Below are 57,491 nucleotides of genomic sequence, written 5' to 3'. Positions count from 1 at the left end.
GTTTCCGCATCGAACAGCGCGAGGGGACTTTCGAAGATCGGGCTGATCTCCTCTCCCGCCTTCAGCACATAGATGGGATGAACCTCCATCAAGGCCTTCAGCCGCTCCGCCAGCGACGACTTGCCACCGCCCACCGGGCCAAGCAGGTAGAGTATCTGCTTGCGCTCTTCCAATCCCTGGCTGGCATGGCGCAGGAAGCTGACGATATGTTCGATCGTCCCCTCCATACCGTAGAAGTTCCTGAAGCTCGCATAGCGCCGGATCGTCCGGTTCATGAAGATACGGCCCAGCCGCTGATCACGTGACGTGTCGATGATCTCCGGCTCACCGATCGCCGCGAGCAATCGTTCGGGCGCCGATGCATGCATCAGTGGATCATTGCGACATCCCAGCAGATAATCTTCGATGGACATTTCGGCCTGACGCCGATCATCGAACTTCCGCGTGAAGCTGGAAAACAGCTCATTCTTTGTCACTGGCGACTCCCGCTAAAGTAGCCATGGAATGTATATAGACCCTTATGGCCTGTAAAAACAGTGCAATACCATCCACGCAGAGTAAAAAATTCGAATCTGTCCAATCTTTAATCAGCGCCTGTTGCAAGGAATTGCGCAATGCTTGCCCGGCCGTGCAAAAACATTGCCGGCAACGATCTGGGCATTCATTCACGACCGGCAAATATTGCCGCGCCGCTGTCATGCAGCATCTTCAAATCAGCGCGACGTCCCCCGCCGCGATCCAATGCATAGTGTCACTTGAGGCCCGGAGAGGGAAGAGGGCAAAGAAGATAATCTCGCCAGAGCCGATTTGGTTCCGTTGCGTAACATGCTGCCCCGCCGGCGGAGGATTCACCCTCCGCCCCGATAACTGATGAACTCAGGCTCTCATATCGATCGTCGCGATCAGCCCGCCGTCCGATGCATTGGCCAGACGGACCGATGCTTCAAAACTGAGCGCCAGCGATCGAGCGATGGTCAGGCCGATGCCCGTTCCGTGCCGCCCGCCCGGCTGTCCCGCCACGCCGCGCGTGAAGGGTTCGAACATCTGGTCCAGTTGATCGGGCGGGATGCCCGGACCGTGATCGCGCACCTCGATGAGCACGCGCCCGCCCTGTCTTGAGCAGCTGACGTCCGCGCTGCCGCCATATTTCACCGCATTGTTGACCAGATTGCTGATGCAGCGCGTGAGGGCATTGGGCTTGACCCGGACAGTGCCGCCGCATCCCGACAGGAACCGCACGGGTGATCCCAGATCCTGCGCGTCCTCCGCCATGCTGGTGAGCAGCGAATCGATGTCGATCACCGACCAGTCTTCATGGGCTTCAGTGCTGGCCGCCAGATCCAGCCCTTCGCGGACCAGCGTCATCATCGCCTGGTGGTCCTGCAACAGCCGCCCACGCAGTTCCTCATTTTCGACCAATTCCAGCCGTAAGCGCAGGCGGGTGAGAGGGGTCTGGAGATCATGGCTGATCGCCGCCAGCAACTGCGTCCGCTCCGCAAAACCCGCCCTTACCCGGCGCTGCATCAGATTGAAGGTGGACAGCGCAGCCCGCACCTCTTCCGGGCCCCGCTCCGGGATTTCCTCCGGATCGACGGATACCGAAAAGGCTTCCGCCGCCTGCTCCAGCCTACGCAGCGGCTTGGCGACGAAACGAGCCACGATGATGGCCAGTCCGGCCGAGGACATCAGGATCAGCAGCAGATAGATCGGCCTGGCAAGATTGCTCGACGGCTTCACGAGGCGGGGCAGGTAGAGCGCGAGAGAACGCCGCTCGCCCGTCCTGTCGGTAAAGCGGACGACCCAGCAATCGGGGCGCGGCGCGTCGATCAGCCCGGCCGCCCGATTGTTCGGATCGACCTTGCTCGCTGGAAAACAGAGACCGATGGGAACCTGGCCTGCTTCGGGGTTGGACTGCGACCCGAAGCGCGCCTCCAGAGCGTCTGCCAGCGTCGGGTCGGGGTCCGTCAGAGCCACGCCCTCCGGCGCGGTCCGTGCGCCCATGATCTGCTGGTCTTTCAACATCGCCTCTATCTTCACCGGGTCGTGGCTCAGCCGCTGCGCGATGTCCGCCGCGCTTGCCACCACGCGCTGGAGGCGCCAGCGCTCGAAGTCGAGATGCCGTGCCTGCTCCGCGACCAGCAGCGCCAGCACGGCGGCCACCGTCATGCCGACGGTCAGCAGCAGGAATATCTGGCCGACCAGCGACCGGAAGAAATTGCGCGCCCGCGCCACGACAGAGACCATCATGTGCCGATCAGCCAGCCATCATTCATAGGTCACCGTGCTGGCCAGCACATAGCCCTCCCCCCGCACCGTCAGGATCAGCCCGTCGCCGCCCGGACTGTCCGCCAGCTTCTGCCGCAGCCGGCTGACCTGCAGGTCGATGGACCGATCGAACGCTGCCGTTGCCCGCCGTTCGGGAACGAGCGCCTCGCGAGAGAGCACCACATTGGGGTCGTCGATGAAGCGGGACAACAGGCGAAATTCCGCAGAGGACAACATGATCAACCGATCGTCGCTGGCGATCAGCCGTCGCTGGAAGAGGTCCAGTCGCCACGATCCGAAGCGCGCAATCCGCGCGGTCTTCAGCCGCGCCGACTCCTCGTTCCGTGACCGGCGCAGCAGGTTGCGCACCCGCACCAGCAATTCCCGCGGCTCGAACGGCTTCGTCAGATAATCGTCCGCGCCCAGTTCCAGCCCCAGCACCCGGTCGATGGCGCTGCCCCGCGCCGTCACCATGATGATCTGGACACCGCTGCCCTGGGCCCGCAGGTCGCGGCACAGCGACAATCCGTCGCCGTCTGGAAGGTTGAGGTCGAGCACGATGAGGTCGGCTTCATGTTCCGCCATCGTCGCCCGCAATTCGCCAAGGCTGCCGGCCGCCAGAACCTCATAATGCTCCTGGGCGAGCTGGCCGACGATCAGACCCCTGATATCTTCGTCATCGTCGACGACGATCACGCGGAACGGGCGGGATGGCGGCATGTCGGGCATTGTCTCCTTCTAGTGGCGTTGACGCTGCGAGTCTGCGCTCGCCGCTGCGTCGTTACATATCGATACAATCCGCTACAAAATGATCCAGCCGGATGAAAAGTCGCTCTACAATGCGACGCGCCTTGGATGGATTAGGGGGAGGTCGGCGCCGTTGACCGGAGCCGACCTTCGCCCGGCGCGCCCTTCCCTCCCCCTGCGCCGGGCGAAGTCCCTCCTTCCGCTGTGGAACCGCCTGTCGACCATGCTCAGCCGCCTCTCCGTCCTTCGGATCGCCCCTGTGGCGTTCTGCATCCTGATCGCCGGATGCGGACATAAGGAAGCATCGAAAAAGCCGCCTCAGGAGGTGGGAGTGGTGACGCTGGCGACTCAGGAGGTCACGGTATCGACCGAATTGCCGGGACGCACTGCATCCACCATGATGTCGGAGGTTCGGCCGCAGGTCGCCGGCGTCATCCAGAAGCGCCTGTTCACTGAAGGGTCGATCGTGAAGGCGGGGCAGCCGCTCTACCAGATCGATCCCTCGCTCTACCGCGCTTCGCGCGACGAGGCGCAGGCCACATTGGCCAGTGCGCAGGCGACCGCCGCCGCCGCGCAGGCGAAGGCCAGCCGCTACCGTACGCTGGGTCAGAGCGAGGCAGTGAGCGCGCAGGACCGCGATGACGTCATCGCCACGGCCCGCCAGGCCGCCGCCGCCGTGCAGCAGGCGCGCGCCACGCTCCAGACCGCCGGCATCAACCTCAATTTCACGCAGGTCAGGGCACCCATCGACGGACGGATCGGCCGGTCCGCCGTCACGCCCGGTGCGTTGGTGACGGCCAGCCAGGCAACACCCCTGGCCGTCATCCAGCAACTCGACCCGATCTTCGTCGACGTGACGCAGTCCAGCGCCAAACTGCTCCAGCTGCGCCGCGCGCTCGCGGCGGGCAAGGCGTTGCCCGCCAGCGCGACCATCCGGCTGAAGCTGGACGACGGCACCGATTATCCGCTGGAAGGCCGCATCGAATTCGCCGAGCCGATCGTCGATCCGGACAGCGGCACCGTCACCCTCCGCGCCCGTTTCCCCAACCCCGACGGCCTGCTGCTGCCCGGCATGTTCGTGCGCGTGGTCGCACCGCAATCGGTGGTACCGAACGCGATCCTCGTGCCCCAGCAGGGAATCAGCCGCGATCCGAAGGGCAATGCGACCGCGCTGGTCGTGGGCAGGGGAAACAAGGTCGAACGGCGCATCGTCACCGCTGCGCAAGCCGTCGGCGACAAATGGCTGATCACCGATGGTTTGCGTAAAGGCGACAGGCTGATCGTCGAAGGCACGGACAAGGTGAATCCCGGCGACACGGTGAAGGCCGTCCCGATCGACCGGGCCGCGAAATAAGGGAGCGGAACCTTGCTCAGCCGCTTCTTCATCGAACGTCCGATATTCGCCTGGGTCATCGCCATCGGCATCATGATGGCCGGCCTGGGCGCCATGCTGACATTGCCGATCGCGCAATATCCGGACATCGCGCCGCCGTCCGTCAACATCAGCGCCAACTATCCCGGCGCCTCGGCCCAGACCGTGGAGACCAGCGTCACGCAGGTCATCGAGCAGCAGCTCACCGGCATCGACGGCCTCATGTATTTCTCATCTTCGTCGACGGCCAACGGTCAGGCGCGGATCACCGTCACCTTCAACAAGGGCACCGATCCCGACACCGCGCAGGTACAGGTGCAGAACAAGGTGCAGCAGGCGCTGAGCCGGCTGCCCAACGCCGTGCAGCAGCAGGGCCTGACCGTTACCAAGTCGCAGAACGACTTCCTGATGGTGGTCGGCCTGTACGACCGCACCGATACGGCATCGCAGGCCGATATTGCCGATTACCTGGTCAATAATTTCCAGGATCCGATCGCCCGTATCGATGGCGTGGGTTCGTCGCAGATCTTCGGATCGCAATATGCGATGCGCATCTGGCTGGACCCCTATAAGCTCGCCACCGTCAAGCTGATGCCGTCCGACGTGCAAAGCGCCATCGCCAGCCAGAATGTCGAAGTGTCGGCCGGACAGATCGGTGCCGACCCGGCGCCGGAGGGGCAGCAGCTCAACGCCACCGTCACGGCCCGTGCCCGCCTGCAGACGCCCGAGCAGTTCCGCAACATCATCGTCAAGACGCAGAGCGACGGTTCCGTCGTCCGCCTGTCCGATGTGGCGCGGGTCGAACTGGGCAATGAAAGCTACACCTCCCTGGCCCGCCTCAACGGGCATCCGGCCTCCGGCATGGCATTGCAGCTTGCCCCCGGCGCCGACGCGCTCAAGACCGCCGAGCTGGTCAAGGCCAAGGTGGACGAACTGTCGAACAATCTGCCGCACGGCTACGCCGTCGTATACCCGCGCGACACCACCCCCTTCATCAAGCTGTCGGTCGAGGAGGTGGTCCAGACCCTGATCGAGGCAGTCGGGCTGGTCGTCGTCGTGATGTTCCTGTTCCTGCAAAGCTGGCGCGCCACGCTGGTGCCCGCCGTCGCCGTTCCGGTGGTGCTGCTGGGTACGTTCGGCGTGCTGGCACTGTTCGGCTATTCCATCAACACGCTGACGCTCTTCGGCATGGTGCTGGCCATCGGCCTGCTGGTCGACGACGCCATTGTCGTGGTGGAAAATGTCGAACGCATCATGGAGGAGGAAGGGCTTTCCCCACGGGACGCCACCATCAAGTCGATGGGCGAAATCGGCAACGCCCTGGTGGGCATCGCGCTGGTCCTCTCCGCCGTGCTGCTGCCCATGGCCTTTTTCGGCGGGTCGACCGGCGTCATCTATCGCCAGTTCTCCATCACCATCGTCTCTTCGATGCTGCTTTCGGTGCTGGTCGCGCTGATCCTGTCTCCCGCTCTCTGCGCCACCATCCTGAAGCCGATTTCGCACGAGCATCGCGATCATGGCTGGACCGGCAAGTTCAACCGCTGGTTCAGCCGCGTCACCAACGGCTACATGACGCGCCTCCACGCCTTCATCGGCCGCCGGAAATGGTTCTGGATCGGCTATGCGGTCATTCTCGTTCTGCTCTGGCTGCTGTTCGTCCGCCTGCCGACCAGCTTCCTGCCCGTGGAGGATCAAGGCCAGGTGATGGTCCAGATCACCTTGCCTGCCGGCGCAAAATCCTCCCGCACGGCCGCAGCGGTGGAGCGCGTCCAGAATTATTTCCTGACCGATGAAAAGGACAATGTCGCCTTCGCCTTCATCGCCCAGGGCTTCAGTTTCGCCGGCCAGGGCGAGAACACCGCCCAGGGCTTCATCAATCTCGCCCCATGGGACGAGCGCAAGGGGTCGGCGAACAGCGCGACGATGATCGCCAACCGCGCCACTAGGCAATTGGCCGCGATCCGCGATGCGAACGCGCTGGCCATGACCCCCCCGCCCATTCGCGGCCTGGGCCAGTCCAACGGCTTCACCTTCGAGTTGCTGAACACCGGCGGCCTCAGCCGCGACCGCTTCCTCGCGCTGCGCAACCAGCTTATGAAGGCGGCGGCGAGCGATCCCAAGCTGGCGGGCGTACGTGCCGCCACGCTGGAGGATACGCCGCAGCTCAAGGTCGACATCGACTCCGAAAAGCTCGCTGTGCTGGGCCTGACGCAAAGCAGCGTCGACAATGTCCTGAGCGCCGCCTGGGGCAGCACCTACATCAACGATTTCGTCGACCGCGGCAGGGTGAAGCGCGTCTACATGCAGGCTGATGCACCCTATCGCGCGCTGCCGACGGACCTCGACAACTGGCAGGTGCGGTCCAGCACGACCGGCGAAATGGTGCCTTTCTCGGCCTTTGCCACCACCCACTGGACAATGGGCCCGACGACCATGTCGCGCTATAACGGCCAGTCATCCTATGAAATCCAGGGGCAGGCTGCGCCCGGCGCCAGTTCGGGCGAGGCGATGGACGAGATGGTGAAGCTGCAAAAACAGCTCCCGCCGGGCACCAGCTATGCCTGGAGCGGCCTCTCCTATCAGGAACAGCTTTCAGGTGGACAGGCGCCGCTGCTCTATGGCCTGTCGGTGCTGGTCGTTTTCCTCTGCCTTGCCGCGCTCTATGAGAGCTGGTCGATCCCCCTGGCGGTGCTTCTGGTCATCCCGCTCGGGCTGATCGGTGCAGCGCTGGCGGTGACGCTGCGGGGCTTGGAGAACAATATCTACTTCCAGGTCGGCCTGCTCACGACCATGGGACTGGCCGCAAAGAACGCGATCCTGATCGTCGAATTTGCAGAGCTCGCCTATCTGCAGGGCAAGGACGCCATGTCCGCCGCGCTGGAGGCGGCACGCCTGCGCTTCCGCCCTATCCTGATGACATCGCTTGCCTTCATCGCGGGGGTCATCCCGCTGGCCATCGCCACCGGCGCCGGCGCGCAGAGCCGCGTCGCCATAGGCACGGCGGTGGTGGGCGGCATGCTGACCGCGACCGTCCTCGCCATCTTCTACGTTCCCCTCTTCTTCCTGACGATCATGCGCATCTTCAGCCGCAAGGATCCGCCGCAACCTGCCGTTCCCGCTGCGGAGGTTCCGGCATGAAACGCGCTCTCCTCACCCTGACTTCGGCTGTTGCGCTGTCGGCCTGCAACATGGCGCCGACCTATGTCCGGCCCGCGCCCCCCGTTCCCGCCACCTTCCCGGCTGACACCGCCTATCCGTCGGCGACCATCACGGAAAGGCCGGGCCTGCCGTGGACAGCATTGATCAGCGATCAACGCCTCAGGGCGGTGATAGCGCGCGCCCTTGCCAATAACCGGGACCTGCGCGCCGCGCTCGCCAATGTGGAGGCCGCCCGCGCCCAATATCGGGTCCAGCGCGCAGCCCGGCTCCCCACCGTCACCGGCGATGCCGCTGCCAGCTTCGCCCGCCGCAACGACGACCGCCAGAACAGCTACAGCGCCGATATTGGCTTCAGCGCGTTCGAGATAGACCTGTTCGGCCGGGTGAAGAACCTGAGCCGTGCAGCACTCGAATCATACCTCGCGACGGAGGAAGGCGCGCGCGCGACCCGCATCACGCTGATCGCGGAAACCGCCACGGCCTACGCCACCTTGGCCGCTGACCAGGAACTGCTGTCGCTGTCCCGCCAAACCCTGGCCAGCGCCGAACGTACACTGGCCCTCACCCGTTCGCTGAATGGTGCGGGGCTGACCGGCAAGCTGGACGTGCATCAGGCCGAAACCACGGTGGAACAGGCACGCAGCGATATCGCCGCCAATGTGACGCAGGTGGCGCAGGACCGGAACGCGCTCGACCTGCTGGCGGGCGCGCCGGTCGAGGATGCCCTGCTCCCCCAGTCGCTGGAAACGCTCACCGACGGCATCGCGAAGACGCCGGCAGGCCTATCCTCCGACGTGCTGCTCCAGCGTCCCGACGTGCTGCAGGCCGAACATCAGCTGAAGGCCGCCAATGCCAACATCGGCGCGGCGCGTGCCGCCATGTTCCCGAAAATCAGCCTCACGGCCGCCATTGGCGTCGCCAGTTCGGCCCTCTCCTCCCTCTTCACGGGCGGCGGTTTCGCCTGGTCCGCCGCGCCTTCGGCCAGCATGCCGATCTTCGGCGGCGGCGCGCGCGGCAATCTCGACTACAGCAAGGCGCAACGCGACCTGTATCTGGCCCAATATGAAAAGGCGATCCAGGCGGCATTCCAGGAAGTGTCCGATGCGCTCGCGCGGGAGGGTACTATCGACGAGCAGCAGGCTGCACAGCAGCGTCTGGTCCTCGCCAGCCAGCGCAGCTACGCACTGGCCGAGGAACGCTATCGCGCTGGCATAGATACCTTCCTCAACAGCCTGACCAGCCAGCGGAGCCTCTACAATGCGCAACAAAGCGCTATCGCGACCAATCTGACGCTGATCGCGAACCGTATCCTGCTCTATAGGGTCATCGGGGCTGATTTCAGGGAAGAATGACGCTGTTGCCTGCTCCCTTCGCTCGCGAAAGGCGCCGGCATGTCCTACCCTTTCAGCCTCAGCGGCAGTCCGGCCGCCATCAATATGACCTCATCGCACAGGGTCGCCATCTGCTGGTTCAGCCATCCTGACTCATCGCGAAACCGACGGGCCAGAACATTGTCCGGCACGATCCCCAAACCCACCTCATTGCTCACCAGAACGACAGGGAGGGGACAGGCCGCTATCGCCTCGGCCAGCGTTGTCCGCGCCTTCGCCACATCCGCGTCCGCAAGCATCAGATTCGTAAGCCAAAGCGTCAGGCAGTCCACCATCACGGCGTCGGCCCGCAGCGCCGCTTCCGACAGCGCGGAGGGCAGATCCATCGGCGCATCGATCGTCAGCCAGCGGCTTCCGCGTTCACTTCGATGGCGGGCGATGCGCTCCTCCATCTCCGGATCGAAGGCCTGCGCCGTCGCGACATAGGCGAGATCGCCACTAGCGGCAGCCTCGCATCGCTCCTGCGCAAAGCGGCTCTTGCCGGATCGACATCCGCCCAGCACCAGCATCCGCTTCATCCAACACTCCCCCATATCGCGGCCAGGACCCACAGCAGCAGGCAAGCGCGCAAGTAGATGCCGAGTGCCGTCCTCATGCTGTGGACGTCCGCCTCTCCGCCCGTCCCTATCCACGGCTTGTCGTGCAGAACGCCCTCATACCGGACCGGCCCCGCCAGCCGGATGCCGAGCGCACCGGCCATCGCCGCCTCCGGCCATCCGGCATTGGGCGAGGCATGCCTCCGCCGATCCCGCCGCAGCACGGCCCATCCGCCACCGCCAGCGATGCACAGCATGACGCCCGAAAGCCGCGCCGGCGCCCAGTTCAACAGATCATCGAAACGGGCCGCAGCCCAGCCGAAATCGGTGAAGGGCGCTTCCTTGTGCCCGATCATGCTGTCGGCCGTATTGACCGCCTTATAAGCCCATATTCCCGGCATCCCGAGCAGCAACAACCAGAAAAGCGGCGCCACGACGCCGTCGCAGAAGCTCTCCGCCAGGCTCTCTATGCCGGCCCGCGCCACACCGGCTTCATCCAGCGCAGCGGTGTCACGCCCCACGATTCGGGCCACCGCCCGCCGCGCGGCATCCAGTTCGCCTCTTTCCAAAGCGCGGACAACTGGCAGCACATGGACATAAAGACTGTTCTGCGCCAGCGCTGGCCAGGCCGCGAGCGCCAGCCCCAGCCAGGCCCAGGGACCGCCCCAGCGGCGGATCGTCCATTCCAGCGCCAGACCCATGCCTCCCCCCGCGCCGAGCAACAGCAAGAGGAGGGCGAGTCCCGTCCAGCGCCGTAGGCGGCCGTTCAACCGACCCTGGTTCCATCGCCGTTCCACAGTGCCGATGATCCGGGCAAAGCCGCCCACCGGATGGCCGAGCCGCGCATGAAGCCAGCCTGGCCAGCCCAGTCCCGCATCCATCATCAGCGCCGCCAAGGCCACCGGCTCAAACATCGGCCAAAGCCCGGTCCAGTCGGGCGAGGGCAGCTGCATCGGCGGGGAGGCCGAGCCGCAGCCAGCGCCTGTCCTCATCGAAGGGACGTGTCAGGATAGACCGTCGCGCCAGCCTGTCGAACAGGGTCAGGCCGTCATCCACTTCCACCAATCGGAACAACGAGCATCCGCCGCGCCCCTGCAATCCATGCCGCGCCAGCACGCCGTCCAGCTTCGCCGCCTGCTCCTCCAGGGTCACGACGGTCTCGTTGATCCAGTTCCGGTCCCGATAGGCCGCGGTGCCAAAGGCGATCGCCGCCGCGGAAACGGGCCATTCTCCCATCATCCGGCGCACCTGCGCGACAACCGCCCGCGGTCCGAGCAGAAAGCCCAGCCTCACCCCGGCCAGCCCGAAGAACTTGCCGAAGGACCGCAACAGGATCAGCCGCCGTTCGTCCCCCACCATGCCCGCCAGGCTGCATGCCGGCACGGCGTCCGCATAGGCCTCGTCAACGATCAGCCATCCGCCGGCATCTTCCAGCCGATCAAGCCATTGCAGCAGGCGGGCTGGCGGCAGGATGCGGCCATCGGGGTTGTTGGGATTGGCCAGCAGCAGCGCCATCGCTTCGCGGGGCGGCTCCTCCCCTGCGCGCATGGGGGCGCCCTGGGTGAAAATCTCCCCATGGGTGCGATAGCTGGGCACCAGCCAGCGGCCGGGCATGTCCAGCATCCGTCCGACCAGCCGCAATCCCGCCTCGCTGCCCGGCAGGGTGCAAAGATTGTCGGGATGAACCCCGAAGCAGGCCGCCGCCATTGCCTCCATCGCCGCCAGATCATGCGGATCGGGCAAATGCCGCCAGTCGACGGCCAGATGATCGCCCCCCGGCCATGTGAACGGGCTGATCCCGGTTGAAAGGTCGATCCAGTCATCGCCGCCATAAAGGGCGCGCGCGTCGGCCAGGCGGCCGCCGTGGGATGTGAAGGCGCTCATCGCGCCGACACCATCGCCAGCAACAGCGCGCTTTCCAGTAATTCGATGCCCGCGCCATGCCCGTCACCTGAAATGCCGCCGATCCGGGACCGCAACCATAGTCCCCAGAGCGGAATCAATGGGATCGCCGCCAAAAGGGCGGGTTCCCGAAGACACGCCACCAGCGCCAGCATCGACCAGAGGACACATGGTTCCGGCCGCCAGCCTGCGCGAAAGCGGCTCGCCAGCCCTTCGTGAAGCGGCGGCAACCAGCGCGTCCAGAATAGCGGTCCGATACGCGCCACCATCGCCACGACAGCGAGCATCCAAAGTGGAAAGCTCTCCAACCACGATCGCAACAGCACCAGCTTGACCAGCAGTTGCAGACCGATGGCGACCGCGCCGAAGCTGCCGATATGCGGATCGGCCAGCACGGCGGACAGGCGCGTTCGGTCGCCATGCGCTGCCCCTGCCGCATCTGCTATATCGCCCAGTCCGTCGAGATGTAGCGCGCCGGTCACCGCGACCCATGCCACCAGTCCGGAAAGAGCGCCCACCCATGGATCGATCCGCATCCCCAGCCCGGCGCCGCCCGCCACGATCAGGCCCACCGCGATGCCGGTTGCGGGTAACCAGCGGATCGCGGCCGCGAAGTCCCGCTCATCCACATTCAGGGCGGGCAATGGCAGGCGCGTCATTAATTGCATGGCCAGGACCAGCCGCTTCATGTGATCAGGCCCATAATCTGTGCCGACCGGCTCTCCGGCCAAACCCGCAGGCTCAAAATCGCGCCATAGGGCAGATCCACCGCCCATCCCTGCCTCACGTCAAAGCCGCACAGCACGGCCAACGCCGCCCGCATCGCCCCGGCATGGCAAACCACCAGCGCCGGCTCCCCAGATGCGCTCAGCGCCTCGCCGATCCGGGTGCAGAGGCCAGTCCAGCTTTCCCCACCCGGCGGCGGGAAGCGATCCGGATCATCCCAAAAGCGCGCCAGGTCGTCCGCCGGAAGGCTCGTCGGGTCTGTCCCCTCCCAATCCCCGAAATTCAACTCCCGCCAGCGCGCATCCACCCGGTGTTCGATTCCGCGCTCCGCCGCGATGACGGCGCCCGGCACTCGCGCTCTGGCGAGGTCCGATGTCACCAGTCGGGCGAAATCCAGCCCCCGCGCCCGCTCGACGCAGAGGGCGATGCCCTCCGTTTCCGGCGGTGCGTCCAGATGACCGAGCAGACGCCCGGCAAGCTGCGGCGCGCCATGCCGCATCAGATGGAGGGAAAAGGCGCTCACAGGGCGCTGGCCACCGCGGCTTCGGCAAAGCTCGCCATGTCCTGATGCGCGGCAAGGGCGGAGCGGACGATCTGCGCCGCTACCGCCGCACCGCTTCCCTCGCCCAGCCGCATGTCGAGCCGCAGCAAAGGTTCCAAGGCCAGCGCAGCCAGCAGTCGCTGATGCCCCGCCTCCGCCGACAGATGGGCCGCCAGGCAGTGGTCGGTGATCGCCGGATTGTCCCTCACTAGCGGCGCGACGGCCGCGCAACAGATAAACCCGTCCAGCATCACGGGAACGCGCCGCATCCGCGCCGCCAACACCGCTCCGGCCAGCGCCGCGATCTCTCGCCCGCCCAATCGCCGCAGGGTTTCGAACGCATTGATGCACTGCCCCCCATGCACGGCGAGTGCCCGTTCCACCGCACCGGCCTTGCGTATCAATCCCTCGCCGTCCACGCCCGTGCCGCGCCCGATCCAATGCTCCGCCGGACCGCCGAATGCCTGGGCGCAGAGCGCCGCGGCCGGCGTGCTGTTGGCAATGCCCATTTCGCCCAGCAGCAGCAGGTCCAGCCCCGCTTCCACCACCGCCGCCCCCGCATTGATCGCGGCCAGGCAGTCGGCCTCGCTCATGGCGGCCTCGACACAGATGTCGCCTGTCGGCCTGTCCAACTCGATCGCGACCACGGTCAGTTCCGCGCCGCAGGCCTGGGCCAGCGCATTGATCGCTGCTCCGCCATGATGGAAATTCGCCACCATTTGCGCCGTCACCTCGGCGGGATAGGCGCTGACCCCCCGCGCGGCCACGCCATGATTGCCCGCGAAGATCGCGGCGCGGAGGCGCTCCGCCACAGGCCGCTCCCGGCCCTGCCAGCCCGCCATGAACAGGGCGATTTCCTCCAGTCGCCCCAGGGAACCGGCGGGCTTCGTCAATATGGCCTGCCGCGCCGCTGCGGCATCGATGAACTCTGCTTCCGGAGCCGGCAAATCCTTCAGCGCCGCGGCAAAGGCCGTGCTGTCGCTGAACCGGATCATGAGCAGACAAAGCCTTCGGGCGGCGTCCGGACGATGAAATGCCCCTTCACGCCCTGCGGCCAGTCGGCATAGCGCACCACGCCCTCTTCGCTTTCGGCATGGCGCACGGCATAATCGAGGATCGCGCGCGCGGCGTCCTCATCCGGGGCGAAATCGCCCAGCACATAGCCGACCTTGCCGGTCCCGCGCACATGCACCGTGCAGTGGCGCTGGCAGGCGAAGAGGCAGGGCATGTCCTGCACGGCAATGCCCGCATAGGCGGGATCGCCGTCGCGTATCTTCTGCATCGCCTGCACCAGCAGGGCGCCGCCCCGCCGCCCCGCTCCATCCTCCCGTTGTTCCGCCGAAAGGCGACAGGTCGAACAAACGACCACCGAAGCCCCAGGCTCCACAGGCCGCAACATCAGCGATGGCCCCGCGAAAAAGTCATATCATATCCTCCAGCCCCGACGGCATATGCCCTGTCGGGAACCGCGCGGGAGAGGACTGGCCGGCATCGGGCAGGCGATAGAACTCCCCTGCGCGGCCGCGCCGGCAAGGCGATGACTGTCGCTCGGCGAGGATATCCCCGTTCGTCCGGCACACCCTGTCCGGCCGAAGAACGACCGCGTCAGGCAGGTCTCCTGGCTCGCGGGTCGACGCTTTCCGGCCGCCTTCTCGAAACCTCTGGTTCCAATGGCGCGATGGCTGGATCGCTCGCCGCTTACAGTTGCAGGGGCAGCGCGGGCGTTCCACCCGACTTCCCTTTTCATCCCCTCACGGGGAACCTGTCGCACTGGCGCTGATAAGACTGCATTCGCCCGATCGCAAGGTCGTAAAAGGACAGAGTTAACACGTCCGCACCTGCGCTCGATTTGCGATGGTTACACTTCTCTTCACTCGCCCGAACTGCTATCATCGGACGCAAAGAGGGAGAGGAACCATGGCGATTCTGACGCGATGGATGGATTGGTTCTGTCAGTTGTTCGCATGCACGGCTGAAAATGAAATGCGGGTCAACGGCCTGATTGCACATGTTTCTTCCGACAGCGACGATCGTTAACATCCCATAGCGAACGCGGCCTGTCGAATTCGTCGCCGTGGATGGAACGGCGAGTCTCTTTCGCGTGTATTATGGCCATGCTGGCCAATGATTTCGGTACCACGCTCGTCCGCCTTTTGCTCGCAACCCTGCTGGGCCTTGCGCTGGGATTTGAGCGGGAACGTCACGGCCATGATGCGGGCCTGCGTACCCATGGACTGGTGTCGCTGAGTTCGGCGATGCTGACTTTGTCAGCACTGGAACTGGCGGAAGCCCATCAGGACAGCGATCCGATCCGCGTCGTTCAGGGTCTTGCCCAGGCAATCGGCTTCATTGCGGGCGGCCTCATCTTCGTGCGCGGCGGCGATGTGCGCAACATGACCACGGCCGCCAGCCTGTGGATGGCGGCAGCCGTCGGAATCACGGCAGGGGCCGGCCAATATGTACTCGTGCTTGCAGGATCGCTGATCGCGCTGGTCCTGCTGTCCCTGCTCCTCCTGATCGAAAAGCGCATGGGTCGGCGCGAGAAGAAGGCGGACGATCCGGAAAGCGGTTCCGTCACCATGCCCAATCGCCGGGGGTCGGCAGTCCCCAAGCGTGACGGCTGAAGGGCTCCTCCGCATCGCCGCCTTTAGTGACCCCCAACGTTGCGCGCATGGTCGCGATAGGGGAAGAGACAAGCGATGTGGGCGGAAACCCTTGTTGCGATTCGTGCCATGATATGGCGCAGGGTCCGCTCCCGAACCGCTTGAGGAAAGAGCAATGAGCAAGGATATCATCATCGCCGGCTATGCCCGGACCCCGATGGGTGGCTTTCAGGGCGCACTTTCGGGCGTTTCCGCGCCGGAACTGGGCGCCGTGGCGGTAAAGGCGGCGGTCGAGCGTTCGGGTGCCGCGCCGGAAGCCATTGACCGCATCTATATGGGCTGCGTCCTGCCCGCCGCGCTTGGGCAGGCGCCCGCCAGACAGGCGGCGCTCGGCGCAGGTCTTCCACAGTCCGTCGAAGCGACCACCGTCAACAAGATGTGCGGTTCCGGCATGCAGGCGGCGATCATGGCCGCCGAAGCGCTGAGCGCGGGAACCGTGGACATCGTCATTGCGGGCGGCATGGAGAGCATGACCAATGCCCCCTATGCCCTGCCCAAGCATCGTTCCGGCGCGCGCATCGGCCATGACCGGATCATCGACACGATGATGATGGACGGGCTGGAGGACGCCTATGACCGCGGCAAGCCCATGGGCGCCTTTGCCGAGGATACGGCCCGCGACTATCAGTTCACGCGCGCGGAAATGGACGCCTATGCGGTTGAGAGCCTCGCTCGCGCCAACGCCGCGATCGCCAGCGGCGCCTTCGCTGGGGAGGTTGTTCCGGTGACGGCCCGGACGCGCGGCGGCGAAGTCCAGGTCGACAAGGACGAGCAGCCCGGCAATGCCAGGCCCGAGAAGATTCCTTCCCTGAAGCCTGCCTTTGCCAAGGACGGTGCGATCACGGCGGCGTCCTCTGCCTCCATCTCGGATGGCGCGGCCGCGCTGGTGCTGACCCGTTCCGACGTCGCGGAGAAGCTGGGCCTCGCAAGAGAAGCGCGCATCGTCGCCACCGCAGCCCATGCCCATGCTCCCGCGCTGTTCACGACGGCCCCGGTTTTCGCGATCCGCAAGGTACTGGATAAGGCCGGCTGGTCCTCTGGCGAGGTCGACCTCTACGAAGTCAACGAGGCATTCGCCGCCGTCGCGATGATCGCGATGCGCGACCTCGACATCCCGCACGACCGCATCAACGTCAATGGCGGCGCGACCGCGCTGGGGCATCCCATCGGTGCCAGCGGCGCGCGGATCATTGCCACGCTGGTGGCGGCCTTGAAGGCTAGAGGCCTGAAAAAGGGTGTTGCGGCGCTCTGCATCGGCGGCGGCGAAGCGACCGCCGTCGCTCTCGAAATCCTGTAGGCGAGAGGGAAGGAAATATTGAAGGATCGGCCGCCGCCTATCAGGACGGCGCCCTCACCCATGTCTCTCTGGTTCTGAATGCTTCCATGGCGCAACACGGCGCCATGAAACGTCCTGCGCGCAATTGAGATTATCTCTTCAGTCGGTGACCAGAGCCATGGAGCAAGTCGATGCTCGAACATGTTCCCGCCTGGATGGGCAGGAACTTCGCCAATGTCCGCGCAGGCCATGAAAGGCTGGTCATGGTCAGGACCCGACTGCAGGAAACGGCGCCGATGCTTCCCTTGTCCAGCCCGGCTTTCGCTGCCAGGGCAGGCTGAGCGTCGTCTCCCATCCTACCCGTCCGGGCCCAGAGCGATCCGCACAAGGGCGCGCAGCGTCGGGGCCTCGTCTGCCCCGCGCCACGCCAGGCCCGTTTCCAGCACAGGCGCCTCGTCCGCCAACGGCAGGTAGCGAACGCCCGTTCGCGCCAGATTGCGGAGCGAGGCGGGAACCAGGGCCATTCCCATTTCGGCGGACACAAGGCTGATGATCGTCTGCATCTGGATCGCCCGCTGGCGCACATGGGGTTCCCGTCCCCTGGCCCGATAATGGTCGACGACCAGGTCGTGGAAGGTGGGCGAAACATGCCGCGGGAAAAGCAGCAGCGGCTGGTCAAGCCAGTCCTCCCCGGCCAGCCTGCCGTCCTTGACCGGCAGGCGCCCGTCCTCCGCCCAATTCTCCGGCACGGCCGCCACCAGCGGCTCTCTCAGCAAAGGGCGATAGTCGATGGCGGCGGGCAGGCCCGAGGCAGGCGGGATCAGCAATCCCGCGTCCGTTCGCCCTTCGACCAACGCCTCCACCTGAACGTCGCTCGTCGCTTCCATCAGTGTCATGTCCACCTCTGGAAAGGCATGGGCATAGCGCCGCACCAGTTCAGGCAGAATGCTGTAGTCAGCCGAACTGACGAAGGACAGGGCCAGTCGCCCGACCGTCCCTGCCCGCAAGTGGCGCGCCACCGCAGCCAGATCGGTCACGGCGCCCACCGCCGGCCGGACATGTTCCAGCCATTGGCGGCCGAAGGGAGTCATCGTCACCTGACGCTTTGTCCGGATGAAGAGAGGCGCACCCAGTTCGCGTTCCAATGCCATGATCGACTGGCTGAGTGGCGGCTGCGTCATGCCCAGCCGCTCAGCGGCACGACCGAAATGCAATTCCTCTGCCACGGCAAGGAAATGGTTGAGCTGGCGCAGGTCCATCTTATTCATTCATCCTGCGACTTTATAGCATCGCTGCAATATATTTCACAACCTGCTCGCAACAGCGTATGACGGCAGGAGAAAAACCGAGGACAGACCATGCCGCATTATCGTTCACGCACAAGCACCCACGGCCGCAACATGGCGGGCGCGAGGGGCCTTTGGCGCGCCACCGGCATGAAGGATGAGGATTTCGGCAAGCCCATCATCGCCATCGCCAACAGCTTCACGCAGTTCGTGCCCGGGCATGTCCACCTGAAGGATCTGGGCCAGCTCGTCGCGCGGGAGATCGAGGCTGCGGGCGGCGTCGCAAAGGAATTCAACACCATCGCGGTCGACGACGGCATTGCGATGGGTCATGACGGCATGCTTTATTCGCTGCCCAGCCGGGATCTGATCGCGGACAGCGTCGAATATATGGTGAACGCCCACACCGCCGACGCGCTGGTCTGCATTTCCAACTGCGACAAGATCACGCCGGGCATGCTGATGGCCGCCATGCGCCTCAACATTCCGACCATCTTCGTTTCCGGTGGCCCGATGGAGGCCGGCAAGACCGAACTGCGCGGCAAGATCGTCGCGCTGGACCTGGTCGACGCCATGGTCGTCGCGGCGGACGACAGCTACACTGACGAGGAGGTGAAGGTGATCGAGCGGTCGGCGTGCCCGACCTGCGGTTCCTGTTCCGGCATGTTCACCGCCAATTCGATGAACTGCCTGACCGAAGCGCTGGGGCTGTCGCTGCCGGGCAACGGATCGACGCTCGCCACCCATGCCGACCGGGAAAAGCTCTTCCTGGAAGCAGGCCGTACCATCGTCGATCTGGCCAAGCGCTGGTACGAGCAGGACGACGCGTCGGCCCTGCCCCGCAACATCGCTACCTTCGCCGCGTTCGAAAACGCCATGAGCCTGGACATTGCCATGGGCGGTTCCACGAACACGGTGCTGCACCTGCTCGCCGCCGCTTATGAAGGCGGGGTGGATTTCACCATGGCGGACATCGATCGCCTGTCCCGGCGCGTTCCCTGCCTCTGCAAGGTCGCGCCGGCCAAGAACGACGTGCATATGGAGGATGTCCATCGCGCTGGCGGCATCATGGCGATCCTGGGGGAACTGGAGCGCGCCGGACTGGTCGACGCTAGCCTGCCCACCGTCCATGCGCCGACACTGGGCGACGCGCTCAATCGTTGGGACATCGGCCGCACCAACAGCGAGGAGGTTCGCAACTTCTTCCGTGCGGCGCCCGGCGGCGTCCGCACGACCCAGGCCTTCAGCCAGAGCGCCCGCTGGGAGGAACTAGACACGGATCGCGAGACCGGCGTCATCCGCAGCGCGGAGCACCCCTTCTCCAAGGATGGCGGCCTCGCCGTGCTGTTCGGCAATATCGCGCCGGAGGGTTGCATCGTCAAGACGGCAGGGGTGGACGAATCCATCCTGACCTTCCACGGCACAGCCCGCGTCTATGAAAGCCAGGACGCTGCGGTCGCCGGCATCCTGGGCAATGAGGTGAAGGCCGGGGATGTCGTCGTCATCCGCTATGAAGGGCCAAAGGGCGGCCCTGGCATGCAGGAAATGCTCTATCCGACCAGCTATCTGAAATCGAAGGGTCTGGGCAAGGCCTGCGCACTCATCACCGACGGACGTTTCTCCGGCGGCACGTCGGGGCTGTCGATCGGCCATGTCTCGCCGGAAGCGGCAGAGGGCGGCCTGATCGCCCTGATCGCGACCGGCGATCCCATCCTCATCGATATTCCCAATCGCCTGATCAAGCTGGACCTGGATGACGCCGTCATCGCTACCCGCAAGGTGGAAATGGAGGCACGCGGCGCCAGGGCATGGAAGCCATTTGGGCGGAAGCGCAATGTTTCGCCCGCCCTGCGCGCCTATGCAGCGCTCACCACCAACGCCGCGCGCGGCGCGGTGCGGGACGTGGGTCAGGTGGAGAAGGATTGATAACCGAACTGCGCGCCGCATTCAGCGATGCGGCGCGGCCTTGAGGCTGCTCATGCACGAACGATCAGTGAAGCAGGACGTAGACCGTGCCCGTCAACAGCAGTGCCGACGCGCTGAACAGGCTCAGCAGTCCGACGCTGCATTGGCACATGCTGTAATGCATACGCTCCATCGCACTCTCCCTCGCCGCCGGATCTTGGCCAGTCAGGCGGAGCAATGCTAACAGAGAATCTCACGGAAATCAAAAGGTCAGCTATCGGCCAGTCCCTGCAATAGTTTTTGCAGTGCAGCATGAAATTGCCGGCGATCCGATGGGGCGAGGGGCTTCAGCAGCTTCGCTCCAAGTTCGATGCGAAGGGGCTCGGTCACGGTCACCGCCGCCTCCCCTGCAGGGGTGATCGCCAGCCGCTTTACCCGCCGATCATCCCTGTCGGGCACGCGCAGGATCAGACCCTCGCGCTCCAATCCGTCCAATGCCTCCGTCACCGTCCGCGGCGCCAGATTCATCATTTCCGCGATATCGGCGGCGCGCGCCGATCCATTCTGCGCCTTTATGCACATCAATATCTTGGTCTGGGCCAGCGAAGCCCCCTGCCCGGTCATGGCACGGTCAAAGGACCGGCGGATCAATGTGATCAACCGAAACAGGTCCGTCAGTAGCTGTTCGTCTGCACCATTCATGAGGAACCTCAATAAATGGTATTGCGCTATAGTGCAAGTGCGAGCATATGAAACGGAATTGAATGCAGCAGGCTCCCCTATGAATTCCGAAACAATGGCTTCTTCCCCCAGCACGGCCGACGACTCGGGCCAGAGCCGGCCTTCCCCGCTCAAAAGTCCGCGTGTCCGCCTGATCCTGCTGGTGGTGGCTCTCGCGCTGATCGGCGGCGGCGTGCTGTGGTTCATCCGCTTCGAAACCTTCGGCAAATATCAGGAATCGACCAATGACGCCTATATCCAGGCCGATTCGATCACCATTGCCCCCAAGGTTTCGGGCTATGTCGACCGCGTCTTTGTCGCCGAGAATCAGGATGTGAAGGCAGGCCAGCCCCTCGCGCAGATCGATCCGCGCGATTACCGGGCGCAGGCCGCCCAGTCCGTGGCGCAGATCGACCTGGCCAAGGCCAATGCGGCCGGCGTGGTCGCCCAGATGGCCGAGCAACGGGCGGCCATCGCCCAGGCCGAGGCTGAGCTGAATGCCGCCAATGCCAGCGCAAGCTTCGCCGCGAGCGAGGTGGAGCGCTATCGCCCGCTGGCGGCGAGCGGCGCAGAGACGCGCGAACGCCTCTCGGAGCTTCAGAACCAGGCCACGCAGGCGCGGGCAAGGGCTGCTGCCGCCCGCGCGACGCTGAACGGCGCCCAGAAGCGGATCGCCACGCTGGAGACACAGGTCCGACAGGCACAGGCACAGGGAGAGGCTGCGCGCGCACAGCTTTCGGCCGCCAACACCAATGTGGAAGCGACGATTTTGCGGGCAACAGCCGACGGCCGGATCGGCGACAAGAGCGTCAGGCAGGGCCAGTTTGTCCAGGCCGCCAGCCGCCTGATGACACTGGTCCCCAAGGCCAGCCTCTATGTCGAGGCGAATTTCAAGGAAACGCAACTGGGATTGATGCGCGTCGGCCAACCGGTGACGATCGAGGTGGATGCACTGCCGGGGGTTGAACTGCCAGGAAAGCTCGCCAGCATCGCGCCCGGCACCGGTGCCCAGTTCTCGATCCTGCCGCCGCAGAATGCCACCGGCAATTTCACCAAGATCGTCCAGCGCATACCGGTTCGCATCGCCATAAGCGCGGGGCCTGAGACCCGAAAACTGCTGGTTCCAGGCATGTCTGTCGAAGTGTCCGTCGACACCCGCTCGGCCAGGAATGCGGCCGCCCAGATCCGGCGGGAGCAGGAGCGGCATAACGCCCGGACCGAGCGATGAACGCCCCTGTCTATACGGCCGCGCCCGAACGCGCCGACGCCGCCGCATGGTTGGCCGTCATCGCGGGCAGCCTGGGCGCAATGATGGCGACGCTGGACATTTCCATCGTCAATTCCGCACTGCCCACGATCCAGGGCGAAATCGGCGCCAGCGGCACGGAAGGCACCTGGATCGCGACATCCTATCTGGTCGCGGAAATCATCATCATTCCGCTGGCGGCATGGCTGGAACGACTATTGGGTCTACGCACCCTGTTGCTCACCGCCGCCTTTCTGTTCACCGGCTTTTCCATGCTCTGCGGCATGGCGAGCGATCTCACGACAATGGTCGTCGGCCGGGTCGGCCAGGGCTTTACCGGCGGCGCGCTGATCCCGACGGCGATGACGATCATCGCCACCCGCCTGCCCCGTTCCCAGCAGCCGATCGGCAATGCGCTGTTCGGGGTCACCGCCATTCTGGGCCCCGTACTCGGCCCGCTGGTCGGTGGATGGCTGACGGAGAATATAAGCTGGCACTACGCCTTCTTCCTCAACCTGCCCGTGGGCATCCTGCTCATCACCCTGCTGTTGGTGACGATGCCGCATCAAAAGCCGCGCCCCAGCGAATTCTGGCAGGCCGACTGGCTCGGCATTGCGGGCATGGCGCTGGGACTGGGCGGTCTTACCATCGTGCTGGAGGAGGGACAGCGGGAACAATGGTTCCAGAGCCGGGAAATCGTCCTGATGTCGATCATTTGCGGTATCGGCTTCATCCTGCTGTTCGCGGGGCAATATTTCGCGAAAAGGCCGGTCATCCGCTTGAAGCTGCTGCTGGACCGGCAATTTGGCGCTGTTGCGCTGATGGGGCTGGTCATCGGCATGATGCTCTACGGCACCGCCTTCATCATTCCACAGTTTCTGGCGGCGATCGCCGGCTATGACGCGCTGCAATCGGGACGGATCGTCCTTCTGTCGGGCATTCCCAGCCTGATGCTGATGCCGCTCACCCCGCTGCTGATCCGGCATCTCGACATACGCATTGCCGTTGGCGCTGGCCTCCTTGTCATGGCGACAAGCTGCGGGATCGACACGGTGCTGACCAATCAGGCGGTGGGTCATGATTTCGTCGAGTCGCAATTACTGCGAGGCATCGGCAACGTGTTCGGCTTCCTCTTCCTCAACCAGGCCGCGATCGCAGCAGTTCCGCCCGAGGATGCAGGCGATGCCGCCGGGCTGTTCAACGCCGTTCGCAATCTGGGCGGATCGCTGGCGCTGGCAGGCATCGCCACCATCCAGGACCAGCGAAGCTGGCTGCACAGCCGCCGCATGGAGGAAAGCCTGAGCGCCAATAGCGGGCAAGTGCAGGATTATATCGGTGGCCTGGCCCATTCGCTGGGCGGGCAGGACGCCGCGCTTCGCTCGCTGGCGGGCACGATCCAGCGGGAAGCGCTGGTGATGACCTATAACGACATTTTCACGATGCTGGCGGTCGGCATCATTGCCGTGTTGCCGCTGGTGCTGTTCCTGCGTCCCTTGCCCAAGGGGCAAGCGATCGCGATGCATTGAGGCTGGTTCCATGCGTTTCCCCCCGAAAGTCCTTTTCCCGGCGGTCCTTCCCCTGCTGATCCTGGCTGGCTGCACCGCCGGACCGGATTATCATGGACCGGAAGCGGCCAGGCCCGTCAGCCCGGCCGCCAATTTCGCCAGGACGCCCGCTGACATCAGCCCGCAGGCCCCGGTCGCGGCGAACTGGTGGACGGCGCTGGCAGATCCGGTTCTCGACGCGCTGGAAACCCGCGCGCTTGCCGCCAATCCGGGCGTGGCCGTGGCAGAGGCGCGGGTGCGGCAGGCACGCGCCGCCCTGCGGACAGAGCGCGCCAACACCCTGCCCAAGGTCAATGCATCCGCCATCTACGTCCATGCCGACGTTCCCGGCGTCAATCTGGGCAGTTCGAACGATGGAAGTTCCGACGGTGGCGACAGCCAGTCGCTCAACTTCTATAATCTCGGCTTCGACGCGAGTTGGGAAATCGACCTGTGGGGCGGTCGGCGACGCGGCATGGAGGCGGCACGGGCGCAGTTCGAGGCGGCGCAAGCCAATGTCGCCGACGCGCAGGTCAGCCTGACCGCCGAAATCGCCCAGGCCTATGTCAATCTGCGCGATCGCCAGCAGCGGATCGCCCTCGCACAGCAGGCCACGGCCCGGCAGCAGGAGATGCTGCGCCTGACGGAGCAGCGCCGTGCCCAGGGCACTGCGTCCGCGCTGGAGGTGGAACAGCAGCGCAACCAGTTGGAGCAGAGCGACGCAGCGCTGCTGCCGCTCAGTGCGGAGCGCGACGCCTATCTGAACGCGCTGGCCACGCTTGCCGGGGAAGCGCCCGGTGCGCTTGACGGCATGCTGGCCGCGCCCGCACCGGTGCCCTTGCCTCCCGCACAGGTGGCAGTCGGCGATCCGGCTGCGCTGCTGAAACGCCGTCCCGACATTCGTGCGGCGGAACGCCAGTTCGCCGCCGCCACCGCCAGGATCGGCGTCGCGGAAGCGGCGCGTTTTCCCAGCCTCAGCTTCATGGGCCTGATCGGGATCGGCGGCACGAATCCGGGTGATCTGGTCGATCTCGGTACGCTGGCCGCCATCGCCATGCCACGCCTGAGCTGGAGCTTCCTTGATTTCGGCCGCAACGCGGCCCGCGTGGGCCAGGCCGAAGGCGTGCGGGACGAGGCGGCCGCGCAATATCGGCAGGCAGTGCTCAACGCCCTGCGCGACAGCGAGGATGCGCTTTCCCGCTTCGGCGCCCGTCGGCTGAGCGTCGCCAGCGCTGCCCGGTCCAAGGCTTCGGCCGACCGCACCGCCGCGTTGACACGCCAGCGTTTCGACGCCGGAACTGCCACGCGTATCCAGCTTCTTGACGCGGAGCGGCAGAGCCTGTCGGCGGCACAGGCTCTGACGCAGGGGACAGCGGCCATGACGGCGGATTATATCGCCCTGCAAAAGGCGCTTGGCCTGGGCTGGCAATCGGGAATTTAACCTTTCCGCAAGGCTTTAGGGGCGAAATGCCCTTCTGGAAGTCCATATCGTCTGGATGAGAGCGCGACCCGTCCGGGAGGGGACCCGGCACGTACGGAGAAGCGCGCTTCGGTTCAGACAGGACGGACTCTCAACTCGGGGCCGCGCATCATCATGTTGAAAAGAATTCGTACCGAGCATGTCGAGCTGGGCATGTTTCTCCACAAGATGGAAGGGTCCTGGTTCTCCCACCCCTTCTGGAAGAGCCGGATGCTGCTGGAGGACGCCGATCAGCTGGAAAACCTGAAGGCGAGCAAGGTCGAATGGGTACAGATCGACACGACGCGCGGCGCTGACCTGAAACCCAGGGAAACGCCAGCCGCACCCCGCGCGCCGGCAAACGACCTGCGCGACCGCCCTTTCGGCCGCGCAGGCGCGACCATAGCCCGACGCGCCGCGCCCGCTCCCGTCAGCCGTCCCTTCGATCCGCTGTCGAAGGACCGGCTTTCGACCAAGGCAGAGATGGTTCACGCGAACCGCCTCGTCCGCAAGTCCGTGCGCGCGATGCACAAGATCTTCGACGATTCCCGCCTGGGCAACGCGATCAAGCTCAACAAGCTGGAATCGATGATCGACGAGATTTCCAGTTCCATCCAGCGCAATCCTCATGCCTTCATGGCCGTGACGCGGCTCAAGAACACGAGCGAATATCTTTATCTCCACGCCCTGTCGGTCTGCGCCTTGATGATCAGCCTGGCGCAGCAGCTCCGCCTTTCTCCCGAGGAGGTGCAACAGGCCGGGCTTGCCGGATTGCTGATGGACGTCGGCATGGGCCATGTGCCGCAGGAAACCTGGGACAAGGACAGTCCGCTCACGCCAGAGGAGTGGGAGGTGGTGAAGAGCCACACCACGCTGGCCCATGAATTTCTGGCTTTGGGCGGAGAAATGCCGGACGCCGTGCTGGACGTCTGCCTTCATCATCATGAGCGGCTGGACGGCAGCGGCTATCCCCATGGGCTGAAGGGCGAGGAAATCGGACGGTTCGCCCGCATGGCGGCGATCTGCGACACCTATGACGCGATGACGTCCAACCGCATCCACCGCCATGGCGAAGACCCGTCCCGCACCCTGCTGATGCTGGATGAGGCGCAGACGCTCTACGACCCCGAAATCTTCCAGGCATTTCAGCGGGCGGTCGGCATCTATCCGGTCGGATCGCTGGTTCGCCTGCGCTCGCACCGGCTGGCGATCGTGGTGGAGCAGAATGCGGACGATCTGACGCTGCCGGTGGTGCGGCCCTTCTATTGCCTCGCCGACCGCGGCTTTGTGAAGGCAGAGGATATCGATCTTGCCAATTGCTTCGGCGCGGACCAGATCATCACGCGCGAAACGCCCGAAGGCTGGGATATGACCGAATGGCCCGCGCTCAGCGCGAAGCTGCTGGCGGCGGCGGGGTGAAGGCGCGGCCTCGCTTCTGAAAATCCGTTGCGCCCGCCAGTCCGGCGGGTGATACAGGCGGCATGATCGTACCGGACAGCCCCTCTACCGCGGCGGGCGTCGCCGTTCATTATGACGAACTGGACCTCGCCTACCGGCGGATCTGGGGCGAGCATGTCCATCATGGCTACTGGCAGACGGGATATGAGAGTCCCGCCGAAGCGGCCGAAGCGCTGGTTGCGCAGGTGGAGGCGCGTCTGGCGCCGGAACCGGGGCAGACGCTGTGCGACATAGGGTGCGGCTATGGCGCCACCGCCGCCCGGATCATCGCCCGCCACGATGTCCACATCATGGGCCTCACCCTTTCCGCCGTGCAGGAGAATGTTGCAAAAGCGCGCGCGCTCTCCCGCTTCACCTGCCTGCGTCGCGACTGGCTGGACAATGAACTGCCCGATGCGGGTTTCGACGGCGCCTATGCGATCGAAAGTTCCGAACATATGGTCGACAAGGCCCGCTTTTTCACGGAGGTTGCGCGGACATTGCGGCCCGGCGGGCGGCTGGTCGTCTGCGCCTGGCTGGAGGGTGAAGGAGCGCGGCCATGGGAGATCCGCCACCTCCTGCATCCCATCTGTCGCGAAGGGCGGCTGCCCAGCATGGGTAGCCGGATGGACTATGAGGCGCTCGCAGCCGGAGCGGGGTTCGTGCTGCGCGATTATGAGGATGCAAGCGTCCGCGTGCGCCGCACCTGGACCATCTGCCTGCGGCGACTGGCGCTGGCGATGATCCACGATCCGATGCTGCGAAGCCTCGCCTTCAACCCCCGTACCCGGAGCCGCGACTTCATCCTAAGCCTGCCGCGCCTGATCCTCGCGCTTCGCACAGGCGCCATGCGCTATGGCATTTTCCTTTGGGAAAAGGGTGCGGACCAGCGATCCACCGCTTGAAAATCCCTCTAACGCACCCGCGTCCAGCGCTGAGACTGGCAGATGAACAACACGCAGCCCGTCAGCTTGAGCGTTCCATCCAGGTTCAACCCCAGCGTCGCTCGGTAGCTGCGCCCCGATTTGGGATCATAGGCGCGCCCATCCTTCCACATCGCGCCGACACGGCGGAAACCCCATAGGGTGAGCAGGCCCAATATCGGCTGCCCGCGCAATTTCGGCTCAGGATTGTTGACGTCGGTCGCAGGCACGCCCGGCCCCTTGTCCAGCACCCGCGCGATCCGTCCGCACATCTGTCCCCCGCATGGCGCGATCTGCACCACGCCCTTCCGATCCTCCGTCAGCCATTGCCCCTCGACGGACGCTGGCTGGGCTCCGGCCGTCAGGAGCAGGAACGCGGCGAATAATCCCATGGCATGCACCTCCACGCCCATGAAGATATGCTATGATGCAAGCAAAGAAGAGAGGGCTTATGGCAGATCTTTCGATCCGTTCGCGGCAGGAAGAGCAGATGGACGCGCCAGACCTGGATCCCGCCGTCTATGAGCGCGTGCTCCACGATCTCGCGCGCGTGAACCGCTGGACCTTCACGGCGTGGCCCACCATCGCTTTCCTGAACCGCGCAATCGGTTCCGCCCGGCATTTCCGCCTGCTCGACGTCGGCTTCGGCGACGGCGACGTCCTGCGTGCCGTCGCGCGCTGGGCGCGCCGGCGGGGCGTCGAGGCGGAACTGATCGGCGTCGACCTCAATGAAAAGAGCCTTGCCGCGGCTCGTCGAGCCACGCCGCCCAACCTTCCCATCGACTATCGCGCTGGCGACTATCTGGACCAGCCCGAACAATTCGACTTCATCATCTCCAGCCAGGTGACGCATCATATGACGGACGCGCAGTTGATGACGTTCCTGCGCCATATGGAGGCGGAAGCGCGCATGGGCTGGCTGATCTGCGACCTGCACCGGCATGGCTTTGCCTATTGGGGCTTTCCGCTGCTCGCGCGCCTGCTGCGCGTCCACCGCATCGTCCGGGAGGATGGCAAGCTGTCGATCGCCCGGTCCTTCCGTCCCGGCGACTGGGCGAAAATATTGCCCCAGGCCGGTGTCAGCCTGGACGATGTCCGGATCGTCCGACGCTTTTCCTTCCGCCTGTGCGTGGAGCGGATATGCGGGTGAACAGCGCGGCCTGAGCCCCCAGGGCCGGTATCCAGCGCAGCAACTGCATCAGCAGCCCGCGCCCCCGTGGTCCCGCCGCCCCGAGACGCAACGCTTCGGCAATCGCCAGCGGCCGCCGGCTGCGGCGGCGCCATGCGTCCTGCCAATCCATCGCCGCCTCCGCACCGCCGCGCAGATAGGCCTGCGCCGCACTCGCTCCGCTGTGGAGCGCGATGGCGATGCCGTCCCCTGCCAGGGAAGCGATCACCGCGCCCTGATCCCCGATGCGGAAGATGCCCGGCACATTCGCCGCCGCGCGCCAGCCATAGGGTACGCCAGCAATCGCCTCGAAAGAGTGCGGCATTTTTCCGGCCATGCGATCGGCCAGATGCGGCGCTTCCTTCATAATGGCCTGGATCAGCTCCGGGACGCCATCCGACAGGCGGTCCCGCGCAACGGACAGGCAGAAATTGGCGGAGCCATCCTCCTGCAACAGCAACCCTGCATAGCCGCCGTCGAACAGATGCATCTCGATCACGCCCGCCAAGTCCGCACCGCCGGGAAGGATTGCGCGTATCCCGACGCATGGCGCCTGCCGGTACCGGGCAAGATCACGCGCCAATCCGCGCAATTCATGCTTGCCCGTCGCCAGGAACAGCGCGTCTCCCTTCAGATGTTCGCCATCGTCCAACCGGATGGAGCGCTCTGCGGGATGGGCGGCACGCACTGCCCGGCCGCGCCGGATGACAACTCCAGCCTGCGCGGCGCGGCCGATCAGTGCTTCGTCCAGCGTACGCCGCGACAGCCCCACCGCCGCATGGGGCAGCGGCAGTTCCAGTTCCCGGCCGTCCGCCAGCAGGCGCAATCGCTGGATCGGCCGCGCGCCCAACAGGTGGGCGTCGAGACCCAGATCGCCCAATGCCGCCAGGGCATCCCAGCCTAGGAAACCGCCGCACACGCTGTCATGAGGGCCGTTCTGGCGGTCGATGAGCTGCACGTCCACCCCCGCCCGCGCAAGGGCGATCGCCGCCGCGGCGCCCGCCGGCCCGCCACCGACGACCAGCGCGGGCAAGCGCGACGTCATGGCAGTCCTTCAAAGCGAAATCCCTCCGCCGCCAATCCTGGCCCGAAGGCGAGCGCCACCCCCTGCCCCGCGCCCTCCAGCATGTCGTGCAGGATGAACATCAGGGTGGAAGACGACATGTTCCCGAACCGCGCCAGCACGCTTCGTGACGGCGCCAGGGCATTCCGGCCAAGGTCGAGTCCCTGCTCCACCGCGTCCAGGATCGACCGGCCGCCGGCATGCACCGCCCATCGCTCTATCGCCGCCATATCCTCACTGCCCCAAAGGCGACGACGTACAGCGGGATCGGCCAGCGCCGCCTGGATGCGCCCCGGCACCTCGCCGGACAGATGCATGACGAAGCCGCTATCGCCTATGTCCCAGCGGATCAGTTCCGCCGAGTCGGCGAGGTTGAGCGAGAAGGGCCGGTCGATCGCAATCCCCGCCCCGGTCCCCATCACCAGCGCGGCCGCAGCGCCATCCGCGAACTGGAGCATCATCAACAGCCGCTCGATCTGCCGCTCCGGCTGGAAATGCAGGGAAGACAGTTCGACCGTCACCACCAGCACCCGCGCATCGGGCTCCGACCGCACGATATGCCGCGCCGTGCGCAACGCCGCAACGGCGGCATAGCAGCCCATGAAGCCGACCAGGGTCCGCTCGACATCGGCCAGGCCCAGCCGCTCGGCAATGATCTGGTCTATGCCGGGAGCGACGAAGCCGGTGCAGCTTGCCACCACCAGATGGCTGATCCCCTCGACCGGCACCTGCGCCTTCAGTCGGGCGATCGCCTCCATCGCCAGTCGGGGAGCGTGATCGGCGTAGCAGCGCATGCGCAGCGAGGTCGGCGGCATTTCGCCTGCATAGAAGCCGCCAGGGTCGACCGGGGACCCGCCCTCCGCCGTGGACGGCAGCACGCACCAGCGATGTTCGATGCCGGATCGCTCCGCCATGCGCTGAAACAGCCGTCGTTCGTGCGGGTCGTCCAATTGCTCCGTCGCCCATCGGACGAAGGGCGCATGCATGTCCAGCGTGGGCACGGCGCACCCGATGGCGTTGATGCGAGCGCGCGTGTCGGTCATGGTGTCGGCTTGTCTCCTGTGTCGGGTAAAATCATCAAGGCCAGGAAAATCAGTCGAGCGCGCAGCCTTTCCTCTGCGCTGAACCTGCATCTTGCGCCGCCAAAAGATCGGACCGGACCGGACGCCGCAAGGGGCGCATTGGTGCACGCGGCAGGAACGGCGGTCAGCCATCGTCAACAATCGCACCGGACAAGAACCGTTCCCTTCCATCTGCAATGACGACGCCATATCCGTCATCCCGTTGCTCGATCCATGACGCCGTGCCGGGCAGTGCCCCGCAGTGAAAGGCATCTGACGCGGCGCGGGCTGGATTGCGAAGCAGATCATTTTCAGCAGATCATTTTCATACGCAATTTCTATGCCTCGCTCATTTCCCCTGTCTCGATTTCAAACGCCGCCATGCCTTAATTGACCTGCGGCAGACGATAGCCCGTCCCGCACCCCTGCGCGACAGTTTCGACTGCGGGAGTTTTCTTATGCAAGACATGCTCTGGATCGGCCTGATCCTCCTCCTTCTCGTCGCCAGCCTCGGCTATGCCGCGCTGTGCGAGCGGGCGTGAGGAGCGGCGTCATGACCATCGACCTCTGGCTCGCCGGGTTCACCGCCATCGCCCTTCTCTTTTATCTGGTCGCCGTGCTTGCGCGGCCCGAACGCTTTTAGGGAGGGCGTTTCATGACCTTTCAGGGATGGCTGCTGATCGCGGCCTTTGTCGGCCTGCTGCTTGTCCTGGTAAAGCCGGTCGGCCTGTGGCTGTTCGCGCTATACGAAGGGCGCCGCACGCCGCTTCATGCCGTGCTCGGCCCGGTCGAGCGCGGCTTCTACCACCTTTGCGGCATCGACCCGCAGGAGGAGCAGGGCTGGCGCCGCTATGCCGTGCACATGCTGATCCTCAACGCGGTGGCGCTGCTCCTCACCTATGCGCTGCTGCGGATGCAGGCGGTGCTGCCGCTCAACCCGCAGCATCTGGGCGCGATTGACGCGCATCTCGCCTTCAACACCGCGATCAGCTTCACCTCGAACACCAACTGGCAGAGCTATTCTGGGGAATCGACCATGTCGAACCTCAGCCAGATGCTGGCGCTCACCCTCCACAATTTCCTTTCGGCCGCGACGGGCATTGCGCTCGCATTCGCCTTGTTCCGGGGTTTCGCGCGGCGCAGCAGCGCCACCATCGGCAATTTCTGGGCCGATACAGTGCGGGTAACGCTCTACCTGCTGCTGCCGCTCTCTGTCGTGCTTGCCATCTTCTACATGGCGAGCGGCGTGCCGCAGACGCTGGCGGGGTCGATCGACATCACGACGCTGGAAGGCGCGAAGCAGACCCTCGCCCTGGGCCCGGTCGCGGGACAGGAGGCGATCAAGATGCTGGGCACCAACGGCGGCGGCTTCTTCAACGCCAACAGCGCCCATCCGTTCGAGAATCCGACCGCCATCACCAATTTCGTGCAGATGCTCTCGATCTTCGCAATCGGCGTCGGCCTCACCTACACCTTCGGCAAGGCGGTCGGCAATGTGCGCCAGGGATGGGCCATCCTTGCCGCGATGATGGTCCTGTTCCTCGCCGGCGTGGCCGTCACCTATTGGCAGGAGGCGGCGGGCAACCCCATCCTCCACCATCTGGGAGTGCCCGGCGGCAATATGGAGGGGAAGGAGGTACGGTTCGGCATAGCCGCCTCCGCCCTCTTCTCCGTCATCACCACGGCGGCAAGCTGCGGCGCGGTCAATGCCATGCATGACAGCTTCACCGCTCTCGGCGGCCTGGTCCCGCTGTTCAACATGCAGTTGGGCGAAGTCGTGGTCGGCGGCGTCGGCGCGGGCATATATGGCTTCCTGCTGTTCGCCATCCTCGCCGTGTTCGTCGCCGGCTTGATGGTCGGTCGCACCCCGGAATATGTCGGCAAGAAAATCGAGAGCCGGGAGGTAAAGCTCGCCGTTCTCGCCATCGCCGTGCTGCCGCTGGTGATATTGGTCTTCACCGCGCTGGCGAGCGTGCTGCCGGCTGGTCTTGCGGGGCCGCTCAACAAGGGACCGCACGGGTTCAGCGAGATCCTCTACGCCTTCACCAGCGCGGTCGCCAACAATGGGTCGGCCTTTGCCGGCATCTCCGCCAACACGCCCTTCTACAACGGCCTGATGGGCGTGGCGATGTGGATCGGGCGCTTCTTCGTCATCATACCCATGCTGGCCATCGCCGGCGGGCTGGCGGCGAAGAAATACACGCCGGAAACCGCGGGCAGCTTCCCCACCACGGGGCCGCTCTGGACAGGGCTGCTGGTCGGCATCGTGCTGATCGTCGGCGGACTCACCTTCCTGCCCGGCCTCGCCCTTGGCCCCATCGCCGATCATCTCGCGATGATCCATGGCCAGCTCTTTTAAGGATCACCCCATGCCCCGGTCCGAAGCCAAATCGCTCTTCACCGCCGACCTCATCCTTCCAGCGATCGGCGACGCCTTCCGCAAGCTCAACCCAAGGGAACTGATCCGCAACCCGGTGATGTTCACGACCGCCACGGTCGCCGTGCTGCTGACGGTGCTGCTCGCCGTGGGGCAGGACCATCTCGCCATCGGCTTCAAGCTGCAACTGGTGGTCTGGCTGTGGCTGACGGTGCTGTTCGGCACCTTTGCCGAATCGCTGGCGGAAGGGCGCGGCAAGGCGCAGGCCGCCTCGCTGCGCGCAGCCAAGGCGGAACTGACCGCAAAGCGGCTGAAGGGCGACGCCGTCGAGACGGTCCCGGCCAGCCTGCTCAGGATGGGCGACGTCGTGCTGGTCGAAACCGGCGACCTCATCCCCTCCGACGGCGAGGTCATTGCCGGCGTCGCTTCGGTCAACGAAGCGGCCATCACAGGCGAATCCGCGCCGGTCATCAGGGAAGCGGGCGGCGACCGCAGTGCGGTGACGGCGGGTACGCGCGTCATTTCCGACCAGATCCGCGTTCGCGTCACGGTCAATCCTGGACAGGGCTTTCTCGATCGCATGATCGCCCTGGTGGAGGGCGCCGAACGGCAGAAAACCCCCAATGAGATCGCCCTCACCTTGCTGCTGGTGGGCCTCACCATCATATTCCTGATAGCGGTCGGCACGATACCGGGCTTTGCCAGCTATGCGGGCGGCAGCATTCCGGTGGCGATCCTCGCCGCCTTGCTGATCACGCTCATTCCGACGACCATAGCCGCGCTGCTGTCGGCCATCGGCATTGCGGGCATGGACCGGCTCGTGCGGTTCAACGTGCTGGCCAAGTCGGGCCGCGCGGTGGAGGCGGCCGGCGACATAGACACGCTGCTGCTCGACAAGACCGGCACCATTACCGTGGGCGATCGTCAGGCGACCGAATTCCGCGCCGTCGGGGGAGCAACCCAGGCCGCATTGGCTGAAGCCGCGCTGCTCGCCAGCCTGGCTGACGAAACACCGGAGGGCCGCTCCATCGTCCTTCTGGCGCGGGAGAAGTTCGGGCAAAGCGCGGATACGCTGCCCCATGGAGCAGTGGTCATTCCCTTCACCGCCCAGACCCGCCTTTCCGGGGTGACGCTTCAGGGATCGACCATCCAGAAGGGTGCGGTGGACAGCATCCTGCGGGCCAATCCCGGCCTGGAGGAGGAGGCCGCGGCACAGGAGCTTCGCCGCATCACCGACGAAATCGCGCGCGCGGGCGGCACGCCCCTGGCGGTGGCGAAGGATGGGCGGCTGCTCGGCGCGATCTTCCTCAAGGATATCGTCAAGGCGGGCATCCGTGAACGTTTCGGGGAACTGCGGCAAATGGGGATCCGCACGGTGATGATCACCGGCGACAATCCATTGACCGCAGCCTCCATCGCGGCGGAAGCGGGCGTGGACGATTTCCTCGCCCAGGCCACGCCTGAGGACAAGCTGGCGCTGATCCGCAAGGAACAGCAGGGAGGCCGGCTGGTCGCCATGTGCGGCGACGGCACCAACGACGCGCCGGCGCTGGCGCAGGCGGATGTCGGCGTGGCGATGAACACCGGCACCCAGGCGGCGCGGGAAGCCGGCAACATGGTCGACCTCGACAGCGATCCGACCAAGCTGATCGAGGTGGTGGGCCTTGGCAAGCAATTGCTGATGACGCGGGGGGCGCTGACCACCTTCTCGGTAGCCAATGACGTCGCCAAATATTTCGCGATCATCCCGGCGATGTTCGTGGCGCTCTATCCCGGCCTTGGGGTGCTCAACATCATGGACCTCGCCAGTCCGGAGAGCGCGATCCTTTCGGCCATCATCTTCAACGCGTTGATCATCCCATGCCTGGTTCCTCTGGCGCTGAAGGGCGTGACCTATCGCCCGATCGGGGCGGGACCGCTGCTGGCGCGAAACCTCGCCATTTATGGACTTGGCGGGCTGGTGGCGCCCTTTGTGGGGATCAAGCTGATCGACCTTGCCGTGAATGGGCTGGGCCTGGCCTGACCCGCAGCGCAACAGCCGTTCGTTTCGCGCGAACGGAGGAAAGGACTTTCCGATGTTTACCGACCTGAAGACCGCCCTGCGCCCCGCGCTGGTCATGACCCTGCTTTTCGCGCTGCTGCTGGGGCTCATCTATCCCCTGGCGCTGACCGGCATTGGCCAGGCGCTCTTTCCCTTTCAGGCCAATGGCAGCGTGATCCGGCAGAACGGCAGACCAACCGGCTCCGCCCTGATCGGCCAGAACTTCTCCGAAGACCGCTATTTCCATCCACGCCCCTCCGCAGCGGGCAAGGGCTATGATGGCCTTGCCTCCTCCGGCTCCAACCTCGGTCCCACGGCGAAAGCGCTGGCGGAGAGGGTCGCAACGGACGTCGAAGCGCTTCACTCGCCCGGTCGTCCCGTTCCATCCGACCTGGTGACCACCTCCGCATCGGGGCTGGACCCTGATATCAGCCCCGATGCGGCCTTTTTCCAGGTGGAACGGGTGGCCAAGGCACGCCGACTGAACGCTGATCAGGTCCGCGCGCTGGTCCAGGGGAGCATCCGGAAGCCGCTTCTCGGCTTTCTGGGCGAAGCACGGGTCAATGTCCTCGAAATCAATCAACGACTGGACGACATCGTCGCCCATCGGACACGGCCCTGACCCTCGTCATTCGGCGGCTGAGGCCATGACCCATGAGAGGGCCTCGATGATGCCATTGGCGACAAGCACCGCATGATGGGTCACTTCGGGAAGACCCATCAGTTCCCCAAATTGGCCCCGGGCCAATGGACCGGCCACGAACAGCGAGCCATTCGCGCCGTTTTTGCCGAGCAATCGGCTTTTCTCATCCACAGGCAAGCCAAGTCCGGTCGGATCGACCACGGCCCGGCCCGCGTTAAACAGGTCGGCGAGAAAGGGCTGGGACGTCAGGACGTCCGAATGACCCGGCCCGGTCGTCGCCACAACGGCATCGAAGGTCCGCCTTTCCGTCCGTCCGCACCGCCTTTTGAGCGACACATGCAAGCCAGCAGCGTCGGCATCGGCCGATCGCAGGGATGCGGCATATATGTCGAGCGACCCGCTCGCCAATCGTCGATCGAGCAGCGCGTCGGCCTGCGGCGCTATGCGAAATCTGTGCGTATCCCAGAAGGGGCGGATATGGCGAATGAGACGACGCCGCTCGGCAAGCGGCAATGCGCGCCAGATGCCCTGGCCCTGCGTTCTAAGACAATCAAACAGGCCCTGCCAGGGGCGGTCGGGCCGCACCGCCCGACGCACGCGGCGAACCAGGTCGAGTGCCGTACGCGAAGGCGGAGTCAGGAAATCGCCATAAGGTTCGACCAGCTTCCGGGCATGGGCGCGCGACCGCTGGCCGCGGCGGGAAATGGCGGTGATGGGACCGGCATGTCCCTTGCGCTCCAGCGAAGCGACGACGTCAGCCATGGTCAGCCCGGTCCCGACGATCAGCACCCTGTCGCTGGCATCAATGCCATCCAGCGCGCCCGGCGCCCATGGATCGGCAACGAACTTGGGCTGCCCCGCCAATCCGCCGGTCAATAGCGCCGGAGGCATGGGCGGAGGGTGGCTGGTGGCGATGACGACCACATCTGCCTGATACAGCTCTCCTCCGCTCGTCTCCAAGGCCCAGCCAAGACGGGTGGAGGGACGGACGCGGGCGATTGCGGACCGGATATGGCGAACGCGCCCGCTCGCCAGCACCGGTTCCAGCATCTCGCGGACATAGCGCCCGAACAAATGCCGCGCCGGAAAGCGGCGCCCGTCCGGCAGCACCGCATCCGGATCGTCGCCCAGCGCGTCATTCTGGTCGAGCCAGTCGCTGAACTGGTCGGGTTCATCAGGATCCAGCGTCATGCGACGCGCCGGAACATTGACGCGATGCGATGGATCGAGGGTTGAATAAGCCAGGCCCGCACCGATCGCATCACGCGGTTCGAAGATCAGGATGCGCACGGCATCGCCCCCGATCCTCGCCAGGTGATATGCAGTCGCCGCGCCCGAAAAACCGCCGCCGATGATCGCTACCGTTGGAGGAAGATGGTTTGTCACGCCATCTTCCTCAGGACTGACCGGTTCGCAGCAACGGGCGGTGGTCGCCGGCGATGGTTTCGCCAAACGGTCCCATATTGCTGGCGGCCGCCCTGGCCCCGGTCGCATGGGCGAGCGGCAGGCGCGGCAGCACCAGCTCACCGAAACGATAGGCTTCCTCCAGATGCGGGTAGCCCGACAGGATGAAGCTGTCGATGCCCAGGCGTCGATATTCGTCGATGCGCGCCGCCACCGTTTCCGGATCGCCAACAAGAGCGGTGCCCGCCCCGCCCCGGACGAGGCCAACGCCCGCCCACAGGTCGGGGCTGATCTCCAGCCGGTCGCGGCGGCCGCCATGCAGGTTGCTCATGCGCTGCTGGCCCACCGAGTCCATCCGCGCGAACACGCTCTGCGCGCTGGCGATGGTGTCGTCGTCGAGGCGACTGATCAGACGGTCGGCTTCAGCCCAGGCATCCTCTCGCGTCTCCCGGACAATCACATGCAGGCGAATGCCGAAGCTGACCTCACGCCCCTCCGCCCTGGCCAGCGCGCGGATATTGGCGATTTTCGCGGCGACATCCGTCGGGGGTTCGCCCCAGGTCAGATATTTGTCGACCATGCGCGCGGCGATGCGCGACCCGGCATCGGACGATCCGCCGAAATAGAGCGGCGGATAGGGCGTCTGAACCGGCGGAAACAAAAGACGCCCGTCAGAAATGCGGAAATGCTTGCCCTCATGCTCCACGACCTCGCCGCGCAGCAGCGCCCGATAGATGCCGAGAAATTCCTCGGTCACCTCATAGCGTTCGGCATGGCTTTGAAAGATGCCGTCGCCGCCATTTTCCACCGGGTCGCCGCCGGTGACCACGTTGATGAGCAAGCGACCGTTGGAAATGCGATCCAGCGTCGCTGTCATTCGCGCGGCGAGCGTGGGGGACTGCAGGCCCGGGCGCACCGCTACCAGAAAGCGCAGCCGCTCCGTCACTGGCGCAAGTGCGGAGGCGACCACCCAGCTATCCTCGCAACTGCGGCCCGTCGGCAGCAGTACGCCATAATAGCCCAGTGAATCCGCGGCCTGGGCCACCTGCCTCAGATAAGGCAGGTCGACCGCCCGGCCACCCTCCTGCGTGCCCAGATAGCGGCTGTCGCCATGCGTCGGCAGGAACCAGAGAACATTGATCTTGTCAGGGACGGGGGCGGCCATGGCTCAGCTCCACGCGTGAAGCGGCGGCTTTTCGCCGTTGAGATAATAATTGCCCAGGATCGCATATTTCCAGCGGACCGGATCGTGCAGCGTATGGGTGCGCGCGTTCCGCCAGTGCCGGTCGAGCCCATGTTCGGCAAGCGTCGAGCGGGTACCGGCCAGCTCGAACAGCTTGTTGGTTGCGTCGATGGCAAGCTCGGTGCTCAGCACCTTGGCTTCGGCCGTGGTGATCTGCGCCGCGGCTACGGTTTCCGCATTCGGGTTGACGACCGCTTCATCGACCGCGATCGCCGCGCGATCAAGCAGCGCGCGTGTCGCGTTGAGGCGCAGCTTCAGCCCACCGACTGCCTGGATGACATAGGGATCCTGCCATGCATGGTCGAGGCCGCTGTCCAGCCATGGTCGCGACTTGGTTCGCACGAACCGGATGGTGTCCTCGATCGCGGCGGCGGCGATGCCGGTATCGACCGCGACCTGAATGATCTGGAAGATCGGGCCGTCGGCCGTCGGCTCGGCATAGCCCTTCCACCCTGGGATCACGTGGCTCTTGGGTACGCGAACATTGTCCAGGATGACCGTGCCGCTCAGCGTCGTGCGCTGGCCGAAGGCGGACCAGTCGTCGATCACGGTCAGACCCGGCGCGCCCCGCTCGGCAATGGCATACCAGGCGCGGCCTTCGCCATCGACGGCGACGATCGGAACCAGATGCGCGAGCAAGGCGCCGGTCGAATAGAATTTGCGGCCCGAAACGATCACATCGTCGCCGTCCTCGGCGAAGCTGGTTTCGAATTCGGCGGCGCGTTTCGATCCGAATTCAGAGAAGGCATTGCCAAACCGCGTGCCCGACAGCACCTTCTCGAACAGGATCTTCTTCTGCTCCGGCTCGGCGGTGGTGCGGATCGCCGCGACGACCCCGATATGGTTCTGGGGAATCTGGCCCAATGACGGATCGGCGGCCGAAATGATTTCGATGACCTTCACGATCGTCCGGTAGGAAAGCTCCGGCCCGCCATGGTCTCGCGGCACGTTGAGCGACCAGAGTCCGCTTTGCGAAAAGGCGTCGAGTTCAGCGACCGGCCAGATGCGCTCGCGATCGCGTTCCACAGCCCCCTCGGCAAAACGCGCCGCCAGCTTTTCTGCCGTCTCGATCGCCTCGGCATCGCTGCGGATGATGTGGGCAGGCTCGGCGGGGCGGGCGAGCGGCGGCACGCCTTCCTGGACATTGGGCTTGTTGATCGCATTCATGACGATACTCCTTTTGAAACGGGGATGGACGGATTGTCTGTTCAGTTGATGCTGTGGAACGGCGGCAGCGCGGAGCGGCCGTCGAGTGAAAGCGTCGTGTCATCTGCGGAGGAACTGTTGTTCGCCGGCGACGCGGGGCGGCTCGGCGGCGCGCCTATCTCGCCCATGCGGATCAGGCGCGCCCGCACGATATTGCGGCTGATGCCAAGCAGGCGCGCGGTCTGCACCTGATTGCGGTGGCAATAGTCGAACGCGGCGCGGAACAATCGATCCTCGATCCGTTCGAACAGGTTCTCGCCGCCTTCCTCGAACAACGGCACCAGCGCCTCTTCCAGACCGGGCCTGCCCTGGGAAGAGAGCGCAGCCGGTTCCGCGTCAGCACTCCGGGAGGCTGGCGCCGCCGCTCCCGGCTCCCAAGCGGCGCGCACCTGGAGTTGGAGGTCCGCAGGGCTGATGACCCCGCTCTCGCACATCAGCAGAGCATGATGAATGGCGTTTTCCAGCTCTCTGATATTGCCGGACCAATTATGCTGCACCAAAGCCCGCTCCGCTTCCGGCGAGAGGACGGCATGCGCATAGCCGAGCCGCTGGCAATGCTGGCGCAGGAAGAAGGCGGCAAGGGGGAGGATATCGCGCGTCCGCTCTCGCAAGGCGGGCAATTCGAGCGAGGCGACGCGCAGGCGATAGAACAGATCCTCGCGGAACCGGCCCGAAGCCACAGCCCGTTCCAGATGAACGTTGGTGGCGGCGATCAGCCGCACATCGATCGGGCGGCTCGTGCGGGAGCCCACACGCACCACCTCGCGTTCCTGCAGCACGCGCAGCAGCTTGACCTGCATCGCAAGCGGCAGGTCGCCAATCTCGTCCAGGAACAATGTGCCGCCATGAGCGGCTTCGAACCAGCCTTCCTTGGCGTTGACGGCGCCGGTGAACGCGCCCTTTTCGTGGCCGAACAACTCTGCCTCGACCAGCGTTTCCGGCAGGGAACCGCAATTGACGGCGACGAAGCGCCCTTCCCGCCGCGCGCTCAGTTCATGGACGTGGCGCGCGACGATCTCCTTGCCCGTGCCGGTCTCGCCGATGATGAGGACATTGGCCTCACTCGGCGCGATGCGGCGGATGCGGTCAAGCAGCGCGCGCGACAACGGATCTTCGAACACCATCGCGGACGCGCGCACCGACTTGGTGAGCGAGCGCGGATCGGAATAGGTCAGGAAGGAATCGCTATTGGCCAATGCCTTGCCTCCTTCTGAGGGGTGATCGGCGTTTTCGCGCCGGCAGGCCGCACCCGCCTGCCCGCGAGACATGGTCAGCGGGTTCCGCTCCATCATGCGCGAGAAGGACGGGTGGTGCGCTGCTCATCGGGATCAGGCCACTTCGAGCGCCGCTTCGGCTTCCAGCTCCCGCACGATCGGCAGGACATTGCGGCCGAAATATTCGACCTCTTCCTGGAAATGCAGGAAGGCCGAAAGGATGAGGTCGACGCCGACAGCCTTCAGCGCGATGATGCGCTCGGCGATCTGGCGCGGCGTACCGATCAGGTTCGTCTTGAACCCGTCATTATACTGGACGAGGTCGTTGAAGGTCGACTTGGCCCAATTGCCTTCACCCTCCGGCGAAGCCTTGCCTGCCTGGCTTACCGCCGATCCGAACGCCTGGACCGCCTCCGGATCTGCTTGCGCGATGATGTCGTCGAGGACCTGCCGGGCCTCCTCCTCGGAATCGCGCGCGATGATGAAGGCGTTGACACCGATTTTGACGCTGCGCCCTTCGGCTGCCGCCTTGGCACGCACATCGTCGACCTGTGCCTTAATCCCTTCGATGCTGTTGCCATTGGTGAAGTACCAGTCGGACACGCGCGCCGCCATGTCGCGCGCCGCGCGCGAACTGCCGCCCTGAAACACCTCGGGATGCGGTTGCTGCAGCGGCTTGGGCTGCAACGTATAGTCAGTGAAACGATAGAAATCGCCACGGAAGCTGAAGTTGTCCGTAGTCCAGATGCCTTTGAGCGCGCGAATGAATTCCTCAGAGCGGCGATAGCGCTCGTCATGTTCCAGCCAATGTTCGCCAATGGCCGTGAACTCGCCCTTGAACCAGCCGCTGACGAGGTTGATGGCCACCCGACCCCCGCTGATCTGATCGATGGTGGCAAGCTGCTTGGCGACGACGGCCGGCGTCCACGGCCCCGGCAGGATCGCGGCGATGACCTTCAGCCTAGTCGTCGCCGCCAGCAGCGCCTGGCTGAAGGCAACCGGCTCATGCTGATATTCCGCGCCATAGCCTGCGGTGAAGCGGATCTGTGAGAGCGCATAGTCGAAGCCCGCCGCTTCCGCGATCTGGGCGAGCTTGCGGTTGTAGTCGATGTCCCAGCTTGTCCTTTGCTGGATCTTGCTGACGACCAGGCCGCCGCTGACATTGGGCACCCAATAGGCAAAGCGAACTGGTTCGACTGAGGGGGAGGACATGGGCAATCTCCTGTCGTGATGGGGAAGGATTGGGGGAGTCAGAGCTGGGCCAGAAAGGGCTGGCGCAGAATGGCGGGCTGCGCTGCCTCCAGCCGGCTGAGCCAGGGGAGAGCGGCATCGACCGCCCTTGCGATGCGCTCGACCAGGGCCGGACTGGCCGGGCGAAAATCGATGAAGTCGCCTTCGGTCGCGTAGATGCCGAGCGGGAGCGGCACCGCGTCGAAAAAGGCGAATAATGGGCGCAATTGATGATCGATCATCAGCATGTGCCGCTCCGTGCCACCCGTCGCGGCGAGCAGCACCGGACGGCCGACCAGCGCCTCCCGCCCGACAAAGTCGAACAGATGCTTGAGGAGCCCGGTATAGGATGCCCGGTAGACGGGACTGGCGACAATCAGCAGGTCCGCCTCCTCGATCGCCTGCACGGCAGCAAAGGCATCGGCGGGCAGATGCGCGCGCTGCATTGCGCCGCCGACCTGCGGTCCGATTTCGGAAAGCTTCACCGTCCGAACGCGGGCAGGCATCGCGGCTTGCAATTCACCAATTATCGCATCGAGCAACGCCTCGGTACGAGAGGGCTGCTGCAGTGAGCCGGCAATGGCCGTTACGTTGAGCACTTTGGTCATCGAACTGCTTCCTTGTGGACGAACTTCACTAAGCAGAAAGCGTGCCAGTTTGATTATATTATTTATTTTCAGCTATTTACTTCAGTTCTAGCCCACATCGTTCGACCGGCATGCTTCTTATTGCGCAGCCATGTGCTGATCTCCTGCTGCATAAGCAGCAGGAGATCATCAGGAGTAGAAGGTAGGCAGCGGTTCCTCATCGTTGAGCGCCCAATCCCCCAGTTCCCGCAGCTTGTAATCGATCGGGTCATGCAGGGCGTGGGTGCGCAAATTGCGCCAGAAGCGGTCGAAGCCGAAACGTCCCATGGTCGAACGCGCGCCCATCACATCGAACATGCGGTTTGTGATCTCCATCCCACCGCGGATCGACGCGACCTTCGCGGTGGCGATGCCGATCGCCGTTTCCGACCGCCGCTGTCCGGATAGGGCGTCGTTCTGCTCCCATGCGGCGTCCAACAGGGCCGCAGCACGATCGTTGAGCAACCGCGCACCTTCCAGAGCGAGCCAGAACTCCCCGGCCCGCTCCAATGCATAGGGGTCTTTCGACTGCTGCTCGGCGGCCGAAAACAACCAGCGGCGCGCCTCGCCATGGACATATTTCTTCGTCGCCCGGAACGCGCCTTCGGCAATGCCCAGATAGATGTTGGACAGGATGAGCTGGGCGATGAGCGGGCGCAGCGTCGCGAAGGTCGACCCCAGCGGACCCGGCGTCTGCAATATCTCGCTTTCCTCGATGCGCACGTCTTCGAACGTCACGGTTCCGCTGTCCGTCTGGCGCTGGCCGATATTGTCCCAGTCGTCATGCGGGGTGATGCCTTTCCGGTCGCTGGGGATCGCGGCGATGACGAGCCGGTCGAGCCCGGCCTGCCGTGCCGAGACAATCAGGCGATCGGAATCGAGTGCGCCGGAACAGAAACTCTTGTGCCCACTGAACGACCGCCAGCCTGATTGCGCCGTGCTGAGCATGCGACTGTCGAGCGGATTGAGCGCATTGCCCCAGAACAGCGGCGCGCGCGCCGTATCCCGATAGGCCGATTCCCACTGGCCCGCCGCGCCGAAGAGTCGGACGGTGGCCAGCAGCAGGTGATGGAAGGCATAGACATGAGCAAGCGAGCTGTCGGCCGCTGCCAGAATCCGCACGGTCTTCATCACGGTCGTCCAGTCGCCGCCAAGGCCACCATAAGCGACGGGAATGCTGAGACGCAAAAGCCCGCTTTCCCGCAGCAGATCGCGCTCCACCTTCGGCGTTCCGCCGGCACGGTCGCGATCCGGCGCGGAAAGGTCAAACAGCTCGGCCAGAGCATGGGCCCGGGCCAGGGGATCACTGACATCTGGGCTGACCGCCTGCAAACCCTTGCCGTCCAAAGTCGTCGAGCGGAAGTCCATCCTACCATCCTCCAAAATGCCGCATTCGGCCGCAGCGGCTGACGATGATCAGGACCGCAAGCACCGTGCCATTCTCGCAACGCGCCTGAATCCGGAGATGTCGAAAGGGCCGGCAGGCCCAGGGCAGCACCGTTGCTGATCGAGTGCTGCTGAAGAAGCAGCCGATCAGCAGGCTCGCGCCAGATTGGAACGCATGAACAGGCGGACGCTTACCCGGCCGAACGTCGTGACGCTTCCTGCCCGGCGAAACCGCCCGGCGAGTGTTTTTCCAAGATTGAGGCGAAACAGGGATCTGGCATCACAGGATCCTCTGCCGCCGTCTGACGACCTGGCCGGGCTTAAATCATTGAAGGCAGCAACGGTTACGGTTCGCTTTCTTCCGGGGCTCTGACCGGCGCATGTGCGTGGCACAGCGACAACAATCAGTAGGCGGACCGTCTTTATCGGGATCTTACCCGCGATTTCGCTTGATCACGCAAACCAATCGGGCCATGCTGAAGCAATCCATGAATTTGCCTGGGTTCCGACCGGAAACCTTCCCGCGGCTGCAGACACCTCGCTGTGACAGAATGAGTGACCCTGAGCGCCGCGATCCCGAAATTTTTCTCCGTCAGGCAGCGCAGGAGGGGCGTGGCCGTCTCAAGATATTTCTCGGCGCGGCACCGGGCGTGGGCAAGACCTATGAAATGCTCACCGACGGCATGCAACGGCTGAAGGCCGGCGTAGATGTCGCGGTGGGTGTGGTCGAAACTCACGGCCGGCACGAAACCGAGGCCCTGCTCCATGGGCATGAGGTCATCCCCCGACGCGAAGTCGATCATCAGGGCCATGGCCTGACCGAAATGGACCTCGACGCCATCCTCGCCCGCCATCCCGCTCTGGTGCTGGTCGACGAACTCGCTCACAGCAATGCACCGGGCAGCCGCCATCCCAAACGCTATCAGGATGTCGAGGAGTTGCTCGATGCCGGCATCGATGTCTATTCGACCGTCAACATCCAGCATGTCGAGAGCCTGAACGACATCGTCGCTTCCTTCACGCGCGTCCGGGTGCGGGAAACCGTACCCGATTCAATCCTTGAAATGGCCGAGATCGAGGTAGTCGATATCCCGCCCGACGAACTGATCGAGCGCTTGAAGGAGGGCAAGGTCTATGTTCCGGCGGAGGCCAGCCGGGCGCTCAACCATTTCTTTTCCAAATCCAATCTGACGGCGCTGCGAGAGATGGCGCTGCGCCGCGCCGCGCAGGCGGTCGATGCCCAGATGCTGGACTATGTGCGGGCCCATGCGCTCGCCGGCAGCTTCGCAGCGGGCGAGCGCATCGTCGTCGCGATCAGCGAACTGCCAAGCGCACAGGGCCTTGTGCGCGCTGCCAAGCGACTGGCAGATGCCCTGAGGGCCCCGTGGACCGCTGTCCACATCGAAACCCAGCGCAGCCTTGCCTTCACGGCGGAGGAACGCGCTCATCTGGCGGACACCATGGCGTTGGCGTCGCGCCTGGGGGCAACGACCGCGACCATCCCGGCCTCCAGTGTCGTGGAAGGACTGCGTCAATATGCGACAGACGCACGCGCCACCCAGATCGTGATTGGAAAGGCAAGCCGGAGCTGGTGGTTCGAACTGCGCCATGGGTCAGTGGTCGATCGGCTGGTGCGCAATATGGGCGATGTCGCAGTCCATGTGCTGCCCGGCGAAGAAACGGCCCATCATCGCCGTACCCGGCGCGCCGCCACGAGTCCCTGGGGGAAGCCCTCCGACTATCTGTGGTCGACGGCGATGATCGCGATGATGACCGCCGTGGGGCGCCTGCTGGTCCAGACCATCGCGCTTGGCAACATCGCCCTGCTCTATCTGGTGCCTGTGATGTTCGCCGCCGCCAGCTTCGGCCTGCGTGCCGGGCTGTTCGCCGGGCTGCTGTCCAGCCTGGCATATAATTTCTTCTTCCTGCCGCCAACCGGCACGCTGACGGTCAGCAATCCGGAAAATGTCATTTCCATCCTTGTCCTGCTGGGCGTCGCCATCGTCACCAGCCAGTTCGCCGCGCGCGTCCGCGCCCAGGCGGATCTGGCGCATGGCAGCGCGCGGCAAAATGCAGCGCTCGCCGGCTTCTCCCGTCAACTCACCGCCGCTGCCAGCCAGGATGAGTTGATGCACGCCATATGCGGCGAGGTCGGACGGCTGTTCGATGTGCGCACGGTCCTCCTCCTTCCCTCCCCCGATGGGCCGCAGCTGCGAGCCGCCGTGCCACCCGAGGATCGGTTGGAGCAGATCGAGAAGGCCGCCGCCCAATGGGCGATGGACAATGAGCAGCCCGCGGGACGTGGATCATCGACGCTGACGGCATCGGACTGGCTGTTTCACCCCTTGCGGACGACGCGCGGCGTGCTCGGCGTGCTGGGGCTGGCGCGGGAGGATGCCGGGGAACCGCTGCGATCCGATCAGTTGCCGCTGCTCATGAGCTTGCTGGACCAGGCCTCGATCGCGTTCGATCGCATGGCGCTGGAGGAGGAGATGCTCGATGCGCGCCAGATCCGGGAACGGGACCGGCTGCGTTCGGCCCTGCTCTCCTCCGTGAGCCATGACCTGCGCACCCCCCTCACCACCATCATCTCGGCCATTCACGAGTTGAAGCGCCAACACCCCTCCGATCTTGCCGACACGGTGGAGGCGGAGGCGCAGCGGCTGACCCGCTTTGTCGCCAACCTGCTGGACATGGCGCGCGTCGAAGCTGGCGCATTGCCGCTGAAGATCGAGCCGATCGACCTGTTCGATGCAGTGGCAGGCGCCGTACATGACACGCGCCAATCGCTCGCAGGGCATGAGGTAAAGGTGGATATCCTGCCCGATATTCCCTTGGTCCGGGTCGATCCGACGCTATTGCATCATATCCTCATCAACCTGCTCGACAATGCGGGGCGCTACGCCGATCCTGACACGCCCGTAATCATCAGGGGGCAGCGCCTGCATGATGCGATCACCCTTTCGGTGATCGATGAAGGCCCCGGAATTCCATTGGGCAGCGAGGCTAGGGTGTTCGACACTTTCACCCGCATGGAGGGATCTGACCGGGCGAAGCACGGTACCGGCCTTGGCCTCGCCATCGTCAAGGGCTTTGCAGAGGCCATGGGCCTTGGCGTTTCCGCGGCAAACCGGGGCGACCCGACAGGGGCCTGTTTCACCCTCCGCTTTCCCCAGACACTGATCCTGTCTCCGCTTCCCGATGAGGACATATTATGACGACCCGCCACAAGGTACTCATCGTCGACGATGAACCGCAGATCCGTCGGCTGATCCATGCGGCCCTGGCCCGCGCCGACTATGCGACGGTGGAAGCAGCCAATGCCCGGGAAGCGCTCGAGAAACTGCGGGAGGAGCGACCGGACATCAGCCTGCTTGATCTGGGCCTGCCCGACCGGGACGGGCTGGAACTGGTGCCGCTCATCAAGAGGGACTCGGACACCAGCCTGATCGTCATCTCGGCACGGGACGCGACCGAACAGAAGGTCGCGGCGCTTGATCTGGGCGCGGACGATTATCTCACCAAACCTTTCGACACGGACGAGATGCTCGCGCGCGTGCGCGTGGCGCTCCGCAATCGTATGACCAAGGATGGTGGCGTTTCGACGGTCCGCGCGGGAAATGTCATGATCGACCTGATGGCGCGGATCGTGACGAAGAAGGGACAGGAAGTGCATCTGACGCCAAAGGAATATGGCGTGCTGGCGCAACTGGCCAAATATCCCGGGCGGGTGATCACCCATCAGCAGATCATGGCCCATGTGTGGCCGCACGAACATGCGCATCATGTTGAATATCTGCGCGTTCTGGTGCGCACCCTGCGGCAGAAGCTGGAGGATGACCCCCAACGACCGCGCATCATCGCCAATGAACTGGGAATAGGCTACCGGCTGAAGGAGGGCGATGGCGGTTAAGCGCTCCCGCACTGAGCCGCCGAAGCGCAGCGTTCAGATCTCGACCTGCGATCCCAGTTCCACGACGCGGTTGGTGGGCAATTTGAAGAAATCCATCGGCGTCACCGCGTTGCGCATCATCCAGGCGAACAGCTTCTCGCGCCAAATGGCCATGCCGGGCTTCTCCGACGGGATCAATGTCTGGCGGCTGAGGAAATAGCTGGTCTGGCTGACGGCGATCGGTCCGCCGCAACCTTCGACCGCTTTCATCGCGGCTGGAATGTCGACCTCTTCCATGAAACCATGGCGCAACATCACGCGATAGAAGCCCGCGCCCAGATCCGTCACTTCCGACCGGCCGGTCAGCGGCAGGTGCGGCACCCCTTCCGTTCGCACGGTCAGGATGATCACGCGCTCATGCAGTATCTTGTTATGCTTCACATTATGGAGCAGCGCCGGCGGCACCCCCTCTATGCGGGAATTGAGGAAGATCGCCGTGCCCGGCACACGCTTCAGGGAACCGGAAACAGACTGGATGAACAGTTCGACATCCATCGCGCCTTCGAGCAGATAGAAGTTCATGATCTTCCGTCCTGTCGACCATGTCGTAAGGGCGATGAACACCACGGCCGCCACCAGCAGCGGGAACCAGCCCCCATCGGGAATCTTGGTCGCATTCGACAGGAAATAGGCACCGTCCACCACCAGGAACAGCCCCGTTACGCCCGTGGCGAGCAGCCGGTTCCAGCGCCAGACGCTGAAGGTCAGCACGGCCATCATGCAGGTGGTTATGACCATGGTCCCCGTAACGGCAATACCATAAGCCGCCGCGAGATTACTCGAAGACCGAAAGCCCAGCACCAGCAGCACGACCAGGAACAGCAGCGCCCAATTGACCAGCGGCACATAGATCTGTCCCGCCGCCGAGGCGCTGGTGTGTGCGATCTTGAGGCGAGGCAGGAAGCCTAGCTGCACCGCCTGCTGAGTGACCGAGAAAGCCCCGGAGATCACGGCCTGGCTGGCAATCACCGTGGCGAGTGTGGCCAATATCACCAGCGGCAGGCGCGCCCATTCCGGCGCAAGCAGGAAGAAGGGATTTTCCGCCGCCTCCGGGAGATCGAGCAGCAGCGCGCCCTGGCCCATATAGTTGAGCAGCAGGCAGGGAAAGGCAGCGTAGAGCCATGCTATGCTGATCGCCTTGCGCCCGAAATGCCCCATATCGGCATAGAGCGCCTCCGCTCCCGTCACCGCGAGCACGACAGATCCGAGCGCCAGAAAGGCGAGCTTTACATCCAGTACAAAGAAATGGATGGCCCACATCGGGTTGACGATCGCGACAATCGCCGGATGGCGAATGATGTTGAGAATGCCGAGCCCGGCCAGGACCAGGAAATAAACGGCCATGATCGGTCCGAACAGCGCGCCCACCCGCGCCGTGCCATGCTTCTGGATCAGGAACAGCCCGATCAGGATGACGATAGCGACCGGAAGAACGAAGGGCGTGAAACCGTCATTCACGGTCTCCAGCCCTTCCACCGCAGAGAGAACCGATACGGCGGGAGTAATGATCGCGTCGCCGTAGAACAAGGCTGCCGCCAGCACGCCCAATATGGCGATCGTCGGCGTCCACCGACTCTCGCCCAGCTTGCGGGAAATCAGCGCGAGCAGAGCCATGCTGCCGCCCTCCCCGTGATTATCGGCACGCATGATGATGAACACATATTTGACGGTGACAATCAGCGTCATGGTCCAGAAGACCAGAGACAAAACTCCATAGATGTGAGCGGGGTCGACGGCCAGCGGATGGTGGCCGACAAAGCTCTCCTTCAAGGCGTAAAGCGGTGATGTGCCGATATCGCCGAACACCACACCCAGCGCCCCCAGCGCCAGAAGCGGCAGCTTCTCTTGCGGATGGCCGTGGCCAACCCCCTCGCCCGCTCGATCCGTCATCCGCACCGTCACCCGCTGTTTCCCGGCCGCCCATTGCATGGAGCCACATTATATTTCCAGTGGAACTTTATTCGATCAGCATAGGATTGGCGTAGGAATGCACGAAAATCCTGTCGGATCCTATGGAATTTAAACGCAGAGCGCGGCCTTTCGCTCTCGATAATCTACGCCGAAATGCGCAATTGGACATTCTCCCCGAAGGAGAATGCCGAAATGACGCACTGGTATGAACATGGGGCAGCTAAAATCGGAGTGAGGCTGGCTGGCTTGGTCCTGTTGATCTCCACTTGGCCAGAGGAAGGCCTGTTACATCGGCTGGTCCTGGGCACTCCGGGCACGGAGATGACCGCTGCAGAAATCACACTCGCCGCCCTTTTGTTTCTGAGCGGAAGCGCAGGCGCGGCCCTGACTATCATGGGACCACGACTGTGGCAGCCGGTGAAACTTTCAGCACGCTGGTCCAGCCAGGGATCCGCCAACCCAAAGTCGCGTCAGCCACTGCGCGGCAAAGCCGATCATCCGTAGAAAGCCGCCCGTCGGCACTCTGTCCCAGCGACGCCTGCACTTCCGTCTTCTCCATGTCATCGACAGCTTGGGCTTCGCAGCCCAAATCCATGCAAGATTTCCGATGGCCAAGCGCGACACCGACCGGACGCTGATGTGCTTGCTCCATCAGCGCGCGTCCGGTCAGCTGCGCCATCATCGGCGACAGACGCTGCTACCGGCGGTACGTCACGGTAAGACCTATGGTACGCGGGCGGAATGTCGCATTCTCGAAAAGCAGCGTGCTGCTATCCTGATGAGCAAGGGCCAGACGGGGGGCGCTATCGAGCAGATTGTCCACGAACAGCGATATATCCGCGCCATGCACAAGCGCGCCAGCACGCAGGCTGACGAACGTAGTGGCCGCGGGGGCGATCAAACCGGCGTCGTAACTGGCGCTAGCAGGATCGCGTTGCGGTATCGGACGTCGCAGTCGGCTTTGATACTGAAGGTCACCGCGGAGGAAGGCATCGACGCCGCCGATTCCAAATTCATACCGCCCGCCGACGCTCAATGTCCAAGGCGGACCTTCGATCGCGTCGCCGTTCAGCACCACGATCTGACCTTGCGGCGCCAACCGCGCATCCTGCGTGAAATGCGTATCGGTGTAGCCCGCCGCCAGGTCCAGTGTCACGCCCCGCAGCGGCGAGAGCGAAGCCTGAAGATCGAACCCGCGACTACGCGCGGTGCCAAGGTTGGCGATGAAGCGCAGGGCGCAGGTCGGCAGGTTGACTATTTGCTGGATGTCGCTCCAGTTCGAAGTATACGCCGACGCTTCAATTTGGACCTTTCCTCCGAAAAACTTGTTCTTCGAACCAAGCTCCCAACTCGTAACCTTGTCGGATTTGTAGGCGCCTGGAGCAGAGTTCAGACCAAGCGCAGCAAGATCGTCTGCGCACGGAGTGACCGGGATCGGCGGATTGGCGCCGGCGGCGCGAAATCCCTTGGACCAGCTGGCGTAGAACAGGTTGTTCCGGTCGGCCTGATAATTCACGCCCAGCTTTGGCGTAAAGGGCCTGTCGGTTTTCCTGCCGGATCCTTCGGTACGCGAACCATTTTGCGAGCCGTCGGCGAAATTGACGACTGAGAATTTGGACTCCGCGTAGCGACCGCCGGCGACGAGCTTGAGCTTTTCGGTGATCCCATAGGTGACATTGGCGAAACCGGCTATCTGGCTTTCCGTGGCGACCGAATTGTTGATGTAGCTATCCTGTCCATAGAGCGGATAGCTGAAAAAGTCTTCGAGGCTTTGGCCGAACACTGCATTGAAGAAGCTATTGCCGAGCGGATCGACCAGCTCGTCCGTGCTGCGTTGGCGGCTGTGCTGGTAGAAAAGCCCGATCACCCAGTTCAGGCGTGCGTTCGGATCCGACGATTGCAGGCGAAGTTCTTGCGTCACGAGCCGCTGTGTATTGGTGACGTGCGATGGGCTAAGATAGTAGGGCAATCTCTTATCGATGCCGGTCGGCGTCAGGAAAGGGTAGAGCGGGCCGGGATTGGCATCGGTACTGCCGCCGGGCCCGGTGCTTTGAAACCCGCAACCATCCAGATAGCATTTCTGGTAATAGGAAAGATTATACAGCGTGCCGCTGTAACCGGTGCGGTTCATACGTTGAAAATATGAACTGATCGATGTAATCGAGACTCCGCCGGCGTCGTACTGGATGTTCAGCGAGGGTTGATACCAGCGGTCGGAACTGCCCCGATATTCCGGAGTACTGGTGCGGAAAACCCCGTTCCCCGGATCAGAAATGCCGACAAAGAAATTGTCAGATGCGTTTGTAACGCGCTTCTGATAGGTGATGCCGAGGGTGATCTTGAGGTCCTCGTCCGGCGCGTAAGTAAGAGCGCCCCGCAGCACAGTGACGTCGCCGTGATTGATGTTCTTGTCATCGACGATGCCGGTTTGGTTGTCGACATGATCGATGTAGCCGGCGTCACGCCGGTGCCAGGCGCTGATCCGGAAGCCGAGTTTCTGGGGAACGATCGGTCCGCCAATCGCTGCGCCGGTTTCCCAATTGACACCGCCATGTGCAACGGCAGCGATCTCCGCCCGGTCATAAGTCTGAAAATGATCAAGATTGGGTTGCGGCGTGATGAATCGGACCGTACCACCTTCCGACCCGGCGCCGAACAACGTGCCTTGCGGCCCGCGAAGCACTTCTACACGCTCCAGATCAAAGATGGCGGGCAATGTGTTATCTGAACTGAAGCCCAATCCGCGTATCTGAATTGGAGTGTCGTCTATGTAGATGCCGGTCGTGCCCGCCCCCGCGTCTGACGCAATGCCACGGATGCTGATGTTGTTGCTTGCGCCTCCCGCGCTTCGCCCGAAACGAATCCCAGGGGTGAAGCGCGCGACGTCGGCCAAGGATTTGATGCCGCGAACATCCATCGACTCTTGGGAATAGGCGCTGATGCTGATTGGGACGCGTGATGCGACCTGCGCCTGGCGGGTAGCGGTAACAACGATCTCGCTCGGTCCTTGCGCCTCGTCCCTTCCTGGTGGAGCGTCTTGCTGCGGTGCCTGAGCGCGCGCAGGTATCGCCACCAGCAGGCCGGTAAGGGCAACCCCCATCATCAGCCCATTATGTAGGTTTTGATGCTTCTTCATGTCCGTGCCCCGTTCGTTTGCGTTCTTGATGTCGCGATGCAGGTGCCCGGCATCCTCCGATACAGCCAAGTCTAGGACGATTGCGCGCTCCTGCTACGCCAAGAGTGCCACTACACAAGGCTTGCAGTGCCACCGACGGTTGCTGGATGTGATCGATCAGGCGCGGTGAATTGTGACTCGGCCGTGCCTGGACGTCGATAATTTGGCGTGCGGTGAGGCGGTTGACCCTCGGGCCGTCAACGCCCTGATGAAGCCCTCGCCTGTGTCTCGAAATGCAAATGGCGCCCACCTTTGTCGATGGCCAGATCCTAGGTGGCGTAAAGGTGGCGAGCAGAAACTCATGTGCTATCCTCGCGCCATAGATCCTGCTGCGAGCAACGCTGCGGTGATTCCTGGTCCGGCGATGCGCTCACTCCGGCTTGCCGAAACCCAAGATCGTGGGAGCAACGTCGCGACAGACATGAAACCGGTGAATCGGCTCGCCGCCAACGACATTCTACGCAGGCGTCGGCGTGTTTTGCTCCAGGGCGGAGTTCAACCGTAACCGGTGTTCTCAGGCCACGGCGGTCCATGGCATGAGTTCGCCGACGGCGCTGGCCGGATGACCCGCGGCCAGCTTGCTGAGCGTTTCGGTCAGCCAGGTGTGCGGATTGATACCGGAGATCTTGCAGTTCTCGATTAGCGTGGCGGTGACCGCCCAGTTGTCGCCGCCTTCATCGGAGCCGGCGAACAGGGCATTCTTTCGATTGAGCGCGAGGGGCCGGATTGAGCGTTCGACGGTGTTGCTGTCCAGATCGATGCGGCCATCATTGAGGAAGCGCGAGAGGCCATCCCAACGGGTGAGCGCGTATCGGATTGCCTCGCCGAGCTTGCTCTTTGCGCTTACCTGGCGGTTCCGCGCATTGAGGTATTGGTGCAGGTCATCGACGATGATGCGACTGCGTTCGCTGCGGATCAACCGGCGCTGTTCGGCAGGCAGCCCTCGTACCTCGTCCTCAATGGCGTAGAGCTGTGCGATCCGGCGCAGCACTTCGGTGGCGACTGGCGAGCTGTCGGCCAGTTCGTAGAACTTGCGGCGCACATGTGCCCAGCAAAAGGCGAGGTGGATATGGTTGCGCCGCCGGGCGAGCGCGGCGTAGCCACCATAGCCATCGACCTGCAGGATGCCGGCGAAGTCGCCCAGGTGCGTTTCCGCCCGCTCGCTCTTGCGATCGGCGGCATAGACATAGGCAACCATCGGCGGATCATCGCCGTCCCACGGGCGATCATCGCAAGCATAGGCCCATAACTGCCCGGTCTTGGTCCGCCCTCGACCGGGATCAAGCACTGGTGCGGTGGTCTCGTCGGCGAACAGCCGCTCGGATCGTCGCAATCGCTCCAGGATATGGTCGCGCAGTGGGCGCAGATACCAAGCCGCCCGTCCCACCCAGTCGGCCAGCGTTGAGCGATCAAGCTGGATGCCTTGGCGGGCGTAAATCTGTGCCTGTCGGTACAACGGCAGGTGATCAGCGTACTTGGCGACCAGCACCTGCGCGATCAGCGCTTCGGTAGGAATGCCGCCTTCGACGATCCGTGCCGGCGCCGGCGCCTGCACAATGGCACTTTCGCACGAACGGCAGCCGTAGCGCGGACGGCGCGTGACCAGCACGCGAAAGGTGGTGGGCACGACATCGAGACGCTCGGCCACATCCTCGCCGATCTGGTGGAGTGAGCCCCCGCAGCAAGGGCAAGCCCTGTCCTCGAGATCGACAACCTGTTCGATCCGTTCGAGATGGGAAGGCAGTGATCCGCGGTTGGTCTTGCGCGGCCGATCCGCCGGTGCCCGCTTCGCCTTGTCGCGGGCCTGCTCGGCCTGAGCCAATGCTGTCTCGACTTCTTCCAGGGAGAGCTCGAACTGGTCGGGATCGAGCTGTTCGGAACGGCGGCCGAAACGGTGGCGTTGCAAGGCATCGATGATGGCCTTCAGGCGCTCGACCTCGGCCTGGAAAACCTTGAGAGCATCAAGCTCGCGGGCCTGTTTGAGGACGAGCGTACGGAGCGCTTCGACATCGTTGGGAAGGTCCGCTTCTATAAGCATGAGGGCAGTGAATCAGCAGACGAATGCCCCGTCAACCGGCAATCTGCGGAGCAATCGGGCGCCGCCCGCCATGCACTCGGCGCCAGTCCAGACCTTCCAGCAGAGCGCCCAGTTGCGCCGCCGTCAGACGCATCACGCCGTCCTGGATGCCGGGCCACTTGAAACCGCCGGACTCCAGCCTCTTGGCCATCAGGCACAGGCCGGTGCCGTCCCACCAGATCAGCTTGATCCGGTCGGCGCGCTTCGCCCGGAACACGTAGATCACGCCCGAATAAGGATCACTGCCGTACTCAGCACCAACCAGCGCCGCGAGCGAATCTGCACCCTTGCGAAAATCTACCGGGCGCGTCGCCACCATCACCCGTGTACCAGGCCCGATCCCGATCATCGATCACCATCAATGCCTGGGGCCTGCAGAGCTTGGATAACGGCTACCACCAGGTCAGTCCGGGCCGCTTGCCCGATCCGGACAACGGCACCGCTGACCTCGACCTCTACAACCCCATCGTGCGAACCCGGCGGCGATGTCTCGCCAACCACGGGCACGAACATCGGCTCGTGACGGGGCGGAATCTTGCTGGCCTCTACCGCGTAACGCAGCTCCCGGCGCCATGTGTAAAGCAGCGCAGTGCTGACATCCCGCTCGCATGCAAAGGCAGCGACATTGTCGCAACGCTCCATCTCCGCAACCAGCGCCAGCTTCTGCTCCAGCGTCCAGACACGCCGTCGTCCGGCCATCCCGCTGAGAACTTCAACCCGCCGAACTGGCTTCAGAGCCACTCCAGTGTGGGTGTCCAATGCGGTCGTAAGGATGGCGTCGTCCATCCTCGCATCTCTGCCTGAGCCACCAAATCAGACAAGGTGGCGCCAGAACACCGGTTACAGTCATCAGGTGATTCCACCTGATTAGAAAACGCTCTAGGGGCTATTCAGAGATGGGGTATCAGACGCAAGAAAGCCCGCCGTTGCGGGCGGGCTTTTTTGCATGAAGCATAAATTGTGAATGGGTATTGAAGCGCGAGCTGTAATGCCTGGCGACGCCCTACTCTTCCGGGGCTTGAGCCACAGTACCATCGGCGCAGACTGGTTTCACGTCCGAGTTCGGGAAGGGATCGGGTGGGTCACAGACGCTATGGTCACCAAGCAATAGAGCTTGCGCTTCGTTTTTTAATCGATGTTTTCCGTGCAGATTATCTGGCTGTTTGATCACCACATTTGCTGACGTTTGCTGGAATATCCAGTGTTGTCATTGATGGTGGGACTCTCAGGCGCGATCAGAGCAATTAGGACCGGTTAGCTCCATATGTTACCACACTTCTACATCCGGCCTATCAAGGTCGTGGTCTACGACCGCTCGAAGAAATCTTATCTTGAGGGAGGCTTCCCGCTTAGATGCTTTCAGCGGTTATCCCGTCCATACATAGCTACCCTGCTGCGCCCTTGGCAGGACGACAGGTACACCAGAGGTATGTTCAACCCGGTCCTCTCGTACTAGGGTCAACTCCTCTCAAATTTCGACGCCCACGGCAGATAGGGACCAAACTGTCTCGCGACGTTCTGAACCCAGCTCACGTACCACTTTAATTGGCGAACAGCCAAACCCTTGGGACCTGCTCCAGCCCCAGGATGTGATGAGCCGACATCGAGGTGCCAAACGATTCCGTCGATATGAGCTCTTGGGAATCATCAGCCTGTTATCCCCGGCGTACCTTTTATCCGTTGAGCGATGGCCCTTCCACGAGGGACCACCGGATCACTATGACCGACTTTCGTCTCTGCTCGACTTGTCAGTCTCGCAGTCAGGCGGGCTTATGCCATTGCACTCTAACAGACGGTTTCCAACCGTCCTGAGCCCACCATCGCGCGCCTCCGTTACTCTTTAGGAGGCGACCGCCCCAGTCAAACTACCCGCCACAGAGGGTCCCTGCACCGGATAACGGTGCGAGGTTAGACATCAGAAAACAACAGGGTGGTATTTCACCTATGGCTCCACGACAACTGGCGTCATCGCTTCAAAGCCTCCCACCTATGCTACACAGTTCTTTCCTAATGCCACTCTGAAGCTGCAGTAAAGGTGCACGGGGTCTTTCCGTCTAACCGCGGGTACTCCGCATCTTCACGGAGAATTCAATTTCGCTGAGCATATCCTGGAGACAGTGGGGAAGTCGTTACGCCATTCGTGCAGGTCGGAACTTACCCGACAAGGAATTTCGCTACCTTAGGACCGTTATAGTTACGGCCGCCGTTTACCTGGGCTTCAATTCAGTGCTTGCACACCTCCTCTTAACCTTCAGGCACCGGGCAGGCGTCAGGCCCTATACGTCGTCTTGAAGCCGACTTAGCAGAGCCCTGTGTTTTTGCTAAACAGTCGCTACCCCCTGGCCTGTGCCCCCCACAAAAAGTTGCCTTCATGTGGGGCCTCCTTCTTCCGAAGGTACGGAGGCAATTTGCCGAGTTCCTTCAGGATACTTCTCTCAAACGCCTTGGTATACTCTACCATTCCACCTGTGTCGGTTTAGGGTACGGTCTATACGGTGGGGCTATTTCCTGGGACAACTTCCCTGCCCGGACCAATCCAATAAGGCCGAACAAGTTACGCCATCCGTCACACACCACCAGGCCCACGAATATTAACGTGGTTCCCATCGACTACCC

The 57,491-nt window shown here is 64.0% G+C and carries 48 protein-coding genes, 2 rRNA genes and 1 riboswitch (2 of these 51 cut by a window edge); of the genes, 19 read left to right on the top strand and 31 right to left on the bottom strand.

What is annotated here, in order from left to right:
• From ACN9MX_RS19920 to ACN9MX_RS19905, 4 genes are all read right to left on the bottom strand, one after another.
• Window positions 1–476, bottom strand: partial view of a PrkA family serine protein kinase gene (locus tag ACN9MX_RS19920; protein WP_363828412.1) — the beginning only. 1,468 nt of this gene lie to the left of the window's left edge; 476 of the gene's 1,944 nt are visible here — the first part of the coding sequence; it begins with the start codon at window positions 474–476; its stop codon lies off the left edge, out of view.
• Window positions 463–699 (bottom strand): hypothetical protein, encoded by a 237-nt coding sequence (locus ACN9MX_RS19915; RefSeq protein ID WP_363828410.1) that lies wholly within the window; start codon window positions 697–699, stop codon window positions 463–465. Before ACN9MX_RS19915 ends, ACN9MX_RS19920 begins: the two co-directional genes overlap by 14 nt.
• Before the next feature lie 177 nt (window positions 700–876).
• The gene (locus tag ACN9MX_RS19910; protein ID WP_363828408.1) at window positions 877–2,247 is read right to left on the bottom strand and encodes an ATP-binding protein; all 1,371 of its coding nucleotides are present in this window, start codon (window positions 2,245–2,247) and stop codon (window positions 877–879) included.
• Window positions 2,248–2,265: 18 nt separating this feature from the next.
• Entirely contained in the window at window positions 2,266–2,994 is a 729-nt protein-coding gene (locus tag ACN9MX_RS19905) for a response regulator transcription factor (protein ID WP_363828405.1), read from the bottom strand.
• Window positions 2,995–3,235: 241 nt separating this feature from the next.
• Between ACN9MX_RS19905 and ACN9MX_RS19900 the strand changes: the two genes are divergently transcribed.
• From ACN9MX_RS19900 to ACN9MX_RS19890, 3 genes are read left to right on the top strand one after another with little or no spacing between them, the layout of a single operon-like run.
• Window positions 3,236–4,366: an efflux RND transporter periplasmic adaptor subunit gene (locus ACN9MX_RS19900; RefSeq protein WP_363829421.1), complete on the top strand. Its 1,131-nt coding sequence runs from the start codon at window positions 3,236–3,238 to the stop codon at window positions 4,364–4,366.
• A gap of 12 nt (window positions 4,367–4,378) precedes the next feature.
• Window positions 4,379–7,522, top strand: coding sequence for an efflux RND transporter permease subunit (locus ACN9MX_RS19895; RefSeq protein ID WP_363828402.1), 3,144 nt, complete (start codon window positions 4,379–4,381; stop codon window positions 7,520–7,522).
• Window positions 7,519–8,895, top strand: a complete 1,377-nt coding sequence (locus ACN9MX_RS19890; protein WP_363828399.1) for an efflux transporter outer membrane subunit — start codon at window positions 7,519–7,521, stop codon at window positions 8,893–8,895. The genes ACN9MX_RS19895 and ACN9MX_RS19890 overlap by 4 nt, the downstream gene beginning before the upstream one ends.
• 44 nt (window positions 8,896–8,939) lie before the next feature.
• On the opposite strand, the gene cobU is transcribed toward ACN9MX_RS19890, so the two are convergent.
• Genes cobU through ACN9MX_RS19855 form a run of 7 tightly spaced genes read right to left on the bottom strand, consistent with a single transcriptional unit; the run spans window position 8,940 to window position 14,038 of the window.
• The gene (cobU, locus tag ACN9MX_RS19885) at window positions 8,940–9,443 is read right to left on the bottom strand and encodes a bifunctional adenosylcobinamide kinase/adenosylcobinamide-phosphate guanylyltransferase (RefSeq protein WP_363829418.1); all 504 of its coding nucleotides are present in this window, start codon (window positions 9,441–9,443) and stop codon (window positions 8,940–8,942) included.
• A 5-nt stretch (window positions 9,444–9,448) separates the two neighbouring features.
• Window positions 9,449–10,384 (bottom strand): adenosylcobinamide-phosphate synthase CbiB, encoded by a 936-nt coding sequence (cbiB, locus tag ACN9MX_RS19880; protein ID WP_363828396.1) that lies wholly within the window; start codon window positions 10,382–10,384, stop codon window positions 9,449–9,451.
• A complete protein-coding gene (locus tag ACN9MX_RS19875; RefSeq protein ID WP_363828393.1) occupies window positions 10,377–11,354 on the bottom strand; it encodes a threonine-phosphate decarboxylase in 978 nt (325 codons plus the stop codon). The genes cbiB and ACN9MX_RS19875 overlap by 8 nt, the downstream gene beginning before the upstream one ends.
• Complete coding sequence (locus ACN9MX_RS19870) at window positions 11,351–12,061, bottom strand: adenosylcobinamide-GDP ribazoletransferase (protein ID WP_363828390.1); 711 nt, start codon at window positions 12,059–12,061, stop codon at window positions 11,351–11,353. Before ACN9MX_RS19870 ends, ACN9MX_RS19875 begins: the two co-directional genes overlap by 4 nt.
• Complete coding sequence (locus ACN9MX_RS19865) at window positions 12,058–12,621, bottom strand: histidine phosphatase family protein (RefSeq protein ID WP_363735977.1); 564 nt, start codon at window positions 12,619–12,621, stop codon at window positions 12,058–12,060. Before ACN9MX_RS19865 ends, ACN9MX_RS19870 begins: the two co-directional genes overlap by 4 nt.
• Window positions 12,618–13,634, bottom strand: coding sequence for a nicotinate-nucleotide--dimethylbenzimidazole phosphoribosyltransferase (gene cobT, locus ACN9MX_RS19860; RefSeq protein ID WP_363828387.1), 1,017 nt, complete (start codon window positions 13,632–13,634; stop codon window positions 12,618–12,620). Before cobT ends, ACN9MX_RS19865 begins: the two co-directional genes overlap by 4 nt.
• Window positions 13,631–14,038, bottom strand: coding sequence for a DUF1636 domain-containing protein (locus tag ACN9MX_RS19855; RefSeq protein WP_363828384.1), 408 nt, complete (start codon window positions 14,036–14,038; stop codon window positions 13,631–13,633). Before ACN9MX_RS19855 ends, cobT begins: the two co-directional genes overlap by 4 nt.
• 192 nt (window positions 14,039–14,230) lie before the next feature.
• A riboswitch (cobalamin riboswitch) is annotated at window positions 14,231–14,420 on the bottom strand.
• Window positions 14,421–14,747: 327 nt separating this feature from the next.
• On the opposite strand from ACN9MX_RS19855, the gene ACN9MX_RS19850 reads away from it, so the two are divergent.
• The 3 genes from ACN9MX_RS19850 (at window position 14,748) to ACN9MX_RS19840 (ending at window position 16,919) form a co-directional block, all read left to right on the top strand.
• Window positions 14,748–15,263: an MgtC/SapB family protein gene (locus tag ACN9MX_RS19850; protein WP_363828381.1), complete on the top strand. Its 516-nt coding sequence runs from the start codon at window positions 14,748–14,750 to the stop codon at window positions 15,261–15,263.
• A 154-nt stretch (window positions 15,264–15,417) separates the two neighbouring features.
• Window positions 15,418–16,599 (top strand): acetyl-CoA C-acyltransferase, encoded by a 1,182-nt coding sequence (locus tag ACN9MX_RS19845; RefSeq protein WP_363828378.1) that lies wholly within the window; start codon window positions 15,418–15,420, stop codon window positions 16,597–16,599.
• A gap of 170 nt (window positions 16,600–16,769) precedes the next feature.
• Window positions 16,770–16,919, top strand: a complete 150-nt coding sequence (locus tag ACN9MX_RS19840) for a hypothetical protein (RefSeq protein WP_363828375.1) — start codon at window positions 16,770–16,772, stop codon at window positions 16,917–16,919.
• Window positions 16,920–16,934: 15 nt separating this feature from the next.
• Here ACN9MX_RS19840 and ACN9MX_RS19835 read toward each other — a convergent pair whose 3' ends face one another.
• A complete protein-coding gene (locus tag ACN9MX_RS19835) occupies window positions 16,935–17,837 on the bottom strand; it encodes a LysR family transcriptional regulator (RefSeq protein ID WP_363829415.1) in 903 nt (300 codons plus the stop codon).
• Window positions 17,838–17,936: 99 nt separating this feature from the next.
• Between ACN9MX_RS19835 and ilvD the strand changes: the two genes are divergently transcribed.
• Complete coding sequence (ilvD, locus tag ACN9MX_RS19830) at window positions 17,937–19,790, top strand: dihydroxy-acid dehydratase (protein ID WP_363828373.1); 1,854 nt, start codon at window positions 17,937–17,939, stop codon at window positions 19,788–19,790.
• 249 nt (window positions 19,791–20,039) lie between these two features.
• Here ilvD and ACN9MX_RS19825 read toward each other — a convergent pair whose 3' ends face one another.
• On the bottom strand, window positions 20,040–20,471 hold the full coding sequence (locus ACN9MX_RS19825) for a MarR family winged helix-turn-helix transcriptional regulator (protein WP_363828370.1): 432 nt from the start codon (window positions 20,469–20,471) through the stop codon (window positions 20,040–20,042).
• Window positions 20,472–20,550: 79 nt separating this feature from the next.
• Here ACN9MX_RS19825 and ACN9MX_RS19820 point away from each other — a divergent pair, with 79 nt between their 5' ends.
• From ACN9MX_RS19820 to ACN9MX_RS19800, 5 genes are all read left to right on the top strand, one after another.
• Entirely contained in the window at window positions 20,551–21,717 is a 1,167-nt protein-coding gene (locus ACN9MX_RS19820; RefSeq protein WP_426387698.1) for an HlyD family secretion protein, read from the top strand.
• On the top strand, window positions 21,714–23,261 hold the full coding sequence (locus tag ACN9MX_RS19815) for a DHA2 family efflux MFS transporter permease subunit (RefSeq protein WP_363828364.1): 1,548 nt from the start codon (window positions 21,714–21,716) through the stop codon (window positions 23,259–23,261). The genes ACN9MX_RS19820 and ACN9MX_RS19815 overlap by 4 nt, the downstream gene beginning before the upstream one ends.
• Before the next feature lie 10 nt (window positions 23,262–23,271).
• A complete protein-coding gene (locus ACN9MX_RS19810; RefSeq protein ID WP_363828361.1) occupies window positions 23,272–24,720 on the top strand; it encodes an efflux transporter outer membrane subunit in 1,449 nt (482 codons plus the stop codon).
• A gap of 153 nt (window positions 24,721–24,873) precedes the next feature.
• On the top strand, window positions 24,874–26,157 hold the full coding sequence (locus tag ACN9MX_RS19805) for an HD-GYP domain-containing protein (RefSeq protein WP_363828358.1): 1,284 nt from the start codon (window positions 24,874–24,876) through the stop codon (window positions 26,155–26,157).
• Between the two features lie 62 nt (window positions 26,158–26,219).
• Window positions 26,220–27,080, top strand: coding sequence for a class I SAM-dependent methyltransferase (locus ACN9MX_RS19800; protein ID WP_363828355.1), 861 nt, complete (start codon window positions 26,220–26,222; stop codon window positions 27,078–27,080).
• An 8-nt stretch (window positions 27,081–27,088) separates the two neighbouring features.
• On the opposite strand, the gene ACN9MX_RS19795 is transcribed toward ACN9MX_RS19800, so the two are convergent.
• Window positions 27,089–27,490, bottom strand: coding sequence for a DUF2147 domain-containing protein (locus tag ACN9MX_RS19795; protein WP_363828352.1), 402 nt, complete (start codon window positions 27,488–27,490; stop codon window positions 27,089–27,091).
• Between the two features lie 59 nt (window positions 27,491–27,549).
• Between ACN9MX_RS19795 and ACN9MX_RS19790 the strand changes: the two genes are divergently transcribed.
• The gene (locus ACN9MX_RS19790) at window positions 27,550–28,248 is read left to right on the top strand and encodes a methyltransferase domain-containing protein (RefSeq protein WP_363828349.1); all 699 of its coding nucleotides are present in this window, start codon (window positions 27,550–27,552) and stop codon (window positions 28,246–28,248) included.
• On the opposite strand, the gene ACN9MX_RS19785 is transcribed toward ACN9MX_RS19790, so the two are convergent.
• Window positions 28,178–29,311, bottom strand: coding sequence for an NAD(P)/FAD-dependent oxidoreductase (locus ACN9MX_RS19785; protein WP_363828346.1), 1,134 nt, complete (start codon window positions 29,309–29,311; stop codon window positions 28,178–28,180). The genes ACN9MX_RS19790 and ACN9MX_RS19785 overlap by 71 nt on opposite strands.
• Complete coding sequence (locus tag ACN9MX_RS19780; RefSeq protein ID WP_363828343.1) at window positions 29,308–30,372, bottom strand: type III polyketide synthase; 1,065 nt, start codon at window positions 30,370–30,372, stop codon at window positions 29,308–29,310. The genes ACN9MX_RS19785 and ACN9MX_RS19780 overlap by 4 nt, the downstream gene beginning before the upstream one ends.
• Before the next feature lie 571 nt (window positions 30,373–30,943).
• Here ACN9MX_RS19780 and ACN9MX_RS19775 point away from each other — a divergent pair.
• Genes ACN9MX_RS19775 through kdpC form a run of 4 tightly spaced genes read left to right on the top strand, consistent with a single transcriptional unit; the run spans window position 30,944 to window position 35,430 of the window.
• A complete protein-coding gene (locus ACN9MX_RS19775; protein ID WP_363828340.1) occupies window positions 30,944–31,033 on the top strand; it encodes a potassium-transporting ATPase subunit F in 90 nt (29 codons plus the stop codon).
• Window positions 31,034–31,045: 12 nt separating this feature from the next.
• Window positions 31,046–32,749, top strand: coding sequence for a potassium-transporting ATPase subunit KdpA (gene kdpA / locus ACN9MX_RS19770; protein ID WP_363828337.1), 1,704 nt, complete (start codon window positions 31,046–31,048; stop codon window positions 32,747–32,749).
• Window positions 32,750–32,759: 10 nt separating this feature from the next.
• Complete coding sequence (gene kdpB / locus ACN9MX_RS19765; protein WP_426387693.1) at window positions 32,760–34,790, top strand: potassium-transporting ATPase subunit KdpB; 2,031 nt, start codon at window positions 32,760–32,762, stop codon at window positions 34,788–34,790.
• A 52-nt stretch (window positions 34,791–34,842) separates the two neighbouring features.
• A complete protein-coding gene (gene kdpC, locus ACN9MX_RS19760; RefSeq protein WP_363828330.1) occupies window positions 34,843–35,430 on the top strand; it encodes a potassium-transporting ATPase subunit KdpC in 588 nt (195 codons plus the stop codon).
• A gap of 6 nt (window positions 35,431–35,436) precedes the next feature.
• Here kdpC and ACN9MX_RS19755 read toward each other — a convergent pair whose 3' ends face one another.
• The 7 genes from ACN9MX_RS19755 to ACN9MX_RS19725 all read right to left on the bottom strand — a co-directional run bounded on the left by ACN9MX_RS19755 (window position 35,437) and on the right by ACN9MX_RS19725 (window position 43,742).
• Window positions 35,437–36,837, bottom strand: coding sequence for an FAD/NAD(P)-binding protein (locus tag ACN9MX_RS19755; RefSeq protein ID WP_363828327.1), 1,401 nt, complete (start codon window positions 36,835–36,837; stop codon window positions 35,437–35,439).
• 10 nt (window positions 36,838–36,847) lie between these two features.
• On the bottom strand, window positions 36,848–38,020 hold the full coding sequence (ssuD, locus tag ACN9MX_RS19750; protein WP_426387692.1) for an FMNH2-dependent alkanesulfonate monooxygenase: 1,173 nt from the start codon (window positions 38,018–38,020) through the stop codon (window positions 36,848–36,850).
• Window positions 38,021–38,023: 3 nt separating this feature from the next.
• Window positions 38,024–39,265, bottom strand: coding sequence for an SfnB family sulfur acquisition oxidoreductase (locus tag ACN9MX_RS19745; protein WP_363828324.1), 1,242 nt, complete (start codon window positions 39,263–39,265; stop codon window positions 38,024–38,026).
• A gap of 41 nt (window positions 39,266–39,306) precedes the next feature.
• Window positions 39,307–40,500 carry a sigma-54 interaction domain-containing protein gene (locus ACN9MX_RS19740; RefSeq protein WP_363828321.1) on the bottom strand — a complete coding sequence of 398 codons (1,194 nt, stop codon included), beginning with the start codon at window positions 40,498–40,500 and terminating at the stop codon, window positions 39,307–39,309.
• 132 nt (window positions 40,501–40,632) lie between these two features.
• Window positions 40,633–41,730 carry a dimethylsulfone monooxygenase SfnG gene (gene sfnG / locus ACN9MX_RS19735; protein ID WP_363828319.1) on the bottom strand — a complete coding sequence of 366 codons (1,098 nt, stop codon included), beginning with the start codon at window positions 41,728–41,730 and terminating at the stop codon, window positions 40,633–40,635.
• Between the two features lie 38 nt (window positions 41,731–41,768).
• Window positions 41,769–42,356 (bottom strand): FMN reductase, encoded by a 588-nt coding sequence (msuE, locus tag ACN9MX_RS19730; protein ID WP_363828316.1) that lies wholly within the window; start codon window positions 42,354–42,356, stop codon window positions 41,769–41,771.
• A gap of 168 nt (window positions 42,357–42,524) precedes the next feature.
• Entirely contained in the window at window positions 42,525–43,742 is a 1,218-nt protein-coding gene (locus ACN9MX_RS19725; protein WP_363828313.1) for an acyl-CoA dehydrogenase family protein, read from the bottom strand.
• A gap of 569 nt (window positions 43,743–44,311) precedes the next feature.
• Here ACN9MX_RS19725 and ACN9MX_RS19720 point away from each other — a divergent pair.
• Both ACN9MX_RS19720 and ACN9MX_RS19715 read left to right on the top strand, forming a co-directional pair.
• Window positions 44,312–46,978, top strand: a complete 2,667-nt coding sequence (locus tag ACN9MX_RS19720) for a sensor histidine kinase KdpD (protein WP_363828311.1) — start codon at window positions 44,312–44,314, stop codon at window positions 46,976–46,978.
• Entirely contained in the window at window positions 46,975–47,673 is a 699-nt protein-coding gene (locus ACN9MX_RS19715; protein ID WP_363828308.1) for a response regulator transcription factor, read from the top strand. Before ACN9MX_RS19720 ends, ACN9MX_RS19715 begins: the two co-directional genes overlap by 4 nt.
• 33 nt (window positions 47,674–47,706) lie before the next feature.
• Here the strand turns inward: ACN9MX_RS19715 and ACN9MX_RS19710 are convergent, their stop codons facing one another.
• The 8 genes from ACN9MX_RS19710 to ACN9MX_RS19675 form a co-directional block, all read right to left on the bottom strand.
• Entirely contained in the window at window positions 47,707–49,602 is a 1,896-nt protein-coding gene (locus ACN9MX_RS19710; RefSeq protein ID WP_363829409.1) for a potassium transporter Kup, read from the bottom strand.
• Window positions 49,603–50,014: 412 nt separating this feature from the next.
• Window positions 50,015–50,305: a hypothetical protein gene (locus tag ACN9MX_RS19705; RefSeq protein WP_363828305.1), complete on the bottom strand. Its 291-nt coding sequence runs from the start codon at window positions 50,303–50,305 to the stop codon at window positions 50,015–50,017.
• Window positions 50,306–50,320: 15 nt separating this feature from the next.
• Complete coding sequence (locus ACN9MX_RS19700; protein WP_363828302.1) at window positions 50,321–52,759, bottom strand: TonB-dependent receptor; 2,439 nt, start codon at window positions 52,757–52,759, stop codon at window positions 50,321–50,323.
• 553 nt (window positions 52,760–53,312) lie between these two features.
• On the bottom strand, window positions 53,313–54,836 hold the full coding sequence (gene tnpC / locus ACN9MX_RS19695) for an IS66 family transposase (RefSeq protein WP_363828299.1): 1,524 nt from the start codon (window positions 54,834–54,836) through the stop codon (window positions 53,313–53,315).
• Window positions 54,837–54,867: 31 nt separating this feature from the next.
• The gene (gene tnpB, locus ACN9MX_RS19690) at window positions 54,868–55,224 is read right to left on the bottom strand and encodes an IS66 family insertion sequence element accessory protein TnpB (protein ID WP_363828291.1); all 357 of its coding nucleotides are present in this window, start codon (window positions 55,222–55,224) and stop codon (window positions 54,868–54,870) included.
• Complete coding sequence (locus tag ACN9MX_RS19685; RefSeq protein ID WP_363828288.1) at window positions 55,221–55,661, bottom strand: transposase; 441 nt, start codon at window positions 55,659–55,661, stop codon at window positions 55,221–55,223. The genes tnpB and ACN9MX_RS19685 overlap by 4 nt, the downstream gene beginning before the upstream one ends.
• 204 nt (window positions 55,662–55,865) lie before the next feature.
• A 5S ribosomal RNA gene (rrf, locus tag ACN9MX_RS19680) occupies window positions 55,866–55,980 on the bottom strand.
• Between the two features lie 119 nt (window positions 55,981–56,099).
• Window positions 56,100–57,491, bottom strand: a 23S ribosomal RNA gene (locus ACN9MX_RS19675) (it continues 1,408 nt past the right edge of the window).

This window comes from Sphingobium sp. R-21 (assembly GCF_049913335.1).
Classification (GTDB): Bacteria; Pseudomonadota; Alphaproteobacteria; order Sphingomonadales; family Sphingomonadaceae; genus Sphingobium.
This window is presented reverse-complemented; position numbering and strand designations above follow the sequence as displayed.

Bases quoted from the DNA above. Each gene is read 5' to 3' on its own strand.
- ACN9MX_RS19915 (WP_363828410.1), bottom strand. From the start codon at position 699: ATGACAGCGGCGCGGCAATATTTGCCGGTCGTGAATGAATGCCCAGAT.
- ACN9MX_RS19910 (WP_363828408.1), bottom strand. From the start codon at position 2,247: ATGATGGTCTCTGTCGTGGCGCGGGCGCGCAATTTCTTCCGGTCGCTG.
- ACN9MX_RS19905 (WP_363828405.1), bottom strand. From the start codon at position 2,994: ATGCCCGACATGCCGCCATCCCGCCCGTTCCGCGTGATCGTCGTCGAC.
- ACN9MX_RS19900 (WP_363829421.1), top strand. From the start codon at position 3,236: ATGCTCAGCCGCCTCTCCGTCCTTCGGATCGCCCCTGTGGCGTTCTGC.
- ACN9MX_RS19890 (WP_363828399.1), top strand. From the start codon at position 7,519: ATGAAACGCGCTCTCCTCACCCTGACTTCGGCTGTTGCGCTGTCGGCC.
- cobU (WP_363829418.1), bottom strand. From the start codon at position 9,443: ATGCTGGTGCTGGGCGGATGTCGATCCGGCAAGAGCCGCTTTGCGCAG.
- cbiB (WP_363828396.1), bottom strand. From the start codon at position 10,384: ATGTTTGAGCCGGTGGCCTTGGCGGCGCTGATGATGGATGCGGGACTG.
- ACN9MX_RS19875 (WP_363828393.1), bottom strand. From the start codon at position 11,354: ATGAGCGCCTTCACATCCCACGGCGGCCGCCTGGCCGACGCGCGCGCC.
- ACN9MX_RS19870 (WP_363828390.1), bottom strand. From the start codon at position 12,061: ATGAAGCGGCTGGTCCTGGCCATGCAATTAATGACGCGCCTGCCATTG.
- cobT (WP_363828387.1), bottom strand. From the start codon at position 13,634: ATGATCCGGTTCAGCGACAGCACGGCCTTTGCCGCGGCGCTGAAGGAT.
- ACN9MX_RS19855 (WP_363828384.1), bottom strand. From the start codon at position 14,038: ATGTTGCGGCCTGTGGAGCCTGGGGCTTCGGTGGTCGTTTGTTCGACC.
- ACN9MX_RS19850 (WP_363828381.1), top strand. From the start codon at position 14,748: ATGGCCATGCTGGCCAATGATTTCGGTACCACGCTCGTCCGCCTTTTG.
- ACN9MX_RS19845 (WP_363828378.1), top strand. From the start codon at position 15,418: ATGAGCAAGGATATCATCATCGCCGGCTATGCCCGGACCCCGATGGGT.
- ACN9MX_RS19840 (WP_363828375.1), top strand. From the start codon at position 16,770: ATGCTCGAACATGTTCCCGCCTGGATGGGCAGGAACTTCGCCAATGTC.
- ACN9MX_RS19835 (WP_363829415.1), bottom strand. From the start codon at position 17,837: ATGGACCTGCGCCAGCTCAACCATTTCCTTGCCGTGGCAGAGGAATTG.
- ilvD (WP_363828373.1), top strand. From the start codon at position 17,937: ATGCCGCATTATCGTTCACGCACAAGCACCCACGGCCGCAACATGGCG.
- ACN9MX_RS19825 (WP_363828370.1), bottom strand. From the start codon at position 20,471: ATGAATGGTGCAGACGAACAGCTACTGACGGACCTGTTTCGGTTGATC.
- ACN9MX_RS19820 (WP_426387698.1), top strand. From the start codon at position 20,551: ATGAATTCCGAAACAATGGCTTCTTCCCCCAGCACGGCCGACGACTCG.
- ACN9MX_RS19815 (WP_363828364.1), top strand. From the start codon at position 21,714: ATGAACGCCCCTGTCTATACGGCCGCGCCCGAACGCGCCGACGCCGCC.
- ACN9MX_RS19810 (WP_363828361.1), top strand. From the start codon at position 23,272: ATGCGTTTCCCCCCGAAAGTCCTTTTCCCGGCGGTCCTTCCCCTGCTG.
- ACN9MX_RS19805 (WP_363828358.1), top strand. From the start codon at position 24,874: ATGTTGAAAAGAATTCGTACCGAGCATGTCGAGCTGGGCATGTTTCTC.
- ACN9MX_RS19800 (WP_363828355.1), top strand. From the start codon at position 26,220: ATGATCGTACCGGACAGCCCCTCTACCGCGGCGGGCGTCGCCGTTCAT.
- ACN9MX_RS19795 (WP_363828352.1), bottom strand. From the start codon at position 27,490: ATGGGATTATTCGCCGCGTTCCTGCTCCTGACGGCCGGAGCCCAGCCA.
- ACN9MX_RS19790 (WP_363828349.1), top strand. From the start codon at position 27,550: ATGGCAGATCTTTCGATCCGTTCGCGGCAGGAAGAGCAGATGGACGCG.
- ACN9MX_RS19785 (WP_363828346.1), bottom strand. From the start codon at position 29,311: ATGACGTCGCGCTTGCCCGCGCTGGTCGTCGGTGGCGGGCCGGCGGGC.
- ACN9MX_RS19780 (WP_363828343.1), bottom strand. From the start codon at position 30,372: ATGACCGACACGCGCGCTCGCATCAACGCCATCGGGTGCGCCGTGCCC.
- ACN9MX_RS19775 (WP_363828340.1), top strand. From the start codon at position 30,944: ATGACCATCGACCTCTGGCTCGCCGGGTTCACCGCCATCGCCCTTCTC.
- kdpA (WP_363828337.1), top strand. From the start codon at position 31,046: ATGACCTTTCAGGGATGGCTGCTGATCGCGGCCTTTGTCGGCCTGCTG.
- kdpB (WP_426387693.1), top strand. From the start codon at position 32,760: ATGCCCCGGTCCGAAGCCAAATCGCTCTTCACCGCCGACCTCATCCTT.
- kdpC (WP_363828330.1), top strand. From the start codon at position 34,843: ATGTTTACCGACCTGAAGACCGCCCTGCGCCCCGCGCTGGTCATGACC.
- ssuD (WP_426387692.1), bottom strand. From the start codon at position 38,020: ATGGCCGCCCCCGTCCCTGACAAGATCAATGTTCTCTGGTTCCTGCCG.
- ACN9MX_RS19745 (WP_363828324.1), bottom strand. From the start codon at position 39,265: ATGAATGCGATCAACAAGCCCAATGTCCAGGAAGGCGTGCCGCCGCTC.
- sfnG (WP_363828319.1), bottom strand. From the start codon at position 41,730: ATGTCCTCCCCCTCAGTCGAACCAGTTCGCTTTGCCTATTGGGTGCCC.
- msuE (WP_363828316.1), bottom strand. From the start codon at position 42,356: ATGACCAAAGTGCTCAACGTAACGGCCATTGCCGGCTCACTGCAGCAG.
- ACN9MX_RS19725 (WP_363828313.1), bottom strand. From the start codon at position 43,742: ATGGACTTCCGCTCGACGACTTTGGACGGCAAGGGTTTGCAGGCGGTC.
- ACN9MX_RS19720 (WP_363828311.1), top strand. From the start codon at position 44,312: ATGAGTGACCCTGAGCGCCGCGATCCCGAAATTTTTCTCCGTCAGGCA.
- ACN9MX_RS19715 (WP_363828308.1), top strand. From the start codon at position 46,975: ATGACGACCCGCCACAAGGTACTCATCGTCGACGATGAACCGCAGATC.
- ACN9MX_RS19710 (WP_363829409.1), bottom strand. From the start codon at position 49,602: ATGACGGATCGAGCGGGCGAGGGGGTTGGCCACGGCCATCCGCAAGAG.
- ACN9MX_RS19705 (WP_363828305.1), bottom strand. From the start codon at position 50,305: ATGATGGCGCAGCTGACCGGACGCGCGCTGATGGAGCAAGCACATCAG.
- ACN9MX_RS19700 (WP_363828302.1), bottom strand. From the start codon at position 52,759: ATGAAGAAGCATCAAAACCTACATAATGGGCTGATGATGGGGGTTGCC.
- tnpC (WP_363828299.1), bottom strand. From the start codon at position 54,836: ATGCTTATAGAAGCGGACCTTCCCAACGATGTCGAAGCGCTCCGTACG.
- tnpB (WP_363828291.1), bottom strand. From the start codon at position 55,224: ATGATCGGGATCGGGCCTGGTACACGGGTGATGGTGGCGACGCGCCCG.
- ACN9MX_RS19685 (WP_363828288.1), bottom strand. From the start codon at position 55,661: ATGGACGACGCCATCCTTACGACCGCATTGGACACCCACACTGGAGTG.